Source organism: Variovorax sp. 10N432 (assembly GCF_056394465.1).
On the sequence record NZ_JBFTHX010000038.1, the window covers coordinates 1 to 55819 of the forward strand.

Genomic DNA, 55819 nt, shown 5'->3' on the forward strand with positions numbered 1-55819 from the left:
GAGCGGCTGAAGCTCGACACCGACGGCTACTACATGTCGCCGGCGCTGTTCAGCGAGTCGGCGGCGTCGATGCGCATCAACAAGGAAGAGATCTTCGGGCCGGTGGCGAGCGTGATCCGGGTGAAGAACTACGAGGAGGCGCTGGCGACCGCCAACGACACCGAGTTCGGCCTGTCGGCCGGCATCGCGACCACCTCGCTGAAGTACGCGACGCATTTCAAGCGCCACAGCCAGGCGGGCATGGTGATGGTCAACCTGCCGACGGCGGGGGTGGACTACCACGTGCCCTTCGGCGGGCGCAAGGGGTCGAGCTACGGGCCGCGCGAGCAGGGCAGGTATGCGCAGGAGTTCTTCACTGTCGTGAAGACGGCGTATACGCTCTCCTGAGACCTTGCGGGACAGACCAAGAAGCTGCGAAGCAGTTTTTGCTCTGTCCTCAACTGACCAGGGCTTGCGGACAGACCAAGAAACTGCGCAGCAGTTTTTTTGCGCTGTCCGGAACTTGGTGCTGGCGGGGAGTCCGGGTGGCTTTCTTGTCGATGCAGCTCGATTCGATCGACTATTTCTTGCTGCGCGCCTTCGGTGTCTTCTTCTCTTCGGGCGGCATGAACCCGAAAGGCCGTTTGGGCGGCTCGGGAGGCACCGTCAGAGCACGCATGGCCTCGAACAATTGGCGCAGTTGATTGCGCGTGTTGCGGCTGAACATGTCGTGCGATAGCTCCAGCCGCTCTGTCTTCTCCTCGATCTCGGCCAGTCGCCTGGCCAAATCCTCATGCAAGCTCGCCGCTTGCCGCAGCCGCACGAAAGCGCGCACCACGTAGATGCCCATCTCTACAGCCTGTGCCGAGGCCAGCACGTTGGCCAGGGCCACCGCGCCGAACTCCGTGAACGCGAATGGCAGCGTCCTCGAGAACTTCAGCTTCGAGAGGTGGTCACAGGTTGTGACCACCTCGGCCTTCTCGGCGGCGTCGAGCTGGAACAAGGAGTCCGGCGGAAAGCGTGCTGCATTGCGCTTGACGGCTTGGTTCAGCGCCTTGGTCGGCACGCCGTAGAGCTCGGCCAGATCAGCGTCGATCATCACCTTCAGCCCGCGCAGCACCTGGATGCGCCCCTCGATGCGCGGCAGCAGCGCGCTGCCCGTCGTTGTTGTAACCATGCGCTCCCTCTTCCCCGTCTTTTAGTCATCGGCTTGCGCCAACACCGTTATGGGACTGGATCAAGAACCTGCGCAGCAGTATTAATCCTGTCGTCGACCTGCTCAGACCTTGCGGGACAGAACGAGAACTGAGAAGGAGTCTTTGCTCTGTCCTCGACAGACTAGACAGACCGGATCGCCGACTTCGGCCGAAACGCCTTGCAGACCGCGTCGTCGGTCTCGAGGTACGGCCCGCCGATCAGGTCGACGCAGTAGGGCACCGCGGCGAAGATGCCCGGCACCGCCTGCGTGCCGTCGGCGTTGCGCAGTCCTTCGAGCGTCTCGGCGATCGCCTTCGGCTGGCCCGGCAGGTTGATGATCAGGCTGCGCTCGCGGATCACCGCGACCTGGCGCGACAGGATCGCGGTCGGCACGAAGTGCAGGCTGATCTGCCGCATCTGCTCGCCGAAGCCCGGCATTTCCTTGTGGGCCACGGCCAGCGTGGCTTCCGGCGTGACGTCGCGCAGGGCCGGGCCGGTGCCGCCGGTGGTCAGCACCAGCGAGCAGCCGGCGTCGACCAGCGCGATCAGTGCCGTGCTGATGCCGGCCTGCTCGTCGGGGATCAGCCGCGATTCGAAGCTGATCGGATTGCGCAGGGCGCGCTGCAGCCAGTCCTTGAGAGCCGGCAGACCCTTGTCTTCGTAGACGCCGCTGGAAGCGCGGTCGCTGACCGAGACGATGCCGATGCGGACCGGATCGAACGCCGTCATGCGTCGTCCTCGCGCGCCTGCTCGGCCGCCTCGTCGGCGAGGTCGGCCGTGCCATGCACGCGCAGCTGGGCGCGCACGATCTGGAACACCTCGCGGTAGGCCTTGCCCTGCCGCGGCGCCTCGCCCGCCGGGCCGGCCTTGATGTCCTTGCGGGCCTGGCGCACCAGGGCGCGCAGTTGCTGGGCATCGGTGGCCGGGTGGGTCTCGATCCAGCCGCCGAGGGCGTCGTCGTCGGCGATCAGCCGGTCGCGCCAGCGCTCGGCTTCGTGCAGCGCCGCGGTTTCTTCGGCCGGCAGGCGGTCCTGCTCGGCCAGGGCGGCGCGGACCGCGTCGAGCACCTCGGCGTCGAGGCCGCGCATCAGCTTGCCGATGAACTGCATCTGGCGCCGCTTGCCCTCGAAGTTGGTGATGCGCTTGGCGTCGGCAATGGCGTCCTTGACCTTGTCGCCCAGGTCGAGCGTGTCGAACAGGCCGGCGCGCAGGCCGAGCAGGGCTTCGCCCAGCGCCTGCAGTTCGGCGCTCTCGCGTTTGAGGTCGGTCTTGCTGGCGGCGTCGGTGCCCTTGAGCTCGCGCTTGAGCTCCAGATCGAGTTCGCTGCCTTCGGCCACGAACTCGCCACGGACGAAGTAGCCTTTTTTGGGTTTGCGGGACATAGATGCAATCGTTGGCCGCACCATCGGGAACAGGGGGCGCAAGTATCATAGCCAACACATGACCACATCTTCCTCGCGCGCCGACTCCGGCTTCGCCTACAGCCGTCCTTTCTTCGAAAACCTGGTCGATTCGGCCTTGGCCCATGCCAAGAAGCTCGGAGCGACCGATGCCGGCGCGGAGGCGTCCGAGGGCTGCGGCCTGAGCGTCTCGGTGCGCAAGGGCGAGCTCGAGAACGTCGAGCGCAACCGCGACAAGTCGCTCGGCGTCACGGTCTACGTGGGCCACCGCCGCGGCAATGCCAGCACCTCCGACTTCTCCGAGGCGGCGATCGCCCAGACCGTGCAGGCGGCCTACGACATCGCCCGCTTCACGGCCGAGGACCCGGTCAGCGGCCTGCCCGACGAGGCTGATATCGCCAAGGAGCAGCCGGACCTCGACCTGTTCCACCCCTGGGACGTCACGAGCGAACAGGCCGCCCAGCTGGCGCTGGAGTGCGAGGCCGCGGCCCTGTCGACCGACAAGCGCATCACCAACAGCGAAGGTGCCGGGGTCTCGGCGCAGCAAAGCCATTTCTTCAGCGCCCACACCCGCGGCTTCCGCGGCGGCTATGCCAGCTCGCGCCATTCGATCTCGGTGGCGCCGATCGCCGGCAAGGGCGACGACATGCAGCGCGACGCCTGGTACAGCTCGATGCGCTCGGCCGACGAGCTGGCGAGCCCGGTGGCCGTGGGCCGCTATGCCGCCGAGCGGGCCCTGAGCCGCCTCAAGTCGCGCAAGATCAAGACCACCGAATGCCCGGTGCTGTTCGAGTCGCCGCTGGCGGCCGGACTGCTGGGCGGGCTGGTGCAGGCCACCAGCGGCGGTGCGCTGTATCGCAAAAGCACCTTCCTGCTCGATTCGCTCGGCAAGAAGGTGCTGCCCAAGCACATCGACGTGGTCGAAGACCCGCATCTGCTGCGCGGCAAGGGCAGCTCGCCCTTCGACGACGAGGGCGTCGTGACGCGCAAGCGCAAGGTGGTCGACGCCGGACGGCTCGAGGGCTATTTCCTCAGTACCTACTCGGCGCGCAAGCTGGGCATGAAGACCACCGGCAATGCCGGCGGCTCGCACAACCTCACGCTGACCTCCCGCCTGACGAAGAAGGGCGACGACCTCGATGCCATGCTCGAAAAGCTGGGCACCGGCCTGCTGGTGATCGAGTTGATGGGGCAGGGCGTCAACTACGTGACGGGCGACTATTCGCGCGGCGCCAGCGGCTTCTGGGTCGAGAAGGGCCGGATCGCGTTCCCGGTGCAGGAGATCACGATCGCCGGCAACCTCAAGGACATGCTGATGGGCATCGAGGCGGTGGGCGCGGATGCGTACAACTACGGGGCGAAGACGACGGGTTCTCTGCTGGTCAATCGCATGAAGGTCGCGGGGGCGTAACCGGCTCGCCCCCAGGTTGCCCGGCACTTCGTGTCCGGGCGCTCGAGTCGCTGCCAGAGGCAGCGGCCCTTCGGAGCCGTCCAAGCCTGCGCAGGCAGGCTTGGAGCCGCGGCTCCTCAGCCCCCCACCGGGGGCAACACCTGCGGCCTGGCAAAGCCAGTTCCGCGGTGTTTCACCAACGGGCCTGGCTGCGCCGGCCTTTGAGCCAGCGCGCTTTCCATGCCGGTGCGGGATGCAGCGATTTGGACAAGAAGGCACCGCAGTGAGGCGGATTTGGCACCATTTTTGCTTTCGATCGGTGCGTCAGCCGGGCCATCCGGCGTCGACGCACCATCTCCAAGCAAATATCAAAGCCAATCTCCAATGGATGCACTCACTCGGGGCACGAACGCGCTCTTTCTTCTCCTTGGCGCCATCATGGTGTTGTCGATGCATGCGGGTTTTGCCTTTCTCGAACTCGGCACCGTGCGCAAGAAGAACCAGGTCAATGCGCTGGTCAAGATCCTGGTCGACTTCTCGGTCTCGACCATCGTCTATTTCCTGGTCGGCTTCGGCGTCGCCTACGGCACGCACTTCTTCGTCGGCGCCGAGCAACTGGCGGCCGGCAGCGGCTTCGAGCTGGTGCGCTTCTTCTTCCTGCTCACCTTCGCCGCGGCGATCCCGGCCATCATCTCGGGCGGCATCGCGGAGCGCGCGAAGTTCTGGCCGCAGCTGATCGCCACGGCCGTCATCGTGGGCCTGGTGTATCCGCTCTACGAGGGCATCGCCTGGAACCGGGCCTTCGGCATCCAGGACTGGCTGGCCCGGGTCACGGGCAACGAGTTCCACGACTTCGCCGGCTCGGTGGTGGTCCATGCGATGGGCGGCTGGCTGGCGCTGCCGGCGGTGCTGCTGCTGGGGGCGCGCCGCAACCGCTACCGGGGCGACGGCTCGCTGAGCGCGCACCCGCCCTCGAACATCCCGTTCCTGGCCCTCGGCGCCTGGGTCCTGTGCGTGGGCTGGTTCGGCTTCAACGTGATGAGCGCCCAGACGATCGACAAGATCTCGGGCCTGGTGGCGGTCAATTCGCTGATGGCGATGGTCGGCGGCACGCTGGTGGCGCTGGCGTTGGGCAGGAACGACCCCGGCTTCGTCTACAACGGGCCGCTGGCGGGCCTGGTGGCGGTCTGCGCCGGCTCCGACCTGATGCACCCGATCGGCGCGCTGGTGGTGGGAGGCGTGGCCGGCGCGATCTTCGTGAAGATGTTCACCCTGACGCAGAACAAGTGGAAGATCGACGACGTGCTCGGCGTCTGGCCGCTGCACGGCCTCTGCGGAACCTGGGGCGGCATCGCGGCCGGGATCTTCGGCAGCCGGGCGCTCGGCGGCATCGGCGGGGTGAACCTCTGGGCCCAGCTGGTCGGGGTAGCGATCGGGGTCGCCTGGGCGCTGGTCGCCGGCGCAGCGGTCTACGGCGTGCTGCAGGCCACGCTGGGGCTGCGGCTGTCGCAGGAGGAGGAGTACGACGGCGCCGACCTGTCGATCCACCACATCTCGGCCACCCCGGAGCGCGAAGCCAACTGGTAGAACGGCGCCCCGGGCCGGCGCTCAGGCGGCGAGCGCGGCGCGGACTTTTTCGATCACCCGGACGTAGGGCGCGGCAAAGTCCTCCAGCGACGCGTCCGGCGTCAGCCAGCTGAAGCTGAACACCAACCCGTCTTCTTCCGGGCTTCCCATTGCGACATGGTCGAAGGTTTCGGGCAGCGGGTGTTCGATGCGCATCAGGAACAGGTGCCACAGCTGCGGATGGCGGTGCTTGTTGCCTTCGACGCCGGCCTCGCAGTAGCGGTCGATGGTGCCCAGCGGCTCCAGCGGCCCCGCGTAGTCGACCCCCGACTCTTCCAGCAGTTCGCGCCGCACCGCGTCCTCGGGCGCTTCGCCGGGCTCGATCGTGCCCTTGGGCAGCTGCATGCCGCGGTCCTCGGGATGGTGGAACACCAGCAGCCGGCCCTGGGCGTCGACCAGGCAGGCGCAGGCCTTGAGGACCGGGCGCGACTTCATGCTGAGGCGCTGGCCAGTGCCGCCTTGACGGCGGCGCTGACCTGGCCCATGTCGGCCTTGCCGGCCAGCCTGGCCTTGACCGCGCCCATCACCTTGCCCATGTCGCCCGGGCCCTTGGCGCCGAGTTCGGCGACGATCGCCCGGACCTCGACCGCCACCTCGTCGGCGCTCATGCGCTGCGGCAGGTAGACCTCGAGCACCTTGATCTCGGCCGCTTCCTTGTCGGCCAGGTCGGTGCGGCCGCCCTGGGTGAAGGCGGCGACCGAGTCCTTGCGCTGCTTGACCAGCTTGTCGACGATCGCGACCACCATCGCGTCATCGAGTTCGATGCGCTCGTCGACTTCCTTCTGCTTGAGGGCGGCGAGCAGCAGGCGGATGGTGCCCAGGCGCTCGGCGTCCTTGGCGCGCATCGCGGTCTTCATGTCTTCGGTGATCTGGTTCTTGAGGCTCATGGCTGGCTTTCTTTGATGGAGCGACAAACAAAAGCCGCGGCAGGGTGTCCCTGGCGCGGCTCGATCCGGATTGAACCGGGCGGTGGCCTGTGGCCAACGCTGCGGGTGCTTAGTACAGCTTCTTGGGGAGCTGCATGCTGCGCACGCGCTTGTAGTGGCGCTTGACGGCCGCGGCCTTCTTGCGCTTGCGCTCGGCGGTCGGCTTTTCGTAGAACTCGCGGGCACGCAGGTCGGTCAGCAGGCCGAGCTTTTCGATGGTGCGCTTGAAGCGGCGCAGTGCGACGTCGAAGGGCTCGTTTTCTTTTACGCGGATGGTGGTCATTTAGGAATCGGTTGGTTCATTTGGCCTGGGGAGATCGAGGCCCCGGGCCGGGGTTCCTCAACTGAAAAATGGGGTGGGCCGTTGAGGGGAGGCCGAAGTTAGCCCGACATTATAGCGTCAGCTTTGGGTTGCGCCACCAGCGCCTGGGCGCAGGCGTGCGCACTGGCCCAGGCCCACTGGAAGTTGTAGCCGCCGAGCCAGCCCGTGACATCGACCACCTCGCCGATGAAATAGAGTCCCGGCTGCTTCGATTCCAGGGTCTGGGAGGACAGGTCGCGGGTGTCGACGCCGCCGGCCGTGACCTCGGCCTTCTTGTAGCCCTCGGTGCCGCTGGGCGTGATCTGCCAGCGCGCGATGCGCTCGGCCAGCGCCGCCAGCGCCCGGTCGGCGGCCTCGTTGATCGGGCGCTGCAGGGCGGCGTCCTGGCCGACCCAGGCGTCGGCCAGCCGGGACGGCACCCAGGCCGCCAGTTCGTTGCCGATCCGCTTGCGGGAGCGCTGCTTGGCCTCGGACAGCGCCGCCGCGACGTCGGTGCCGGGCGCGAAGTCGAGGGTCAGGGGCGCGCCGGGCTTCCAGTAGCTCGAGATCTGCAGCACCGCAGGACCCGACAGGCCGCGGTGGGTGAACAGCAGGTCTTCATGGAACGCCATGCGCTCCTTCTTGCTGCCGGTCTCGATCTGCACCGGCAGCGCCAGCCCGGCCAGCCCCGCATACGGTTCCCAGGCCTCGCCGCCGAAGGTCAGCGGCACCAGCGCCGGCCGCGGCGTGATGACGCGCAGGCCGAACTGGGTGGCGATCCGGTAGCCGAAGTCGCTGGCGCCGATCTGCGGGATCGAGAGGCCCCCGGTCGCGACCACCAGGCGGGGCGTGCGCACGGCGCCGCGGCCGGTCTGGATCGCATAGCCGCCGTCGTCCGACCACGAGACGGCGCCGACGCTGCAGGGCTGCCAGTGGGTCACGCCGCCGGCTGCGCATTCGGCCAGCAGCATGTCGATGATCTGCTGCGACGGACCGTCGCAGAACAGCTGGCCCTTGTGCTTCTCGTGGAAGGCGATGCCGTGGCGCTGGACCAGCGCGATGAACTGCTGCGGCGTGTAGCGCGACAGCGCGGAGCGGCAGAAGTTCGGGTTGTCGCCGATGAAGTGGCGTTGGGGTGCGCGGACGTCGAGGTCGCGGTTGGTGAAGTTGGCGCGGCCGCCGCCCGAGATGCGGATCTTCTCGGCGATGCGCTCGCCATGGTCGAGCAGCAGCACCTTCAGGCCGCGCTGGCCCGCCACGCCGGCGCAGAAGAGGCCGGCGGCGCCTGCGCCGATGACGACGACGTCGAAGCTGTCCAACGGGCCGGTCTCAGGTGCCGAAGCGGGCCGACGGGACGCCGGCCGCCGCCAGGCCGCGCAGCACGTCGCCGACCACGATCACCGACGGGCTGGCCATGGCCGCGCCCGCGATGTCGACGCGCAGCCGCGCCAGGGTGGTCGCGATGTGGCGCTGCTGCGGCAGGCTGGCGTGCTGGATGACGGCGACCGGGGTGTCGCCGGGCAGCCCGTGCAGCAGCTCGTCCTGGATGTGGGCGACGCCGGCGACGCCCATGTAGATCACCAGCGTCAGGCGGGCGTCGCGGGCGGTGGCCGCCAGCTGGCGCCAGTCGGTCGGGTGTTCGCCGGCGGCGTGGCCGGTCTTGGCATGGCCGGTGACGAACACCACGCCCTGTGCATGGTCGCGGTGGGTCAGGGGCACGCCCAGCGCCGTGACCGCGGCCAGGCCGGCCGTGATGCCGTTGACGACCCGGACCTCGATGCCGTGCTCGCGCAGGTGCTCGACCTCCTCGCCGCCGCGGCCGAAGATGAAGGGATCGCCGCCTTTCAGGCGGACCACGGTCTCGCCTTCCTGCACCGCGGTGATCATCAGCCGCTCGATGAAGGCTTGCGGCGTGCTGCGGCAGCCGCCGCGCTTGCCGACGTGGACGATCCGGGCGCCGGGCCGGGCATAGGCCAGGATCTCGTCGTTGACCAGGTCGTCGACCAGCAGCACGGTCGCGGCCTGGATCGCCTTGACCGCCTTGAGGGTCAGCAGCTCGGGGTCGCCGGGACCGGCGCCCACCAGCGTGCAGCTGCCTTGGAGGGAAAGATGGCTCATGGGATCTCCGCGGTGTGGGCTGCGCGTGTCTCTTGCGCGCGCTGCGCCAGTTGAAGGATGTGCGCCACCTGCTGCGCCAGCGCGTCGGGCACCGGCAGCTCGCCAGCCAGCACGCGCCGGGTGTAGGTGGCCGTGGTCTCGACGTCGATCTCGCTCGGCAGGCCGGGCACCTCGGCCTGGGTGCCGGGCTGCTGCGCCTGCAGTGCGATGCGCTGCCCGCGCACGAAGCCGTCAACCTGTGCGGTGCGGCGCGGGTCGGCTGCGCTTTCGCCCTCGAGGCCGCGCGACAGCAGCGCGGTCATGCCGGTGAGCTCGAAGGTGGCGGCCATCGAGCGCGCGTATTCGGGATGGGTGTAGCTGCCGATCACCACGCAGTCGCCGAGGGCGGGCTGCATCAGCTTGACCACGCTGTGGCCCGGGTTGCGCAGGCCGACCACGCGGCGCACGTCGAGCAGGCGCTTGAGCCCGGGGCTCAGCAGCGCGGTCGGCGCGAACACCGCCTCGCCGCCGGCGATCGGGCGGATCGCCGCCAGCGCCGGCACGTCGAGCGCGGCCAGCACGCTGGACGCCAGCACCCGGGTCGATTCGGTGGCCGCGCCGTGCACCAGCACCGGCAGCCCCTCGCGCGCCAGCAGCAGCGCCAGCAGCGGCGTCAGCACCGGCAGCCGGCGGGCGCCGTTGTAGCTCGGCAGCACGACCAGCGGCCGCTCGCCGGCCGGGAAGCGCGCCAGCCGGGCATGGGTGGCATCGAGGAAGCCGGCCAGCTCTTCGGGCGTCTCGCCCTTGATCCGCATCGCCAGGCAGAAGGCGCCCATCTCGAGGTCGGTGATGCTGCCGTCCAGCACCTGGCCGAACAGGTCCGCGGCCTGCTCGCGGGCGAGCGGCTTCGCGCCGCGGGCGCCGCGGCCGATTTCCTTGATGTAGTGACTGATTCCCATGGGTGCCGGATTGTCCCGCATGCCTTATGCCGGTTGGGCAGTGGGCTTATGCCCCGCGACGCCGGCCCGCACCATGCGCTTGAGTTCGGGCAGGCAGGAGCCGCAGTTGGTGCCGCACTTGAGCGCGCCCTGCAGCGCGGCCAGGCCTTCGGTCTCGTCGCCCGGGCCGCTCGCCAGCTGCGCCTCGATCGCGGTCTGCGTGACGCCGAAGCAGCTGCACACGACCTTGCCGCGCGCGGCCACGCCGGCCGGTGCCGTGGCGCCGGGGCGCAGCAGCTGGCGGCCGTAGGCCTGGGCCGGCAGGCGGTCCTGCAGCAGGGCCTTGATCCAGGCTTCGGCGCGGGTGTCGCCGCCGAGCAGGAAGCCTTCGAGCCGGGCGTCGGCGCCGTCGCGTGCCAGCCGCACGGCGCGCCGCTGGCCGCGCCGGGCATCGGCGTAGCGCAGCGTGTCGGCGCCGCCCAGCGCCAGCAGGTCCTCGATCTGCGCCAGCACGGCGTCGGGCGGAGCCTCGTAGCCGGCGGCACGGAAGAGGATGCCGGTGCGCTCGGGCGCGCCGCCTTCGAGCGCGCCGCCGGTGCCGAAGGGAACGCAGCTGGCGAAGGGAAAGCTCTGCATCAGCGCGCGCAGTGCGCCGGCGGTGTCCAGCGCCGCATCCTGGGGCAGCCAGGCGGCAGCGAGCAGCGACCAGGGCAGCTCGGCCTTGAGGATCTTGACTGCCGCGTGCTTGAGTTCCGGCTGCTTCGAGTCGGGGCAGTAGCTTGGCGTGGTGAGTGCGTTGACGCCAGCCAGCCGTTCGCCCGTGCTCGAGCTGCCGCTCAGGTACTCGCCGCCCCAGTGCATCGCGATGAAGGCCTGGGACAGGCCGACTTCCGTGCTGGCGGCGAGCGGCAACACGATCGAGCCGCGGCGCGACGTCACGTGCACGAGGTCGCCTTCGGCCAGCTGGCGGCGCGCCATGTCCTGCGGGTGCATCTGCACGCTCGGCTCGGCCACGTGGCCGAACAGCCGGCCCAGCGTGCCGGTGCGGCTCATGCCGTGCCACTGGTCGCGCAGCCGGCCGGTGTTGAGCGAGAACGGATAGCGCGCCTCGCGGGCCTCGGCCACCGGCTTGTAGGGCGTGTCGACGAAGCGGGCCCGGCCATCGGGTGTCGGGAACACGCCATCTTCGTAGAGCCGTGCACGGCCGGACGCTTCGCCCTCGCGCAGCGGCCATTGCTGCGGCGCTGCCTCGAGCATCGCGTAGCTCATGCCGGTGATGTCGAGGTCGCGCCCGCGGGTGCTCTCGCGGTGCTCGTTCCAGACCGATTCGGCGTCGGCGTAGGGAAAGAGGGTGGCCGGCAGCCCGGCGCGCGCGAGCCGGGCTTCGAGCCGGCGCGCGAAGTCCACGCCGATCGCCCAGTCGCTGCGCGCCTGCCCCGGCGCCGCCACCGCCGGGCGCACGCGCGAGATCCGGCGCTCGCTGTTGGTGACCGTGCCTTCCTTCTCGCCCCAGGTGGTGGCCGGCAGCAGGAGGTCGGCGTAGTCGCAGGTAGCGGTGGTCGAGAAGGCCTCCTGCACCACCACGAACTCGCAGCGCTGGAGCGCACGGCGCACCGTCGACTGGTCGGGCATCGACTGCGCCGGGTTGGTGCAAGCGATCCAGAGGGCCCGGATCTCGCCGTCGGCCGCCGCCTGGAACATCTCGACCGCGGTCTTGCCGGCCTTCGCCGGCACCTCCGGCACGCCCCACAGGGCTGCGACTTCGGCCCGGTGCGCGGGGTTGGCGAGATCGCGGTGGGCCGACAGCAGGTTGGCCAGGCCGCCGACCTCGCGGCCGCCCATCGCGTTCGGCTGCCCGGTCAGCGAGAACGGACCGGCCCCGGGCTTGCCGATCTGCGCGGTGGCCAGGTGCAGGTTGATGAGCGCCGCGTTCTTGGCGGTGCCCGAGGACGACTGGTTGAGGCCCTGGCAGTAGAGGCTCAAGGTCGCCGCCGAAGTCGCGAACAGCCGCGCGGCCTGCAGCAGGTCGTCCTTGGCGATGCCGCAGATCTGCGCCACGCGGTCGGGCGTGCAGTCGCGCACGGTGGCCTTGAGCGCATCGAAGCCCGTGGTGTGCGCGGCGATGTAGCGGGCATCGGTCCAGCCTTCCCAGAGCATCAGGTGCAGCATGCCGTTGAACAGCATCACGTCGGTGCCGGGCTGGATCGGCAGGAACAGGTCGGCGATCTCCGCCGTGTCGGTGCGGCGCGGATCGGCCACGATGATCTTCAGCGCCGGGTTGGCGGCCTTGGCGTCCTCGATGCGGCGAAACAGGATCGGATGCGCCCAGGCCGCGTTGCTGCCGACGATGAACAGGCAGTCGGCGGACTTGAGGTCGTCATAGCAGGCCGGCGGCGCGTCGGCGCCGAGCGTCTGCTTGTAGCCGGCCACCGCGCTGCTCATGCACAGGCGCGAGTTGGTGTCGATGTTGTTGGTGCCGATCAGGCCCTTGGCGAGTTTGTTGAAGACGTAGTAGTCCTCGGTCAGCAACTGGCCCGAGACATAGAAGCCCACGGCATCCGGGCCGTGGTCGCGGATCACCTGGGCGAACTTCTCGACCGCGAGGTCGAGCGCGCCGTCCCAGCCGATCGGCTCGGGCGCCGAGCCTCGCGTGGCGCGCTGCATGGGCCGCAGCAGGCGCGTCTGCATCGTGACCGCGGCGCTGGCCGTGAGGTGCAGGGTCGAGCCCTTGGTGCACAGGCGGCCGAAGTTGGCGGGATGCTCGGGGTCGCCGCGCACGCCGGTGATCTGCGCGCCATCGGATTCGATGATCACGCCGCAACCGACGCCACAGTACGGGCAGGTGGAGCGTGTCTGGTTCATGGCGTTTCTCAAGCTGCGACCGGGCGCTTCGGGCCGGCGACCGGGCGTTCGAGCCCGGTGGCATGGCCGGCCAGTTCCGCGCTGTCCAGGTGCACCACGCCGTCCGCCACCTTGACCGCGAAGCGCGGCGTGCAGCCTTCGTCGGGCGACTTCGCGCAGCCGTCGTCGAGCCCGATCGCCCAGTTGTGCAGCGGGCAGGCCACGCTGGTGCCGAAGACGATGCCCTGGCTCAGCGGGCCGCCCTTGTGGGGGCAGCGGTCGAGCAGGGCGAAGACCTGGTTCTCGGCATTGCGGAACACCGCGACGTCGATGCCCGCGGGCCGCGCCACGCGCCGTGCGCCCAGCACCGGGATGTCGTCGACGCGGCAGATGGCTGTCCATTGGCTCATGACCGTGCTCCTTGTCAAACGGTCTGCGGCAGCGCGCCGACCACCGCCACCGGCGTGAACTGCCGGACATCGACCGACGCCTGGCTCGACTCGAACCACGGATCGGGTTCGCCGTCGAGCGCGAACTGCAGCCGTTCCCAGAGCGCCTTGCGGCCCTCGGCGTCTTCGAGGATCCGCTTCTTCACGTGATCGAGGCCGACCCGTCCGATGTAGTGCACGGTGCGCTCCAGGTACCAGCCTTCCTCGCGGTACAGCTGCAGGAAGGCGCCGGCGTAGGCCATCACTTCCTCGGCGCTCTTCACCTTGACCAGGAAGTGCGCCACCTCGGTCTTGATGCCGCCGTTGCCGCCGACATAGATCTCCCAGCCCGAGTCGACGCCGATCACGCCGACGTCCTTGATGCCCGATTCGGCGCAGTTGCGCGGGCAGCCCGACACCGCCAGCTTGACCTTGTGCGGCGAGTACATCGCCCACAGCGCGCGTTCCAGGTCCTTGCCCAGCTGGGTCGAGTCCTGGGTGCCGAAGCGGCACCACTCGCTGCCGACGCAGGTCTTCACCGTGCGCAGTGACTTGGCGTAGGCAAAGCCCGAGGGCATGCCGATGTCCTTCCAGACGTTCTCCAGGTCTTCCTTCTTCACGCCCAGCAGGTCGATGCGCTGCCCGCCCGTGACCTTGACCGTCGGGATCTTGTATTTGTCGGCGGCATCCGCGATGCGGCGCAGCTCGTCGGGCGTGGTGTGGCCGCCCCACATGCGCGGGATCACTGAGTAGGTGCCGTCCTTCTGGATGTTGGCGTGGCTGCGCTCGTTGATGAAGCGGCTCTGCGGATCGTCCTTCGCCTCCTTGGGCCAGGTCGAGATCAGGTAGTAGTTGACGGCCGGGCGGCAGCTGGCGCAGCCGTTGGGCGTGCGCCAGCCGAGGTTGCGATAGACCTCGTCGTGCGTCAGGTAGTGTTGCTTGCGGATCGCTTCGCGCACGTCCTGGTGGCTGACGTCGGTGCAGGCGCAGACCGCCTTCTTCTTCGGCGTGGCGGAGTAGTCGCCGCCGGCCGTGAACATCAGGATCTGCTCGACCAGCCCGGTGCACGAGCCGCACGAGGCGCTGGCCTTGGTGTGCTTCTTGACCTCTTCCAGCGTGAACAGGCCGCGGTCCTTGATCGCCTTGCAGATCGTTCCCTTGTTGACGCCATTGCAGCCGCAGACTTCGGCATCGTCGGGCATCGAGGCCGCCTTGCTGTGGCCCTCGTGGCCGGTGTCGCCGATGTTCGATTCGCCGAACATCAGCTTGTCGCGGATGTCGTGCACGCTGCGGCCGTCTCGCAAGAGCTTGAAGTACCAGCTGCCGTCGACCGTGTCGCCGTAGAGGCAGGCGCCGACCAGCTTGTCGTCCTTGATCACCAGCTTCTTGTAGACGCCGCCGAAGGGGTCGCTCATGACGATTTCCTCGGTGCCTTCGCCACCCATGAATTCGCCGGCCGAGAACAGGTCGATGCCGGTGACCTTGAGCTTGGTCGAGGTCAGCGAGCCCAGGTAGCGGCCGATGCCGAACTGCGCCAGGTGGTTGGCTGCCACCTTGGCCTGCTCGAACAGCGGCGCCACGAGGCCGTAGGCGATGCCCCGATGCGCCGCGCATTCGCCGACCGAGTAGATGCGGGCGTCGGTCACGGTCTGCAGGGTGTCGGTCACCACGATGCCGCGGTTGACGTGCAGCCGGGCCTTCTCCGCCAGCTCGGTGTTGGGCCGGATGCCGACCGCCATCACGACCAGGTCGGCCGCCACCTCGGTGCCATCCTTGAAGCGGATCGCGGTGACCCGGCCGTCGGGTCCGCCGACCAGCTCCTGCGTCTGCGCGCCCATCATGAACTTCAGCCCCCGGTCTTCCAGCGACTTCTGCAGCAGCTTGCCCGCGACGTCGTCGAGCTGGCGCTCCATCAGCCAGGGCATCACGTGCACCACGGTCACGGTCATGCCGCGCAGCATCAGGCCGTTGGCCGCCTCCAGCCCCAGCAGGCCGCCGCCGATCACCACCGCGTTCTTGTGCGTGCGGGCGGCCTCGATCATGTAGTCGGTGTCGGCGATGTCGCGGTAGGCGATCACGCCTTTCAGGTCCTTGCCGGGCACCGGCAGCATGAAGGGGTTGGAGCCGGTGCACAGCAGCAGCCGGTCGTAGTCGGCCTCGGTGCCGTCGTCGGCGCGCACGATGCGCCTGACCCGGTCGATCTCGACCACCTTCTTGCCTGCATGCAGCGTAATGTGGTTGTCGGCATACCACTCAAAGCTGTTGAGGACGATCTCGTCCACGGTCTGCTCGCCGGCCAGCACCGGCGACAGCAGGATGCGGTTGTAGTTCGGATGCGGCTCGGCGCCGAACACGGTGATGTCATAGAGCTCGGGCTCGATCTTGAGCAGTTCCTCGAGCGTGCGCACGCCGGCCATGCCGTTGCCGACCATCACGAGTTTCATCTTCTTCATGGGGTGGACCTCTTTCGTGGATTCGAATCAAGCGAGCCGCCCGCGGCGCGCGTGGAGAATCGCGCCATGAGCTTTGAAGTGGACATCGGCTACAGCAGCCAGCGCGGGCCGCGCGACGTCAACGAGGACTTCGCCGGCACCGTGCACGCGCCGCCGGGCGAGGAGGCGCGCGGGCTGATCGCCGCCATCGCCGACGGCGTGTCCACCGGCGGCCATGGCCTGGAGGCGGCACAGACCACCGTGATGGGCCTGCTGGCCGACTACTTCGCAACGCCCGACACCTGGGAGCCGACCGCGGCCCTGGACCGGCTGATCGGCGCCCAGAACGCCTGGCTGGCCGACCACAACCGGCGCCGGCAGGGCGGTGGCACCGCGCTCACCACCTTGACCGCGCTGGTATTGCACGGTCAGAGCTACACGCTGGCGCACGTCGGCGACACGCGCGCCTGGCAGGTGCGCGACGCCGACGAGCCGGCCGTGCCGCTGACCCAGGACCACGCCTTCGAGCATCCGGACCTGCGCAGCCGCCTGACCCGGGCGATCGGCCTCGATGACCAGGTGCGGGTCGACTACGCACAGGGCGACGTGCGTGTCGGCGATTGCTTCGTGCTGACCTCCGATGGCGTGCATGGCGCACTGAAGGCGCAGCAGCTGGCGCGCTTCGCGCTGCAGGGCACGGCGCTGCAGGGCAGCGAGGCGCTGGTGCGGGCGGCGCTCGCGGCCGGTTCGCGCGACAACGCCACCGCGCTGGTGATCCGCGTGATCGGCCTCGACGCGCGCCAGCTCGACGACGAGCTCGGCGACGTCCGTCGGCTGGCGCCGCCGCCGGCGCTGAAGGTCGGCGACATGCTCGACGGCTACGCCATCACGGCGCGCGTGGCCGACACCGGCGTGCACCTGCTCTACCAGGCGCGCCATCCGGTCACGCGGGAGCTGGTCGCGATCAAGACGCTGCATCCCTCGCGCGCCGGCGATCCCGAGGAGCGCGCCATGCTGGCGCACGAGGCCTGGCTGGGCCTGCGCGTCAGCGCCCGCGCAGACAGCGGCTTTGTCCGCGTGCACGAACGCGCCGAGGACGCCAGCGCGCTCTACCTCGTGTTCGACTGGCATGGCGGCCGCACGCTCGAACAGCTGCAGAAGTCGGTCCCGCGGGGCGCCACTTCCGAGGTGATCGGCGCGGCCATCGCGATCGCCAAGGCTCTTGGCCGGCTGCACCGTCAGGGGGTGGTGCACCGCGACATCAAGCCCGGCAACCTGCACCTGGGCGAGGACGGCCGCTGGCGCATCCTCGACCTGGGCGTCGCGTTGTCCGGGCGCGAGGGCGAGGCCCAGCGCGAGCTGCACGCCGGCACGCCGAGCTACATCAACCCCGAGCAGTGGCAGGGTGCCGACGCCGATGCCGGCAGCGACCTGTTCGCGCTCGGCGTCACGCTCTACCAGTGGCTGGCGGGACGACTGCCTTATGGCGAGATCGAGCCCTACCAGCTGGCGCGCTACCGGCGCGACCCGGCCGCGCTCTCGCGCATCCGGCCCGACGTTCCCGTCTGGCTCGACCACCTGGTGTGCAAGGCGGTGGCGCGCGATCCGCGCCAGCGCTTCGAGACCGCCGAGGAGCTGGTGCTGGCGCTGGAGCGCGGGGCGTCGCGTCCCGTCGGTCCGCCCGGCCACACGCCGCTGATCCGCCGCGATCCGGCCGCGCTGGTCAAGATCGCGCTGGCGGTGTCGCTGCTCTTCAACGCACTGCTCGTGCTGTGGCTGCTCTTCTTGCCGCGTTGACATGATGGGCGGCCTCTTCAGCGCTGGCGCGCCGTCTTGCGCGGGGCGGCGTACCTGACCGCCGAGGGAGAGGCCGCGACCCGTGCACGACCGCCTTTCTCGGCCCAGGTGCGGGTCCAGCGGATCTGCATCACGCGCATCACGCCGAGCATCACCAGCGACAGCAGCGCGAAGAAGACGAAGCCCCAGGTGTAGCTGCCGAGGTACTGCTTGGACAGGCCCATCGCGTTGGGCACCAGGCCGCCGCCGAGGGCGCCGATCTCGCCGATCATCGAGCCCGCCACCGCGGTGCTGGCCGGCCAGCGCAGCGGCACCAGCTGGAACAGCGCGCCGTTGCCCGCACCCAGCGCCGCGAAGCAGGCGATCAGCAGCAGCGTGGTGAGCACCAGCGAGGACGACGAGATACCCACCAGCACCAGGCCGCCGGCCACCACCGTCAGCACCAGGGTCAGCGTGTTGACACCGCCCCAGCGGTCGGAGATCCAGCCGCCGACGACGCGCACCGCGGCACCCATGAAGGCGGCCAGCATGGTGAGCTGCCCCGCCTGCACCTTGCTGACGCCGAACTGGTCGTAGTAGTAGGACGGCAGGAAGGTCGTGAGGCCGATGAAGCCGCCGAAGGTCACGCCGTAGATCAGGCTGAAGACCCAGCCGTCCTTCTCGAACAGGCAGGCGATGTGCTCACGGAAACTGGCATGGCTGTCGATGTCCGGCGGCTCCTTGGCGAACACGATCATGACGACCATCGGCACCAGGATGGCACCGGCGGCGACGCCGTACACCGCCTGCCAGCCCAGCCATTGCGCCAGCGGCGGCGCCACCAGCACCGACACCGCGGTGCCGACATTGCCGGCGCCGACCAGGCCCATCGCCAGGCCCTTGTGCTGCGGCGGGAACCAGCCCGAGCCGAGCGACAGCGCGACGCCGAAGCTGGCGCCCGCGATGCCCAGCAGCACGCCCATCGCGAGCAGGTCGTTGAAGCTCTTCACGAAGAAGAAGCCGAACAGCATCGCCACCGCGATCAGGCCCATCTCGACCAGCGTCGCGTTCTTGCGGCCGATGTACTGCGACAGGATGCCGAGCGGAAAGCGCATCAGCGCGCCGGCGATGATCGGCACCGACAGCATCAGCCCCTTCTGCGCCGGCGAGAGATCGAAGGTCTCGCCGATGAAGGGCGCCATGGCGCCGTTCAGCACCCAGATGCAGCACGAGAAAGAGAAATAGAGAAAGGCCGCGAACAGCGTCGGGCCGTGGCCTGTTTTCAGAAACGTCTTGAAGCTGGTCATGGCAGTCCATGCGAAATGCCGCGGCCCGGCCGGGAGCGGGCCGTGTCGTCGGGCGGGGTTGGGAAGGTGTGGCAGCGGCGGCAGCCGGCAACCTGAAGGGTGTGTCCGGCCTTGTCGCTGCCGGACGGCGGGCAGGAACCTGCCGCTTCACCAAAGCGGTGCTTCGTTGCACCGCACCCTGAATTACGCAAAAGACGTGCCAGTAACTTGAGCGTTGGCTGGCCTATGCTGTGCATCTGTTTCCGATTGCGACCGTGACCCGATTTCTCGTTGTTCCTCCTCCCGAAAGCGCTTCCCATGCGCTGCCCGCGGCCCTCGACTTGGCGCTGGCCCACGGTTTCGTCGCGGTCGCCTGCGGCGATCTGGTGCGCCAGATCGAGGCGTCGGCACCACGACAGGTCCTGATCTGGCTGCCAGGCTTGGTGCCTGAACCGTTGCTCGATGCGCTGCGGGCCTGGTCGGGCCTGCCGCCCTGCGCCATTGGACTCGTCAGCGCGCCGCTCGACGATGCGGCCCATGCGCAGCTGGTGGCGCTCGGCGTGCACGCCTGGGCGCCGGCCGATCGCATCGACGCACCGGCCCTGGCAGCGCTGAACGCGCGTGCCGATGCCCGCTGGCAGCGCGAGGTCGCGCTGCGCAGCGAACTCGAGGCGCTGCGCACCCGCCTCGATGAGCGCAAGTGGGTCGACCGGGCCAAGGGCCTGCTGATGTCGGCCCGCGGCATCGGCGAGGACGAGGCCTTCGGCCTGCTGCGCGGCGCCGCCATGCATGCCAACCTGCGGCTGGGCGAAGTCTCGCGCTCGGTGCTCGAGGCCGCGCAGTGGGCCGATGCGATCAACCGCGCCGGCCAGCTGCGCATGCTGTCGCAGCGGCTGGTGCGGGTTGCGGCACAAGCCCTGGCCGGCATCGACGTGCGGCGCGCCCGGGTGCTGCGCACGCAGTCCACCGAGCGGGTGAAGCACAACCTGGATCATCTCGCCGCCCTGGCGCTCGGCGCGCCCGCCACCGCGGCGCTGGACCGGGTGCGCGGCGCCTGGCAGGAACTGGAAACGGCCCTCGCGGCGCGGCCGGCGGCGGCGGCGCTCGATGCGATCGATGCCCGGGCCGAGGCCCTGCTGCGGGCCGCCGAGGCGCTGACCGAGGCGCTCGAAGCCTCCGGCGCGCGGCGGGCGCTGCGGATCGTCAACCTCTGCGGCCGGCAGCGCATGCGGGCCCAGCGGCTCGCCAAGGAGGCACTGCTGGCGGCGCCGTCGCAGGACCGGATGGCGACGACGATGGACGAGTTCGAGGCCGCGCTGCGGGAGCTCGAAGCCGCGCCGCTGAGCTCGCCCGAGATCCGTGCCGCGCTGGCGGTCGCGCGCGACGAATGGCTGCACCTGCTGGGTGGCGTGCGGGCCCTCGACAGCGCCGAGGGCCGGGCGTCGCTGGTGCGCGCCAGCGACGCGCTGGTCGACACCTTCGAGCAGCTCACCGCCGCATACGAGCACAGCCTGCAGGTCATCATGTCCTGAGTCCCGGTGCCGGGTGTTTGATTCAGGCGGCGACTTTTTCCACGTGCGCCTGGCGCGTGTAGAGGAAGTCGATCACGGCCTTGCGCGCATGCACGTAGACCGGATCCTCGGCCAGCGCCACGCGGTTGCGCGGCCGCTGAATGTCGACCGCCAGCACTTCGCCGATGGTGGCGGCCGGACCGTTGGTCAGCATCACGATGCGGTCCGACAGCAGCACGGCCTCGTCGACGTCGTGCGTCACCATCACGACGGTGCTGCGGGTCTTCTGCACGATCGCCAGCAGCTCGTCCTGCAGCTTGGCGCGGGTCAGCGCGTCGAGGGCGCCGAAGGGCTCGTCCATCAGCAGCACCTTGGGTTCCATCGACAGCGCGCGCGCGATGCCCACGCGCTGCTTCATGCCGCCCGAGATCTCGCCGGGCCGCTTCTGCGCCGCCGGCGTGAGGCCCACCAGCGCCAGCGCCGCCTCGGTGCGGGCCTTGAGCTGCGCCTTGTTCTCGGTCGCCGCGAACACCCGCTCGACCGCCAGGTAGACGTTCTCGTGGCAGGTCAGCCAGGGCAGCAGCGAGTGGTTCTGGAACACCACCGCACGCTCCGGCCCCGGGCCCTTGATCTCGCGGTTGGCGCACAGCAGCACGCCCTGCGTCGGCGTGGTCAGGCCGGCGATGAGGTTCAGCAGCGTCGACTTGCCGCAGCCCGAGTGGCCGATCAGCGTGATGAACTCGCCCTTGGCGACGTTCATGTTGACGTCGCGCAGCGCCAGGAAGCTGCCCTTGGCGGTCTTGAAACGCTGTTCGACGCCTTCGATCGCGATGTACTTGCTGTCGTCGTTCATTGCTTGACCTCTTCGAACGTGAATGCGGTGGCGATCTTGACGAGCGCGAACTCGAGCACCAGGCCGACGATGCCGATGACGAAGATCGCGATGATGATGTTGGCGACGTTGAGGTTGTTCCACTCGTCCCAGACCCAGAAGCCGATGCCGACGCCGCCGGTCAGCATCTCGGCCGCGACGATCACCAGCCAGGCGGTGCCGACCGCCAGCCGCACGCCGGTCAGCATGTAGGGCAGCACGGCGGGGAACAGGATCTTGGTGAAGATCTTCCATTCGCTGAGGTTCAGCACGCGGGCGACGTTCATGTAGTCGCTCGGCACGCGCTGCACGCCGACCGCGGTGTTGATGATCATCGGCCAGATCGAGCAGATGAAGATGGTCCAGATGGCGGCCGGGTTGGCGCCCTTGAACACCAGCAGGCCGATCGGCAGCCAGGCCAGCGGCGACACCGGCCGCAGCAGGCTGATCAGCGGATTGAACATGCGCGAGAGAAACTCGAAGCGCCCGATCGCGAAGCCGGCCGGGATGCCGACCGCGGCCGCCAGCCCGAAGCCCAGCGCCACCCGCTGCAGCGACGAGAGCACGTTCCAGCCCACGCCCTGGTCGTTCGGGCCCTTGCTGTAGAACGGGTCGCTGAACACGGTCAGCGCCTGCTGCCAGGTCGCGAGCGGCGACGGAAAGCCGGTGGTGCTCTTCAGCGCCACCAGTTCCCAGACCAGGACCAGCAGCGCGAAGCCGAGCACCGGCGGCAGCACGCGCAGCCAGACGGCGCGGAAATCGCGCGGCACGCGCGGCATCGGTACGAGCGCGACCGGCGCAGCCGTGGCGACCGGGCGGGCGACGGCTTTCGCCGCCGGCGGCAAGGCCGCGTGGGCCTCGAGGGGGGAATGGAAGACGGCACTGACCATGGTGGGCTCCTCAGGCATGGACCTTGAACGAATCGGCGTACTGCTTCGGGTTCTTGCCGTCCCAGACGACGCCGTCGAACAGCTTGCTGCTGCGCATCGTTTCCTTCGGCACCGGCGTCTTGGCGGCGGCGGCGGCCTGTTTGTAGATGTCGATCTGGTTGATCTGGGTCGCCACCTGCAGGTAGTCCGGATGCTCCTTCAGCAGGCCCCAGCGCTTGTGCTGGGTCAGGAACCACATGCCGTCCGACAGGTACGGATAGGAGACCGCGCCGTCGGCGTAGAACTTCATGTAGTTGGGGTCGTCCCAGTTCTTGCCGAGGCCGTTGGTGTAGCGCCCCAGGATGCGCTGGTTGATCGCGTCCACGCTGGTGTTGACGTAGCTCTTGTCGGCGATGGTCTCGGCCATCTTGTTCTTGTTCTGCAGGCCGGCGTCGATCCACTTGCCGGCCTCGAGGATCGCGGCGGTCACGGCGCGCGCGGTGTTCGGGTACTTCTTCACGAAGTCGCCGGTGGTGCCGAGCACCTTCTCGGGATGGTCCTTCCAGATGTCCTGGCTGGTGATCGCCGTGATGCCGATGCCGTCCATGATCGCGCGCTGGCCCCAGGGCTCACCGACGCAAAAACCGTCCATGTTGCCCACGCGCATGTTGGCCACCATCTGCGGCGGCGGCACGGTGATGACCTTGGCGTCCTTCAGCGGGTTGATGCCGTTGGCCGCCATCCAGTAGTACAGCCACATCGCGTGGGTGCCGGTGGGGAAGGTCTGGGCGAAGGTGTATTCGGCCTTTTCCTTGCCCATCACCTTGGCCAGCGATGCGCCGTCGACCGCCCCCTTGTCGGCCAGCTTCTTCGACAGCGTGATGGCTTGCCCGTTGTTGTTGAGGGTCATGAGCACCGCCATGTCCTTCTTCGGGCCGCCGATGCCCAGGTGCACGCCGTAGACCAGGCCGTACAGCACGTGGGCGAAATCCAGTTCGCCGTTCACCAGCTTGTCGCGCACGCCGGCCCAGCTGGCCTCCTTGCTCGGCACGATCTTGACGCCGTACTTCTTGTCGATGCCCAGCACCGAGGCCATCACCACGCTGGCGCAGTCGGTCAGCGGGATGAAGCCGATCTTGACTTCTTCCTTCTCGGGCTTGTCGGAGCCCTGGGCCCAGACGGCGGCGCGCAGCGCGGGGTCGAGCCCGACCACGCCGGCGGCGGCGGCCTGCAGCACTCGGCGGCGACTCAGTGTGGGTTTCAGCGCATCGGTCATGGGTCGTACTCCGGGAAGTGAAAAAAGCGGTTCGGAAAAACGAAAAGGCGCCCTCACCACGCACGGGCCGCTCGAAAACGAGCCCCTGCGGGATAAGGACGCCTTTGTCCGGTTCGGTGGGCCGCACCCGCCGTTGGATGCCGCCTGCCTGAAGACCTTCGTCGGTCTATGGACTGGGAGACAGCAAGCGGCGTGCCAATTGCTGGTTGCTATGAAAAGAGGAGCGTTGAATACCCGTCAATGCTCGCCGTGGCGCGGATTCCGCAAGAGGCCTGCCGTCGCGAAGTGCTTGTGCAGTGCACCATTGCGGGCCGCCGATGCACTCAGGGCGCCTTGTCGACGGGCAGGTACTCGGCCATGGCGAGCACCGATTCGGCGACCTCGACCAGGCGCCGGCCCTGGTTCATCGCGGTCTGGCGCAGCATCTTGTGGGCCTCCTCCTCGCGGATGCGGCGGTGCGCCATCAGCAGTCCCTTGGCGCGCTCGACCAGCTTGCGCTCGTTGAGGGCGGCGCGCACGGTGTCCAGCTCGTCGCCCATCGCCTGCAGCCGGCGCGACTGCTCCTGCACCATGTCGAGGATCGAGCGCTCGAGCTGCCGGCCGTAGGGCGCGCCGCCGGCCGGTGCATCCGGCGTCGCCGGCGCGTCGAGAAAAAAATCCGCCGTTTCCACGCCGTTTCCAACCTGCAGGCTGGCCAGCAGGGCTTCGTGGGCCTGCAGTTCGCTGCGGGCCTGCGTGGTCTTGTGCAGGCAGAGCCCGCGCAGGTCGGCCGCCAGGCGCTCCTCGACCGCCTGCATGGCATCGATGCGTCGGGTGCAGCAGTCGAACCAGGCCGGGCTCAGCTCGCTGTCGAGCGCGACGCCGGCCGGCGCCGCGCAGGCGATGCGGCGCAGCCGCTCCAGTTCGGCCAGCTGCGCCGCCGCCTGCACCGAGCCCCACACCTCGGCCAGGCCGGGCGCAGCGAAGTCGGCGAACAGCGCGAAGCAATGCTCCTGCGAAGCGATCAGGTGCAGCCATTGCTGCTGGCGGGCGCCGTCGTTGCGGCCCGAGGCGAAGGCGGCGGCGCCGCAGGCCCGCTCCTGGCCCGCGAACTCCTTGCCCTGCATGAAGTTGAACAGTGCGACCAGGAGGCGCGAGATCTCCGGGTCGGTCGCGCCGTCGGCGGCCTCGAACACCACCGCGATCAGGCCGGCGATCAGCTTGCCGAAGGCGGCGGTCGACTGCGCGGCATCGATCTCCTGCGCGCCGATCCGCTGGCGCAGCCCGGCCAGGGCGTCCATCCCCGGCAGCACCCAGGCGATCCGGCTGAACAGCCGCGCACCGTTGCCGATGCGGCCATCGGCGGCGTCGAGCTGGTCGAAGGCCAGGCGCACGGCCTGCTCCTGCCGCAGGCATTCGGCGATCTGGGCGTCGCGCTGCGCAACGAAGCGCTGGCCGCGCGACGCCAGCAGCACGTTCGAGATGCCGCGTTCGCGCTGCAGGGCATGGACCAGCCGGCCGATCGTCGCCACCAGCTCGCTGGTTCGCGCGAGCTGCTCCAGCTCGTCGATTTCGCAGCGCAGCGCGCCGACCAGGAAGCTCAATCCGGATTTCATCGGGGTGTTCTCGAGGCCCGGGGGCCGTTCCAGGGGAATGCAGCAACATCCGTGCCCCGGAACAGGGCGCCGCCTACACTCGACGGATGCATGTACTGGGAATCGAATCCTCCTGCGATGAAACCGGCGTGGCGCTGGTCGAGACCGTGGACGACGGCCTGCCGCGGCTGGCCGCGCACGCGCTGCACAGCCAGATCGCGATGCACCAGGCCTACGGCGGCGTGGTGCCCGAGCTCGCCAGCCGCGACCACATCCGCCGCGTCCTGCCGCTGACCGAAGCGGTCTTCGAAGAGGCCGGCCGGCGCCTGTCCGACGTCGACGTCGTCGCCTACACCCGCGGTCCCGGCCTGGCGGGCGCCCTGCTGGTCGGCGCCGGCGTGGCCTGCGCGCTCGGCGCGGCGCTCGACAAGCCGGTGCTCGGCGTGCACCACCTCGAAGGCCACCTGCTGTCGCCGTTCCTGAGCGCCGATCCGCCCGAATTCCCCTTCGTCGCGCTGCTGGTGTCCGGCGGCCATACGCAGCTGATGCGGGTCGACGGGGTCGGGCGCTACGCGCTGCTCGGCGAAACCATCGACGACGCCGCCGGCGAGGCCTTCGACAAGAGCGCCAAGCTCATGGGCCTGCCTTATCCCGGCGGCCCCTGGCTCGCCAAGCTGGCGGAGCAGGGCGATGCCGAGGCCTTCAAGCTGCCGCGTCCGCTGCTGCACAGCGGCAACCTCGACTTTTCCTTCGCCGGTCTGAAGACCGCGGTGCTGACCCAGGCCAAGAAGCTGGGCGACCAGCTGGAGGCCCGCAAGCCCGACCTGGCCGCCTCGACGCAGGCCGCGATCGTCGAGGTGCTGCTCAAGAAGTCGCTGGCGGCGATCGAGCAGACCGGGCTCGACCGCTTCGTGGTCGCGGGCGGGGTGGGCGCCAACCGCGTGCTGCGCCAGCAGCTCGATGCCGCCTGCGCCAGGCGCGGCGTGCGCGTGCACTATCCGGAGCTGCACCTGTGCACCGACAACGGCGCGATGATCGCGATGGCGGCGGCGATGCGGCTGCAGGCCGGCGTCCAGGCGCCGACCGGGCACTACGCCTTCGACGTCAGGCCGCGATGGCCATTGGCGTCGCCGCCGGACGCCTGAGCTCGCTGCGCGCCATCGAAGGCAGCGGCAGCACGTCGAGCATCTTGCGCCACAGCTGCGACCATTGCGGCCAGTCGTGGCCGCCTTCGGTGGTGAAGACATGGCCGGGCGGCAGCGCGTCGGCCAGCAGCTGGTGGTTGGAGGCAAAGCGGTCGCTGAGCCCGAAGCCGAGGTACAGAGGCGGCAGCTGGGCGGCCTTCTGCGGCGAGGCGTACTGCTGCAGCCAGGGCCACAGCTTGCGGTCGACTTCCTCGTCCGGCGGCGGCCCCTCGGGCGCCTTCCAGGCCCGCAGGCCGCCGGCCTTGTGGATCTCGGCGCCGATCGGCCGCCGGCCCAGGTAGGGCGCCAGGGCGACGATGCCGTCGACCGCGCCCGGCTTCGCCAGTTCGTGGATCAGGGCGCCGAAGCCGCCGATCGAGATGCCCACCAGCCAGATCGACCGGTAGCCCAGCGCGCGCTGCGGCTCCAGCACATCGTGGTGCAGCCGTTCGATGAAGGTCTGGTCGTAGTAGTAGGAGACGTCGGCGTCCACCAGCAGGGAGTCGGCCGCGAACTCGCGCTCCCGGACGGCGTTGACGAAGCCCTCGCGCTCGAACTCCTCGGGCTTCAGAAAAGCGCCAGGCAGGAAGACCAGCAGGGTATCGGCCCGGGCGTTGTTCTTGGCAAACTTCAAGTGCGTTTTCATGGCGCTTCGTCGGGCGCCCGCCACCTGCTGCCACCGCAGAACTCGACGATTCGGACGCTAATTAAGAAGAAAGCATTGAAAAATACGTCACAGAACGTGACGTATTTGGCACTTATTGTCAGCCAGAAACATGACAGGGCCAGCAACAGAAAGTTACCGGCCCGTCCATTGGAGGGTATTGCGCCCGGGCCGAACCGGGCGCATGCACCGCGAGGCTCAGTTGATCGCGAGCTGGGCGACGTTGCTCACCGGCACCTGCTTGCCCAGCTTCAGGCTCAGCACGCCGTTCTCGAGCTTGGCCTCGCTGGCGGCGACGTCGATGTCCTGCGGCAGCTCGTAGGCGGCCTTGATCTGGCGCTTGGCTTCGGCCTTGCTTTCGATGCGGACCACGGCGCCTTCGATGCCGATCGTCAGGTCGTCGCGCGACAGGCCGGGCACGTCGAGCGTGAGGGTCCAGGTCTTTTCGTCCTGCTCGACGTTGAGCGAACGCTGCGCACCCGAGAAGGCCTGGTTGACGAAGCGCTCGAGGCTGCGGTCGTAGGTGCGCGGAACGAAGCGGGCGGTGCGGACTGCGGGGGCGAAAAACATGATGAGACTCCTCGGCTGAGGGATGGCTTCCGGGACAAGAATGTGTGTCCCTTACACTGCGCGGCGTTCAACAAGACAAGTGCCGCATGCCATCGCATCTAGGCGCTGCAACAGGGGATTCAAGACAATGCCTTCCAACTTTATTTGGCGTCGCCACGCCTTGAAATTGGCCGCTCTGGCGCTATGCGCGCCGGCTCTCCCGGCGGCCCTGGCGCAATCGGCGCCCCCGATCCGGCTGGCCCTGATCGAAAGCATGAGCGGCCCTTTCGCCAACACCGGCGAGGCCGTGTTCCGCAACCTGCTGTGGGCGGTCGAACGGGTCAACGCCCGCGGCGGCGTCAAGCTGCCGGGCGGCGCGCGCATGCTGCAGCTCGATCGCTACGACAGCAAGGGGCAGAACGAAGAGGCGCTCTCGGCGCTGCGGGCCGCGATGGACGACGGCGCGCGCATCGTGCTGCAGGGCAACTCGTCGGCCACGGCGGCGGCGCTGATCGACGCCATCGACAAGAACAACGAGCGCGACCCATCGCGGCGCGTGCTGTTCCTCAACTACTCGGCGGTCGATCCGGTGCTCACCAACGAGCGCTGCAGCTTCTGGCACTTTCGCTTCGACGCCCATGCCGACATGCGGGTCACCGCGCTGATGCAGGTGATTCAGGAAGACAAGTCGCTGCAGCGCGTCTACCTGATCGGCCAGGACTACAGCTTCGGCCAGTCGGTATTGCGCGAATCGCGGCGGCAGCTCGCGGGCCTGCGGCCGGACGTCCAGATCGTCGGCGACGAACTGCATCCGATGGGCCGCGTGAAGGACTTCGCGCCCTATGCGAGCAAGATCATGGCCAGCGGCGCGCAGGGCGTCATCACCGGCAACTGGGGCAACGACCTGACGCTGCTCGTGAAGGCCGCGCGCGAGGCCGGCTTCAACGGCAGCTTCTACACCTTCTACGGCAATGCCCTGGGCGCGCCGGCGGCCATCGGCGATGCCGGCATCGGGCGCGTGGTGGCGGTGGCCGACTGGCTGCCCAACGTGCAGACGCCGCAGAGCGAGGCCTTCTACCGCGACTTCCGCACCCGCTTCCCGAAGCCTTCGGACGACTACGTCCACATGCGCATGCAACTGCTCGTCGAGGCGCTGGCGCAGGCCATCGAGCGGGCCGGCAGCGTCGACACCGTCGCCGTGGCGCGCGCCCTCGCGAAGGCCGATGTCACCCTGGCCGGCCAGCGCGGCCACATGCGCGCCGCGGACCACCAGTTCCAGCAGCCGCTGGTGGTCGGCGTCATGGACCGGCAGGGCGCCCCCGGCGTCAAGTTCGACGTCGAGGGCTCGGGCTACGGCTTCCGGGTCATCAAGTCGATTCCCGCCAGCCGCGCCGAAATGCCAACGAGCTGCAAGATGCAGCGCCCCTGAACTTGTTGCTCGCCCCCAGGTTGGGCTCACTTCGTGTAGCCCGCCCACCCCCTGCCGGGGGCAACACCAGCGGCCCGGCGAAGCCGGTTCCGCGGTGTTCCCCCAACGGCCGGCCTGGCTGCGCCGGCCTTGAAGATACTGCGTCCATCTGATTGCAAGGAAGTTGATCATGCGAGAAGCGATTCAAAACCTCGAGGCCTCCAAGATCCGCGAGGTGGCCAATGCCGGCCTCGGCCGCAGCGACGTGCTGGCCTTCTGGTTCGGCGAGAGCGACGAGGTCACGCCCGAGGTCATCCGCCAGGCCGCGATCGAGTCGCTGCAGCGCGGCGAGACCTTCTACGCCCACAACCTGGGTCTGCCCGAGCTGCGCGAAGCCGTGGCCGCCTACATGAGCGGGTTGCATCCGAAGATCGAGGCCTCGCGCATCGCGATCACCTCGGGCGGCGTCAGCGCGCTGATGCTGGCGGTGCAGGCGCTGGTCGACGCCGGCGACGAGGTGGTGGCGGTCACGCCGGTGTGGCCCAACCTCACGGCGCAGCCCGCGATCCTCGGCGCGACGGTGCGTTGCGTGCCGCTGGTGCCGAGAGCAGGGCAGTGGACGCTCGACCTGGACGCGCTGCGCGCGGCCGTCACGCCGGCCACCAAGCTCTTGATCGTCAATGCACCGAACAACCCGACCGGCTGGACGCTCACGCGCGCCGAGCAGCAGTCGATCCTCGACCATTGCCGCGGCACCGGCACCTGGATCCTGGCCGACGAGGTCTACGAGCGGCTGTACTACGAACCGACGCCCAACGGCTGCGCGCCGAGCTTCCTCGACATCGCGGGCGCCGACGACCGGCTGGTGGTCGCCCACAGCTTCAGCAAGAGCTTCCTGATGACCGGCTGGCGGCTCGGCTGGCTGGTGCTGCCGCCCACCCTGATGGACGGCATGGGCAAGCTGATCGAGTTCAACACTTCCTGCGCCAGCGTCTTCACGCAGCGCGCAGGCATCGCGGCGCTGGCGCACGGCGACGAGATCACGCCGAAGATCGTCGCCCACCTCAAGGCCTGCCGAGACACGCTGCTGCCGCTGCTGGCCGATGTGCCCGGCGTCAAGGTCGCGCCGGCGCGCGGCGGCATGTACGCCTTCTTCCAGCTCGAGGGCTTCGGCGATTCGCTCGAGGTCGCCAAGCGCCTGGTGGTCGAGGCCGGCCTCGGCCTGGCGCCCGGCAACGCCTTCGCCCCGGAAGCCCAGGGCTGGCTGCGCTGGTGCTTCGCCTCGAAGGACCCCGGCCGCCTGGTCGAGGGGGTCGAGCGACTCAAGCGCTGGCTGGCGGCGCAGAACGGGGCGAAAAAGCCTTCCGGTATATAATTCCAAAGCTTTGCATGTCGCAAGCGCACGGTGGGTGCAGTTCCAGCGCCCATCGCAAGTCAAACATCCCGAAGAAATTTGAATCTCGGGATCGGAACGAAGGAAACACAATGATCGCAGCCTCCATCAAGGCCGAAGTTGTCAAGGACAACGCCCGCGCCGCCAACGATACCGGCAGCCCGGAAGTGCAAGTCGCACTGCTGACCGCCCGCATCAACGAGCTCACGCCTCACTTCAAGACGCACGCCAAGGACCACCACGGTCGCCGCGGCCTGCTGCGCATGGTGAGCCGCCGCCGCAAGCTGCTGGACTACCTCAAGTCCAAGGACGCCGACCGCTACACCGCGCTGATCGCCAAGCTGGGCCTGCGCAAGTAAGTCGAATCGCATGCAAAAACGCCTGGGTTAGTCCGCTAGCTCAGGCGTTTTTTACTTCGGAGCCGCAAAAACAGAGCGAAGCTGTGTCATTCCAGAGAGGTTCTCCCCGAGCTTCCCTGGAATGGCATCGTGTTCTGACAAGCGCTCCAGCCCCCGCGGGGCCCGTGGTCGTCACAGGTCGCCGCCATCCAAACAGGAGCACAACATGAGCCTCTTCAACAAAGTCACCAAGTCCTTCCAATGGGGCGGCAAGACCGTCGTTCTGGAAACCGGCGAGATCGCCCGGCAGGCCAGCGGTGCCGTGACCGTGGACATCGAGGGCACCGTGGTGCTGGCCACCGTGGTCGCCTCCAAGTCGGCCAAGCCCGGCCAGGACTTCTTCCCGCTGACCGTCGACTACATCGAGAAGACCTACGCCGCCGGCAAGATCCCCGGCAGCTTCTTCAAGCGCGAAGCCAAGCCCAGCGAACACGAAACGCTGACCAGCCGCCTGATCGATCGCCCGATCCGCCCGCTGTTCCCCGAAGGCTTCCTGAACGAAGTCCACGTGGTCATCCACACGCTGTCGCTCAACCCCGAAGTCGACGCCGACATCGCCGCCATGATCGGCGTCAGCGCCGCGCTGTCGATCTCCGGCATCCCGTTCAGCGGCCCGATCGGTGCCGCCCGCGTGGGCTACATCAACGGCCAGTACGTGCTGAACCCGGGCCAGACCGCCCGCAAGGATTCGCAGATGGACCTGGTCGTCGCCGGCACCGAAGCCGCCGTGCTGATGGTCGAGTCCGAAGCCCTGCAACTGAGCGAAGAAATCATGCTCGGCGGCGTGGTGTTCGGCCATGAACAAGCCAACATCGCGATCAACGCGATCCACGAACTGGTGCGCGACGCCGGCAAGCCGGTCTGGGACTGGCAGCCGCCGGCCGAAGACGAAGCCTTCGTTGCCAAGGTCAAGGGCCTGGCCGAAGAAAAGCTGCGCGCGGTCTACCAGATCCGCAGCAAGCAGGCCCGCACCCAGGCCCTGCGCGAAGCCAACGCCAGCGTGATGAACGCGCTGAAGGAAAGCGGCGAACCCTTCGACGCCGGCAAGGTCAACGACCTGCTGTTCTCGATCGAGTCGAAGATCGTCCGCGGCCAGATCCTGTCGGGCGAACCCCGCATCGACGGCCGCGACACCCGCACCGTGCGCCCGATCGAGATCCGCAACGGCGTGCTGCCCCGCACCCACGGCTCGGCGCTGTTCACCCGCGGCGAGACCCAGGCGCTCGTGGTCACCACGCTCGGCACCGAACGCGACGCGCAGCGCATCGACGCGCTGATGGGCGAGTACGAAGACCGCTTCCTGTTCCACTACAACATGCCTCCCTTCGCCACCGGCGAAGTCGGTCGCATGGGTTCGACCAAGCGCCGCGAAGTCGGCCACGGCCGCCTCGCCAAGCGCGCGCTGGTCGCGGTGCTGCCGAACAAGGAAGAGTTCCCGTACACGATCCGCGTCGTCTCGGAAATCACCGAATCGAACGGCTCCTCGTCGATGGCTTCGGTCTGCGGCGGCTGCCTGTCGATGATGGACGCCGGCGTGCCGATGAAGGCCCACGTGGCCGGCATCGCCATGGGCCTGATCAAGGAAGACAACCGCTTCGCCGTGCTGACCGACATCCTGGGCGACGAGGATCACCTGGGCGACATGGACTTCAAGGTGGCCGGCACGACCAACGGCATCACCGCGCTGCAGATGGACATCAAGATCCAGGGCATCACCAAGGAAATCATGCAGGTCGCCCTGGCCCAGGCCAAGGAAGCGCGCATGCACATCCTCGGCAAGATGCAAGAGGCGATGGGCGAAGCCAAGGCCGAGGTGTCGACCTTCGCCCCGCGCCTGACCACGCTCAAGATCAACCCCGAGAAGATCCGCGACGTGATCGGCAAGGGCGGCTCGGTGATCCGCGGCCTGCAGGAAGAAACCGGCACCACGATCAACATCGACGAAGACGGCACCATCACGATCGCCTCGACCGATCCGGAGAAGGCCGAAGCCGCCAAGAAGCGCATCGAGCAGATCACCGCCGAAGTCGAAATCGGCAAGGTCTACGAAGGCCCGGTCACCAAGATCCTGGACTTCGGCGCGCTGATCAACCTGCTGCCCGGCAAGGACGGCCTGCTGCACATCAGCCAGATCGCGCACGAGCGCGTCGAGAAGGTCACCGACTACCTGAGCGAAGGCCAGATCGTCAAGGTCAAGGTGCTCGAGACCGACGAGAAGGGCCGCGTCAAGCTGTCCATGAAGGCCCTGACCGAGCGTCCGGCCGGCATGGAATTCAGCGAGCGCCCGCCGCGCGAAGACCGAGGCGACCGCGGCGACCGTGGTGGCGAGCGCCGCGAGCGTTCGGACCGCGGCGACCGCGGCGGCGATCGTCCGCCGCGCGCCGAGCGCGCACCGCGTTTCGAGAACAACGAGCGCGGCGGCGAGCAAGCCGTGGAGCAGGTGGCCGAGCAGCAGCCGGTTCAGGAATCGAACCGCGGCGACGGCCAGGCCTGATGGAGCCGCGATGGCGGCGACGCCATCGCGCTGGACCGCGTGCCGCCCGCGTTCTGCGCGGCGGCCGCTACCCGGAAAGAGACCATGAAAGCCATTGAGATCACATCGTTCGGCGCCCCCGAGGTGCTGCGCATGGTGGAACGTCCTGCGCCCGTTGCCGGCGCGGGCGAATTGCTGATCCGCGTGGCCGCGAGCGGTGTCAACCGCCCCGACGTGCTGCAGCGGACCGGCAACTACCCGGTGCCGCCGGGCGCCTCCGACCTGCCCGGACTCGAAGTCGCGGGCGAGATCGTCGCCGGCGACGAGAAGGCGCTGGCCGAGGCCGGCTTCAAGATCGGCGACCACGTCTGCGCGCTGGTCGCCGGCGGCGGGTACGCCGAACTGTGCGTCGCACCGGTGGCCCAGTGCCTGCCGGTGCCCAAGGGCTGGAGCGACGTCGAGGCGGCCACGCTGCCCGAGACCTTCTTCACGGTCTGGAGCAACGTCTTCGAGCGCGGCCGCCTGCAGAAGGGCGAGACCCTGCTGATCCAGGGCGGCACCAGCGGCATCGGCGTCACCGCGATCCAGCTCGCCAAGGCGCTCGGCGCCACCGTGATCGCGACCGCCGGCAGCGACGACAAGTGCGAGGCCTGCCTGAAGCTCGGCGCCGACCACGCGATCAACTACAAGACGGCCGATTTCGCCGAAGAGGCCAAGCGCCTCACCGGCGGCAAGGGCGTCGACGTCATCCTCGACATGGTGGCCGGCGGCTACGTGGCGCGCGAGATCGACTGCCTGGCCGAAGACGGCAGGCTGGTGATCATCGCGGTGCAGGGCGGCGTCAAGGCCGAGATCAACGCCGGCCTGGTGCTGCGCCGCCGCCTGACCATCACCGGCTCGACCCTGCGGCCGCGGCCGGTGGCGTTCAAGGGCGCGATCGCCAAGGCGCTGCGCGAGCGCGTCTGGCCGCTGCTCGAGAGCGGCGCGGTCAAGCCGATCATCCACAGCCGCTTCGCCGCGGCCGGGGAGCCCAGCGGCGCCGCGCAGGCCCACGTCCTGATGGAATCGAATCAGCACATCGGCAAGATCGTGCTGACCTGGTGAACAACAAAGACATGACGACCAAGAAGAAGCTGATCGCAGGCAACTGGAAGATGAACGGCAGCCTGGCTGCCAACGAGGCGCTGCTGAAGGCCTTGCTGGCGGGCGTGGGCGCCCCGGGTTGCGAAGTCGCGGTCTGCGTGCCGGCGCCTTACCTGGCGCAGGTGCAGTCGCTGGTGGCGGGTTCGCCGATCGCGCTCGGCGCGCAGGACCTCTCGGCGCAGCCGCAGGGCGCCTTCACCGGCGAGCAATCGGCGGCGATGCTGAAGGATTTCGGCGTGCGTTACGCGATCGTCGGGCACTCCGAGCGGCGCCAGTACCACGGCGAGACCGACGAGGTCGTGGCGGCCAAGACYGCCATCGCCCTGGCCAACGGCATCACGCCGATCGTCTGCGTCGGCGAGACCCTGGCGGAACGCGAAGCAGGGCGCACCGAAGAGGTCGTCAAGCGCCAGCTGGCCGCCGTGATCCACGTCAACGGCCATTGCATCAGCGAGATCGTGGTGGCCTACGAGCCGGTGTGGGCCATCGGCACCGGCAAGACCGCCACGCCGGCGCAGGCGCAGGCCGTGCATGCGGTGCTGCGCGCCCAGCTGCACCATGCGGCGAGCGAGCACGCCGCCGGCATCCGCATCCTTTACGGCGGCAGCATGAACGCGGCCAATGCGGCCGAGCTGCTGGCCGAAGCCGACATCGACGGCGGCCTCATCGGCGGCGCGTCCCTGAAGGCCCCCGATTTCCTGCAGATCATTGCAGCGGCCCGCTGAACGCGCGGCCGGAAGACAAATTTAGGAGTTAGATCGAATGAACGTGGTCCTCAATATCCTGGTGGGCGTGCAGATGCTCACCGCTCTCGCGATGATCGGGTTGATCCTGGTCCAGCACGGCAAGGGCGCCGACATGGGCGCGGCCTTCGGCAGCGGCAGCGCCGGCAGCCTGTTCGGGGCCAGCGGCAGCGCGAACTTCCTGTCGCGCACCACCGCGGTGCTGGCCGCCGTGTTCTTTGCGTGCACCTTGCTGCTGGCCTACTTCGGCCATGCCCGCCCGGCGGGCGGCGGCAGCCTGCTCGAACGCGCGGCGATCGGCGCGCCCGTGGCTCCGGCCCCGGCCCCCGCGCCGGTCGATTCGGCGGCCCAGATCCCGGCCGGCAGCGCTGCCCCCGCACCGGCGGCGCCTGCCTCGGCACCGGCTGCGCCCGCCGCCGGCGCGGGCCAGATCCCGGCCAAGTGATACAAGTAGAGATCTCTTCGCTCGTCGAGTGAAAACAGGCGTTTTTCAGGGTAAACTCTAAAGCTGCACCGGAAAGCCAAAGCCTCACAAGGTTCCTCATGCCATCCGGGCAAGCAAAAACCGCGGTCGTGGTGAAATTGGTAGACACGCTATCTTGAGGGGGTAGTGGCGAAAGCTGTGCGAGTTCGAGTCTCGCCGACCGCACCAAATATCACCGGCAGGAATATTGCTTCCTGCCGGTGGCAAGCGGTGATAGAACCCCCTGATGAACCTCGATTCCTACCTCCCCGTCCTGTTGTTCATCCTGGTCGGCGTCGGAGTCGGCGTTGCGCCTCAGGTTCTGGGTTACATCCTCGGTCCCAACCGGCCCGACGCAGCTAAAAATTCCCCTTACGAGTGCGGCTTCGAAGCCTTCGAAGATGCGCGCATGAAGTTTGACGTCCGGTACTACCTGGTCGCCATCCTCTTCATTCTTTTCGACCTCGAAATCGCTTTTCTCTTTCCTTGGGCCATCGCGCTCAAGGAGGTCGGTGCCGTCGGCTTCTGGGCCATGATGATTTTCCTGGCCATCCTCGTCGTGGGCTTCGCCTACGAGTGGAAAAAGGGCGCACTCGACTGGGAATGACAAGGAATCCGCAAAATGGCCATTGAAGGCGTCATGAAGGAAGGCTTCGTCACCACCACCTACGACTCGGTGGTGAACTGGGCCAAGACCGGATCACTGTGGCCCATGACCTTCGGTCTGGCCTGCTGTGCCGTGGAGATGATGCACGCGGGCGCCGCCCGCTACGACATCGACCGCTTCGGCATGCTGTTCCGCCCCAGCCCGCGCCAGTCCGATCTGATGATCGTGGCCGGCACGCTGTGCAACAAGATGGCGCCGGCGCTGCGCAAGGTCTACGACCAGATGCCCGAGCCGCGCTGGGTGCTGTCGATGGGCTCGTGCGCCAATGGCGGTGGCTACTACCACTACAGCTATTCGGTCGTGCGCGGCTGCGACCGCATCGTGCCGGTCGACGTCTATGTGCCGGGCTGCCCGCCGACCGCCGAGGCGCTTCTGTACGGAATCATCCAGCTCCAGCAGAAGATCCGCCGCACCAACACGATCGCGCGCGCCTGAAGAGCGAGAGACATGACCGACTTTGCCATTTCTCCCGAGGCGCTGCAGACCCAGATCACCGAAACACTTGGCTCCAAGGCGAAGAGCGTCGTGCTCGCGCTGGGCGAGGTGACGGTGGTGGTGGGTGCCGCCGACTATCTCGAAGCCGCCACCTTGCTGCGTGACGCGCCGGGCTGCCGCTTCGAGCAGCTGATCGACCTCTGCGGCATGGACTACTCCGGCTACCGCGACGGCGAGTGGCAAGGCGAGCGCTTCGGCGTCGTCTCGCACCTGCTGTCGGTGAGTCTCAACCAGCGCGTGCGCCTCAAGGTGTTCGTGCCGAACGAAGACCTGCCGGTCGTCGATTCGCTGACCAGCGTCTGGAACGCGGCCGGCTGGTTCGAGCGCGAAGCCTTCGACCTCTACGGCATCGTGTTCGAGGGGCACGACGACCTGCGCCGCATCCTGACCGACTACGGCTTCATCGGCCACCCGTTCCGCAAGGATTTCCCGGTGTCGGGCCATGTCGAGATGCGCTATGACCCGGAACAGAAGCGCGTGATCTACCAGCCGGTCTCGATCGAGCCGCGCGAGATCACGCCGCGCGTGATCCGCGAAGACAACTACGGTGGTGGATTGCACTGATGGCCGAAATCAAGAACTACACGCTGAACTTCGGTCCCCAGCATCCGGCAGCGCACGGCGTGCTGCGCCTCGTGCTCGAGCTCGACGGCGAAGTCATCCAGCGCGCCGACCCGCATATCGGCCTGCTGCACCGCGCCACCGAGAAGCTCGCCGAGTCGCGCACCTTCATCCAGTCGCTGCCCTACATGGACCGTCTCGACTACGTGTCGATGATGAGCAACGAGCATGCGTACTGCCTCGCGATCGAGCGCCTCATGGGCCTCGACGTGCCGCTGCGGGCGCAATACATCCGCGTCATGTTCGCCGAGATCACCCGGCTGCTGAACCACCTGCTGTGGCTCGGCGCGCACGGTCTCGACTGCGGCGCGATGAACATGCTCATCTACTGCTTCCGCGAGCGCGAAGACCTGTTCGACATGTACGAGGCGGTGTCGGGTGCGCGCATGCACGCGGCCTACTTCCGTCCGGGTGGCGTCTACCGCGACCTGCCGGACGTCATGCCGCAGTACAAGGTCAGCAAGATCAAGAACGCGAAGGCGATCGAGCGGCTCAACGAGAATCGCCAGGGCTCGCTGCTCGACTTCATCGACGACTTCTGCAAGCGCTTCCCGAAGATGGTCGACGAGTACGAGACGCTGCTCACCGACAACCGCATCTGGAAGCAGCGCACCGTGGGCATCGGCGTGGTGTCGCCGGAGCGCGCGCTCAACCTCGGCTTCACCGGCCCGATGCTGCGTGGCTCGGGCATCGCCTGGGACCTGCGCAAGAAGCAGCCCTACGACGTCTACGACCGCATGGAGTTCGACGTCCCGGTGGGCGTCACCGGCGACTGCTATGACCGCTACCTGGTGCGCGTCGAAGAAATGCGCCAGGCCAACAAGATCATCCAGCAATGCTCGGCATGGCTGCGTGCCAACCCGGGCCCGGTGATCACCGCCAACCACAAGGTGGCGGCGCCGGCGCGCGAGTCCATGAAGGCCAACATGGAAGAGCTGATCCATCACTTCAAGCTCTTCACCGAAGGTTTCCATGTGCCCGAAGGCGAGGCCTACGCCGCCGTCGAGCATCCCAAGGGCGAATTCGGCATCTACCTCGTGAGCGACGGTGCCAACAAGCCCTACCGCCTGAAGATCCGCGCACCGGGCTTCCCGCATCTGGCGGCCCTGGACGAAATGGCGCGCGGCCACATGATTGCCGACGCTGTCGCCGTGATCGGCACCATGGACATCGTGTTCGGCGAGATCGATCGATGAGCCTTCCCATGCATTCCGACACTTCTTCCCACGGCAGCCAAGCGGCGCTGTCGGCCGCCACGCTGGAGCGTTTCGCCCGCGAGGTCGCCAAGTACCCGCCGGCCGGCAAGCAGTCGGCCGTGATGGCCTGCCTGGCGATCGTGCAGCAGGACGAGGGCTTCGTGAGCGAGCAGCGCGAGCGCGAGATCGCCGCCTACCTCGGCATGGCACCGATCGCGGTGCACGAAGTCACGACCTTCTACAACATGTACAACCAGCGGCCGCTGGGCGCGTACAAGCTCAACGTCTGCACCAATCTGCCGTGCCAGCTGCGCGACGGCGCGAAGGCGCTGGCCCATCTCGAGCAGAAGCTCGGCATCCGCATGGGCGAGACCACGCCCGACGGCATGTTCACCTTGCAGCAGAGCGAGTGCCTCGGCGCCTGCGCCGACTCGCCGGTGATGCTGGTCAACGACCGCACCATGTGCAGCTTCATGAGCAACGAGAAGCTCGACCAGCTGATCGACGGCTTGCGCGGCGCCACCGCAAAGGGAGCCCAATGATGTCGCCCGAGCAAGTACTCCAGCAGTTCCAGGCCACCGGCGTCCAGACCTGCTTCCACGACCGCCATATCGAGCCCCAGATCTATGCCGGCCTGAATGGCACCAACTGGCGCCTGGCCGACTACGAGGCGCGCGGCGGCTACAAGGCGCTGCGCAAGATCCTCACCGAGGGCCTGACGCCCGACCAGGTGATCGCCGAGGTCAAGGCCTCGGGCCTGCGCGGCCGCGGCGGCGCCGGATTCCCGACCGGCCTCAAGTGGAGCTTCATGCCGCGCCAGTTCCCGGGCCAGAAGTACCTGGTCTGCAACTCGGACGAGGGCGAGCCCGGCACCTGCAAGGACCGCGACATCCTGCAGTTCAATCCGCACATCGTGATCGAGGGCATGGCCATCGCCGCCTATGCGATGGGCATCAGCGTGGGCTACAACTACATCCACGGCGAGATCTTCCAGACCTACGACCGCTTTGAAGAGGCGCTCGAAGAGGCGCGCGCCGCCGGCTATCTCGGCGACGGCATCATGGGCAGCGCCTACAACTTCCAGCTGCATGCGGCGCACGGCTTCGGCGCCTACATCTGCGGCGAAGAGACCGCACTGCTCGAATCGCTCGAAGGCAAGAAGGGCCAGCCGCGCTTCAAGCCGCCGTTCCCGGCCAGCTTCGGCCTCTACGGCAAGCCGACCACGATCAACAACACCGAGACCTTCGCGGCCGTGCCGTGGATCATCAACAACGGCGGCGTGGCCTACCTCGAGTGCGGCAAGCCGAACAACGGCGGCACCAAGATCTACTCGGTCAGCGGTGACGTCGAGCTCCCCGGCAACTACGAAGTGCCGATGGGCACGCCGTTCTCGAAGCTGCTCGAGCTCGCGGGCGGCGTGCGCAAGGGCCGCCAGCTCAAGGCCGTGATCCCGGGCGGATCGTCGGCGCCGGTGCTGCCGGCCGACATCATGATGCAGTGCACGATGGACTACGACTCCATCGCCAAGGCCGGCTCGATGCTGGGCTCGGGCGCGGTCATCGTGATGGACGACAGCCGCTCGATGGTCGAGTCGCTCAAGCGCCTCTCGTATTTCTACATGCACGAATCCTGCGGCCAGTGCACGCCCTGCCGCGAGGGCACGGGCTGGCTCTGGCGGGTGGTCGACCGCATCCACAACGGCCATGGCAAGGCGTCCGACATGGACCTGCTGAACTCGGTCGCCGACAACATCCAGGGCCGCACCATCTGCGCGCTGGGCGATGCCGCCGCGATGCCGGTGCGGGCCATGATCAAGCACTTCCGTCACGAGTTCGAGGCACTGATCCCGGGCTACGTCCCGAAGACGGCCGCCCGGGCCTGACGAGCGCGAGAAGAAAAACATATGGTTGAAATCGAACTCGACGGCAAGAAGGTCGACATCGTCGAAGGCAGCATGATCATGCATGCGGCCGACAAGGCGGGCACCTACATCCCGCACTTCTGCTATCACAAGAAACTCAGCATCGCGGCCAACTGCCGCATGTGCCTGGTCGACGTCGAGAAGGCGCCCAAGCCGATGCCGGCCTGCGCCACGCCCGTGACGCAGGGCATGATCGTCCGCACCAAGAGCGACAAGGCCATCAAGGCCCAGCAGTCGGTGATGGAGTTCCTGCTCATCAACCACCCGCTCGATTGCCCGATCTGCGACCAGGGCGGCGAATGCCAGCTGCAGGACCTGGCCGTGGGCTACGGCGGTTCGTCCTCGCGCTACGAGGAAGAAAAGCGCGTCGTCTTCCACAAGGACGTCGGCCCGCTGATCAGCATGGAAGAGATGAGCCGGTGCATCCATTGCACGCGCTGCGTCCGCTTCGGCCAGGAAGTGGCCGGCGTGATGGAGCTCGGCATGTCGCATCGCGGCGAGCACTCCGAGATCGAGACCTTCCTCGGCGACTCGGTCGACTCCGAGCTGTCGGGCAACATGATCGACATCTGCCCGGTCGGCGCGCTCACCAGCAAGCCTTTCCGCTACAGCGCCCGCACCTGGGAGCTGTCGCGCCGCAAGTCGGTCAGCCCGCACGACTCCACCGGCGCCAACCTGATCGTCCAGGTCAAGAACAACCGCGTGATGCGCGTGGTGCCGCTCGAGAACGAAGACGTCAACGAGTGCTGGATCGCCGACCGCGACCGCTTCTCGTACGAGGCCCTCAACGGCCCCGAGCGCCTGACGCAGCCGATGCTGAAGCAGGGGGGCCAGTGGCAGCAGGTCGACTGGCAGACCGCGCTCGAATACGTCGCCAATGGCTTGAAGCAGATCAAGGCCGACCACGGCGCGAAGAGCATCGGCACGCTCGCCAGCCCGCACAGCACGCTCGAAGAGCTGCAGTTGGCCAAGCTGCTGACCCATGGCCTGGGCAGCGGCAACATCGACTACCGCCTGCGCAACGCCGAGTTCGGCGCCGCCGAAGGCATCCGCTGGCTCGGCACTTCCGTGGCTTCGCTGTCGCAGCTGCAGCGCGTGCTGGTGGTCGGCTCGAACCTGCGCAAGGACCATCCGCTGTTCGCCCAGCGCATCCGCCAGTCGGTCCGCAAGGGTGGGGCGCTGAGCGCCATCACCTCGGCCGAACTGCTGGCCGATGCCGACGCCTGGGCCATGCCGATCGCCAACGCCGTCACCCTGCCGGCCGACCAATGGGTCGACGCGCTGGTCGAACTGGCGGRCGCCATCGCCGAAAGCACCGGCGCCCAGGCACCGGTCGCCCTCAGCGGCGCCGCCAGCGACGCCGCGAAGGCGCTGGCCGCCTCGCTGCTCGGCGGTGAACGCAAGGCGATCCTGCTCGGCAATGCCGCGGCCCATCACGCCCGCGCCGGCAGCCTGCTGGCGCTGGCCAACTGGATCGGCGCCCAGACTGGCGCCAGCGTCGGCTACCTGACCGAAGCCGCCAACACGGTCGGCGCGCAACTGGTCGGCGCGCTGCCGCGCGACGGCGCCCTGAACGCCGCCCAGATGCTCGCAGGGGGCCTCAAGGCCGTGCTGCTGCTCAACACCGAACCCGTGTTCGACTCGGCCGCCGGCGAGGCCGCGATCGAAGGTCTCGCGCACGCGCAGATGGTCGTCACGCTGAGCCCGTTCAAGGCCAACCTCGAATTCAGCGACGTGCTGCTGCCGATCGCGCCGTTCACCGAAACGCCGGGCACCTTCGTCAACGCCGAAGGCCGCCTGCAGAGCTTCCATGCGGTCGTCAAGCCGCAGGGCGAAGCGCGTCCGGCCTGGAAGGTGCTGCGCGTGCTGGCGAACCTGCTCGGCCTGCCGGGCTTCGCCTTCGAATCCACCGCCGACGTGCTGGCCGAGATCGACTCGCCGGTCCAGGTCGCGGCCGGAAAGCTGTCCAACGCCACCGCCGCCGAGATCGACATGGGCGTCGCGGCCGAATCGGCCCCGGTGGTCGCGAGCATCTACCAGCTCGACTCGATCGTGCGCCGCGCGCCTTCGCTGCAGCTCACCGCCGACGCCCGCCAGGCCGCGGCCCTGCAGGAGGTGTCGGCATGATCGACGCGCTGCACGGCTTCGGCCTCGGCCTGGTCTCGGCCGGCTGGTGGACCGGCTTCCTCTGGCCGGTGATCTGGACCCTGATCAAGATCATCGTCGTCGTGATCCCGCTGATGGGCGCGGTCGCCTACCTCACGCTCTGGGAGCGCAAGGCCATCGGCTTCACGCAGATCCGCATCGGCCCCAACCGCATCGGCCCGCTGGGCCTGCTGCAGCCGATCGCCGACGCGCTCAAGCTGCTGACCAAGGAAATCATCCTCCCGACGGTGGCCAACAAGGGCTTGTTCCTGCTCGGCCCGATCATGACCATCATGCCGGCGCTGGCCGCCTGGGCGGTCATTCCGTTCGGACCCGAGGTCGCGCTCGCCAACATCAACGCCGGCCTGCTGTTCGTCATGGCCATCACCTCGCTCGAGGTCTATGGCGTGATCATCGCGGGCTGGGCCTCGAACTCGAAGTACGCCTTCCTGGGTGCGCTGCGCGCGTCGGCCCAGATGGTCAGCTACGAAATCGCGATGGGCTTCTGCTTCGTGGTCGTGCTGATGGTGTCGGCCAGCCTGAACATGACCGACATCGTGATGGGGCAGGGCAGGGGCCACTTCGCCTCGATGGGCATCGGCTTCCTGTCGTGGAACTGGCTGTCGCTGCTGCCGATCTTCGTCGTCTACTTCATCTCGGGCCTGGCCGAAACCAACCGCCACCCCTTCGACGTCGTCGAAGGCGAATCGGAAATCGTCGCCGGCCACATGATCGAGTACTCGGGCATGAGCTTCGCGATGTTCTTCCTGGCCGAGTACGCCAACATGTGGCTGGTCTCGATCCTGTGCGCGGTGCTGTTCCTCGGCGGCTGGCTGCCCCCGTTCGACTTCCTGGCCTTCATCCCGGGCTGGATCTGGCTCGGCATCAAGACCTTCTGCGTGGTCACGATGTTCCTCTGGGTCCGTTCGACCTTCCCGCGCTTCCGCTATGACCAGATCATGCGGCTGGGCTGGAAGATCTTCATTCCGGTCACCTTGGTGTGGCTGGTGGTGGTCGGCGCCTGGATGCAGACCCCCTTCAACATCTGGAAATAACCGGAACTGCCATGACTGCGCCTTCTGCCAGCGCGCTTGCGCGCTCCTCCACGACCGCCTCCGCGCCTTTCTCGCTCAAGGACTTCCTGTCCAGCTTCATGCTGGTGGAACTGTTCAAGGGCCTCGCGCTGACCGGCAAGTACGCCTTCAGCCGCAAGATCACCGTCCAGTTCCCGGAAGAGAAGACGCCGCTGTCGCCGCGCTTTCGCGGCCTGCATGCGCTGCGCCGCTACGAGAACGGCGAAGAGCGCTGCATCGCCTGCAAGCTCTGCGAGGCCGTGTGCCCGGCGCTCGCGATCACGATCGAATCCGATGTCCGCGACGACGGCTCGCGCCGCACCACGCGCTACGACATCGACCTGACCAAGTGCATCTTCTGCGGCTTCTGCGAAGAAAGCTGCCCGGTCGACTCGATCGTCGAGACCCACATCTTCGAATACCACGGCGAGAAGCGGGGCGACCTGTACTTCACCAAGGACATGCTGCTCGCCGTCGGCGACCGCTACGAAAAAGAAATCGCCGCCAACAAGGCGGCGGACGCCAAGTACCGCTGAAGCGGCTGGCTGAACCCGAAGAAAACGAATCCTATCCATGGACGCCAAGACCGGTCTGTTCTATCTGTTTGCCGCGGTGCTGCTGTTTGCAGCCTTCCGCGTCATCACCGCGCGCAACCCCGTGTATGCGGCGCTCTACCTGGTGCTGGCGTTCTTCCAGGCATCGGCCATCTGGCTCCTGCTGCGCGCGGAGTTCCTTGCCATCACGCTGGTCCTCGTCTATGTCGGGGCGGTGATGGTGCTGTTCCTGTTCGTGGTGATGATGCTGGACATCAATGTCGAAGGCCTGCGAGAGGGCTTCTGGAAGCACTTCCCGCTGGCCGCCGGGGTGGGTGCGCTGATTGCGCTTGAAATGGCCGCAGTGCTGATGGGCGGCTTCCGCCTGACCTCGCCGAAGACCCTGTCGGCGATTCAGGGCCCAGAGACCTCGAACACGCTCGAACTCGGCAAGCTGCTCTATTCGCAATACCTCTATCCGCTGGAAATCGCTGCCGTGATCCTGCTGGTGGCGATCATCGCCGCCATCGCGCTGACCCTGCGCACCCGCAAGGACAGCAAGTACGTGAACCCGGCCGACCAGGTCCGCGTCAAGGCGCGCGACCGCGTGCGCATCGTCCAGATGCCCGTCACGCGACAGGCCGAACCGGCCGCGGAGCCAGCAGCGCCCGCAGCGGAGACCAAGGCATGACGCTCACGCTCGGACACTTTCTTTCGCTAGGCGCGATGCTGTTCGCGCTGTCGGTCATCGGCATCTTCCTGAACCGCAAGAACCTGATCGTTCTGCTCATGTGCGTCGAGCTGATGCTGCTCGCGGTCAACATGAACTTCGTCGCCTTCTCGTATTTCCTCGGCGACATGCACGGGCAGGTCTTCGTGTTCTTCATCCTGACGGTCGCGGCGGCCGAGTCGGCCATCGGGCTGGCGCTGCTGGTGCTGCTGTTCCGCAACAAGTCGAACATCAACGTCGACGAGCTGAATGCGCTGAAGGGCTGAAGAAGGTTTACTCATGAGCGCTACTCTTTCCGCATCCACCCTGCTGGCCGTTCCGCTGGCGCCACTGGTCGGCGCCGTCGTCGCCGGCCTGTTCGGCACGAAGTTCGGCGGCAACCACATCGGCCGCCGCGTCACCCATTCGCTGACCATCCTCGGCGTGCTGGTGTCCTTCATCATTTCGGCGATGACGCTCGACAGCGTGGTCAACGACGGTGCCCGTTTCAACGCCACCATCTACGAATGGATGACGGTCGGCGGCCTCAAGATGGAAGTCGGCTTCCTGATCGACGGCCTGACCGCGATGATGATGTGCGTCGTGACCTTCGTGTCGCTGATGGTCCACATCTACACCATCGGCTACATGCAGGACGATGACGGCTACAACCGCTTCTTCGCCTACATCTCGCTCTTCACCTTCTCGATGCTGATGCTCGTCATGAGCAACAACATGCTCCAGCTGTTCTTCGGCTGGGAGGCGGTGGGCCTGGTGTCCTACCTGCTGATCGGCTTCTGGTACAACCGGCCGACCGCGATCTTCGCCAACATGAAGGCCTTCGTGGTCAACCGGGTCGGCGACTTCGGCTTCATCCTGGGCATCGGCCTGCTGGCCGCCTACGCCGGCTCGCTGAACTACGGCGAAGTCTTCGCCAAGGCCGACGCGCTGGCCAAGCTGAACTTCCCGGGCACCGAGTGGATGCTGCTCACGGTGGCCTGCATCTGCCTGTTCATCGGCGCCATGGGCAAGAGCGCGCAGTTCCCGCTGCACGTCTGGCTGCCCGACTCGATGGAAGGCCCGACCCCGATCTCCGCCCTGATCCACGCCGCGACCATGGTCACGGCCGGCATCTTCATGGTGGCGCGGATGTCGCCGCTGTTCGAACTGAGCGACACGGCCCTGAGCTTCATCCTCGTGATCGGCGGCATCACCGCGCTGTTCATGGGCTTCCTGGGCGTCATCCAGAACGACATCAAGCGCGTGGTGGCCTATTCCACGCTGTCGCAGCTCGGCTACATGACCGTGGCACTCGGCGCCTCGGCCTATTCGGTGGCCGTGTTCCACCTGATGACGCACGCCTTCTTCAAGGCGCTGCTGTTCCTCGGCGCCGGCTCGGTGATCATCGGCATGCACCACAACCAGGACATGCGCTGGATGGGCAACGTGCGCAAGTACATGCCGATCACCTGGATCACCTCGCTGGTGGGCTCGCTGGCGCTGATCGGGACGCCGTTCTTCTCGGGCTTCTATTCGAAGGACAGCATCATCGAAGCGGTGCACGAGAGTCACCTGTGGGGTTCGGGCTTCGCCTACTTCGCGGTGCTGGCGAGCGTGTTCGTCACGGCGCTCTATTCGTTCCGCATGTATTTCATGGTGTTCCACGGCAAGGAGCGCTTCGACCAGAACCCGGACGCTCACCACGACGACCACGGTCACGGCCACGACGACCATCACGAGCCGCACGAGTCGCCGTGGGTGGTCTGGGTGCCGCTGGTGGCGCTGGCGATCCCGTCGGTCGTGATCGGCTTCATGACGATCGGGCCGATGCTGTACGGCGAGTTCTTCAAGGGTGCGATCTTCATCGACGCAGGCAAGCATGAAGCCATGAAGGAACTGGCCGAGGGCTTCCACGGCCCGGTGGCAATGGCCCTTCACGGCCTGACGGCAGCGCCGTTCTGGCTCGCACTCGCCGGTGTCGTGGTGGCCTGGTACCTGTACCTGGTCAACCCGGCCCTGCCGGCCGCGATCAAGCGCGCCTTCGGCCCGATCTACACCCTGCTCGAGAACAAGTACTACATGGACTGGTTCAACGAGAACGTCATTGCCCGCGCCACCCGCGCCCTCGGCACCGGCCTCTGGAAGGGCGGCGACCAGGGGATCATCGACGGCGGCATCGTCAACGGCTCATGGAAGCTGGTCGGCCGCATCGCAGGTGCGGTGCGCTGGCTGCAGACGGGCTTTATCTATCACTACGCTTTCTCGATGCTGATCGGCATCTTCGTCCTGATGTCGTACTTCGTCTGGTTCAAGCGGTAAGCGGCTCTCTGGAGAAAAACAAAAATGGGTTTGTTGAGCCTTGCCATATGGATGCCGATCGCCTTCGGCGTCGTGCTGTTGGCCTTCGGTCGGGATGAACACGCCAGGGGCGTGCGCTGGGTTGCGCTGATCGGTTCGGTCGCGAGCTTCCTGGTCACCTTGCCGCTCTGGTCGCGATTCCAGAACGGCACCGCGGCGATGCAGTTCGTCGAGAAGGAGCGCTGGATCGAGCGCTTCAATATCCACTACCACGTCGGCCTGGACGGCATCTCGTTCTGGCTGGTGCTGCTGACCGCCTTCATCACCGTGATCGTCGTGATCTCGGCCTGGGAGGTCATCACCGAGCGCGTGAACCAGTACATGGGCGCCTTCCTGATCCTCTCGGGGCTCATGATCGGCACCTTCTCGGCGCTCGACGGCATCCTGTTCTACACCTTCTTCGAAGCCACCCTGATCCCGATGTACCTGATCATCGGTATCTGGGGCGGTCCGAACAAGATCTACGCGGCCTTCAAGTTCTTCATCTATACCTTGCTCGGCTCGCTGCTGATGCTGGTCGCGCTGATCTACCTGTACAACAAGTCGGGCGGCAGCTTCGACATCCTGACCTGGCACAAGCTGCCGCTGTCGGGCCAGGCGCAGACCTTCCTGTTCTTCGCCTTCTTCTCGGCCTTCGCGGTCAAGGTGCCGATGTGGCCGGTCCATACTTGGTTGCCCGACGTGCACGTCGAGGCACCCACCGGCGGCTCCGCGGTGCTGGCGGCGATCATGCTGAAGCTCGGCGCCTACGGCTTCCTGCGCTTCTCGATGCCGATCGCGCCCGATGCCTCGCACGAATGGGCCTGGCTCATGATCGCGCTGTCGCTGATCGCGGTGATCTACGTCGGCCTGGTGGCGCTGGTGCAGCAGGACATGAAGAAGCTGGTGGCCTATTCGTCGGTGGCCCACATGGGCTTCGTGACGCTCGGCTTCTTCATCTTCAACGAACTCGGCGTCGCCGGCGGCATCGTCCAGATGATTGCCCACGGCTTCGTCTCGGGCGCGATGTTCCTTTGCATCGGCGTGCTCTACGACCGCGTGCATTCGCGCCAGATCGCCGACTACGGCGGCGTGGTCAACACCATGCCCAAGTTCGCCGCCTTCGCGCTGCTGTTCGCGATGGCCAACTGCGGGCTGCCGGCCACCGCCGGTTTCGTCGGCGAATGGATGGTGATCCTCGGCGCGGTCAAGGCCAACTTCTGGCTCGGCCTCGGTGCCGCGACCGCGCTGATCTTCGGCGCCGCCTACACGCTGTGGATGTACAAGCGGGTCTACCTGGGATCGGTCGGCAACGACCACGTCAAGGAGCTCAGCGACATCAATGCGCGTGAATTCCTGATGCTGGCGCTGCTGGCGATCGCCGTGCTGTGGATGGGCCTGTATCCGAAGCCCTTCACCGATGTGATGAATGCCTCCGTGGACGGGCTGCTGCAGCACGTGTCCATCTCCAAGCTGCCCAAGCTGCCGTAAGAAACAAGATGATTGACAAACTCAGCTGGATGACGATCTACCCCGAGGTAGTGCTGCTGATCATGACCTGCGTGATCGCGCTGCTCGATCTCGCCTCGACCAGCCCGCGCCGCACCGGCACCTACATCCTGACCCTGCTCACGCTCGCGATCGTCGCGGTGCTGACCGGCTTCAACGCCTCCCTGGGCAAGACCATCTACGGCTTCGGCGGCATGGTCGTGAGCGACCCGATGGGCAACTGGCTCAAGTGCTTCGCGACGCTGGCGCTGATGGTCACGCTGGTCTACGGCCGGCCCTACGCGGGCGACCGCGGCATGCTGCAGGGCGGCGAGATGTTCACGATGAGCCTGCTGGCGCTGCTGGGCATGTTCGTCATGATGTCGGGCAGCAACTTCCTGCTGATCTATCTCGGCCTCGAACTGCTGACGCTCTCGAGCTATGCGCTGGTGGCGCTGCGCCGCGACAACGCGGTCGCCAGCGAAGCCGCCATGAAGTACTTCGTGCTCGGCGCGATGGCCAGCGGCTTCCTGCTCTACGGCCTGTCGATGATGTACGGCGCCACCGGCTCGCTCGACATCAACGAGGTGTTCAAGGCGATCGCCAGCCGTCAGGTGAACCACCAGGTGCTGGTGTTCGGCCTGGTCTTCATCGTCGCCGGCCTGGCCTTCAAGGTCGGTGCCGCTCCGTTCCACATGTGGGTGCCCGACGTCTACCAGGGCGCGCCGACCGCGGTCACGCTGATGATCGGCGCCGCGCCCGAACTGGCCGCCTTCGCGATCATCATCCGCCTGCTGGTCGAAGGCCTGCTGCCGCTGGCGATCGACTGGCAGCAGATGCTGGCGCTGCTGGCCATCGCCTCGCTGCTGGTCGGCAACCTGGCCGCGATCGCCCAGTCCAACCTCAAGCGCATGCTGGCCTACTCGACCATCGCGCAGATGGGCTTCATGCTGCTCGGCCTGGTGGCGGGCGTGGTCAACGGCAACACCTACAACGCCCAGTTCGCCTACAGCGCGGCGATGTTCTACATCATCACCTACGTGCTGACCACGCTGGCGAGCTTCGGCATCATCCTGCTGCTGGCGCGCGAAGGCTTCGAGAGCGAGGAGATCACCGACCTGGCCGGCCTCAACCAGCGCAGCCCGCTGTATGCCGGCGTGATGGCGATCGCCATGTTCTCGCTGGCCGGCATTCCGCCGCTGGTCGGCTTCTACGCCAAGCTGGCGGTGCTGCAGGCGCTGATCGCCTCCGGCCAGGGCATCTACATCGGCCTCGCGGTGTTCGCGGTCGTGATGTCGCTGATCGGCGCGTTCTACTACATCCGCGTGGTCAAGGTCATGTACTTCGACGCCCCGGTCACCGCGAGCACCGTCTCGGCGCCGCGCGACGTGCGCACCGTGCTGACGCTCAACGGCGCCCTGATCCTGATCCTCGGCATCCTGCCGGGCGGCCTCATGACGCTGTGCGCGAACGCGATCGTGGCCACGCTGGCCACCTGAGCGCGACGTGTCCCAGAGCGCGTCGGTCTGGATGGTGCTGGGGCTCGCGCTGCTGGCGGCCAACCTGCCGTTCCTGAACGAGCGCCTGCTCGGCCTGGTCCCGCTGGCGGGGCGCACCAAGTCGCTGGCCATCCGGCTGGCCGAACTGGTGCTGCTCTATGCCGTGGTCGGCGCCGTCGGGCTGCTGTTCGAGCGCCGGGTCGGGCAGATCGCGCCGCAGGGCTGGGAGTTCTACGCCGTCACGGCGGCGCTGTTCATCGTGCTGGCCTTTCCGGGCTTCACGTGGCGCTACCTCATGAAGCATCGCCACGCGCACCCGCACCCTCACTGACATGACCGACAAGCACCTCAAGGAAGAATGCACCGCCAGCGTAGAGCTGTTCAAGGGCAACTTCCTGCATGCCAAGCGCGACACGGTGCGCCTGCCGGACGGCCATACCGCGACCCGCGAATACGTGGTGCATCCGGGCGCGGTGGTGGTGATTCCGCTGCTCGAAGACGGCCGGCTGGTGCTCGAGCGCCAGTACCGCTACCCGATCGGCCATGTCATGACCGAGTTCCCCGCCGGCAAGCTCGATGCCGGCGAGGACCCGCTGCTGTGCGGCCAGCGCGAGCTGCTCGAAGAGACCGGCTACACGGCCCGCGAATGGGCCCGTGCCGGCGCGATGCACCTGGCGGTCGCCTATTCGACCGAGATCATCCATGTCTATTTCGCACGCGGCCTGACGCTGGGCGACCGGCAGCTCGACCATGGCGAGTTCCTGGACGTCATCACGGCCACGCCCGAGCAACTGCTGGACTGGTGCCGCGACGGCACGGTGTCGGACGCCAAGACGCTGACCTGCACGCTCTGGCTGCAGAACGTCCTGTCGGGCGCATGGGTGCTCGACTGGCACAGCGCGTCGTCGCCCAACGCCTGATAATCGGCGCATGAAGGTCCTCAACCTCCAGTGCGCCCATGGCCACGGCTTCGAGGGGTGGTTTGCGTCGCAGGACGCATTCGACACCCAGCTTGCCGACGGCCTGGTGGAATGCCCGATGTGCGGCGACACCGCGATCACCAAGCTGCTGGCCGCGCCGCGGCTGAATCTCGGCAATGCCCGGCCGCCGGCGGAAGCCGCGCCGGCCAAGCTGCCCGCCGCCGCCGATTCGCCCGAGGCGCGCTGGCTGCGCGCGGTGCGCGAGGTGATTTCCCAGACCGAGGACGTCGGCGAGCGTTTCGTCGACGAAGCCCGCAAGATGCACTACGGTGAAGCCGAGGAGCGCGGCATTCGCGGCCAGGCGACCCCCGAACAGGCACGCTCTCTGGCCGACGAGGGCATTCCGGTGTTCACGCTACCGCTGCCGGCAGCCCTCAAGGAGACGCTGCAGTAGCCTGCGGCGCTCAGGCGGGCTGGGGTTCCGCCGCGAATTGCAGGGCGGCCAGCCGCGCGTAGACCCCGTTCTGCGCCACCAGCGCCGCGTGCGTTCCCTGTTCGACGATGCCGCCGTGGTCCAGCACCACGATGCGGTCGGCCTTCTGCACGGTCGCCAGGCGGTGGGCGATGACCAGCGTGGTGCGACCCGTCATGGCCGATTCGAGGGCAGCCTGCACCATCCGTTCGCTTTCGGCGTCGAGCGCGCTGGTCGCTTCGTCGAGCAGCAGCAGCGGCGGGTTCTTGAGCATCGCGCGCGCGATCGCGATGCGCTGGCGCTGGCCGCCCGACAGCCGCACGCCGCGCTCGCCCAGGAAGGTGTCGTAGCCCTCGGGCAGGGCCCGCAGGAAACCGTCGGCGAAGGCGGCACGGGCGGCGGCGTGGACTTCCTCGACGCTGGCGTCGGGCCGGCCGTAGCGGATGTTCTCGAGCGCGCTGGCGGAGAAGATCACCGCATCCTGCGGCACCAGGCCGATGCGGGCGCGCAAGGCCTCCAGGGACAGCGCCGCAAGCGGCGTGCCGTCGAGGGTGATCCGGCCGGACTGGGGGTCGTAGTAGCGCAGCAGCAGCTGGAACACCGTGCTCTTGCCGGCGCCGCTCGATCCGACCAGCGCCACGGTCTCGCCGGGGGCGATCCGCAGGTCGAAATCGCGCAGCGCCGGGGTGCCGGGCCGGGACGGGTAGTGGAAGCCGACGCCCTCCAGCGACAAGGCGCTGCCAGCGGCCGGGACCGGCGCCTGGGCCGGCTCGGCGGGCGACACGATCACCGGCCTGGCATGCAGCAGTTCCATCAGGCGCTCGGTGGCGCCGGCGGCCCGCAGCAGGTCGCCGTAGACCTCGCCGAGCACCGCGGCGGCACTCGCCAGGATGATCACGTAGACCACCGTCTGCCCCAGGTGGCCGGCCGTGATGTCGCCTCGCAGCACCGCCTGGGTGCCCTGGTAGAGGCCCCAGAGCAGCGCCGCCGAGGTGGCGATGATGATGAAGGCCACGAGCACCGAGCGCGCGCGCGTGCGGCGCACGGCGGTGCGGAAGGCGCTGTCGGTGGAGGCGTCGAAGCGGGCCGCTTCGCGGGCCTCGGCGGTGTAACTCTGCACCACCGGAATCGCGTTCAGCACTTCGGCGGCGATCGCGCTGGAATCGGCCACCCGGTCCTGGCTGGCCCGCGAGAGCTTGCGCACGCGGCGGCCGAACCACATGCTGGGCAGCACCACCAGCACCAGGATGCCCAGCACCTGGACCATCACGTAGGGATTGGTCCAGACCAGGATGGCCAGGGCGCCCACACCCATGACCGCGTTGCGCAGCCCCATGCTGAGCGAGGAGCCGACCACGGTCTGGACCAGTGTCGTGTCGGCGGTCAGGCGCGACAGGACCTCGCCGGTCTGGGTGGTCTCGAAAAACACCGGGCTCTGGCGCAGCACATGGGCGTAGACCGCGTTGCGCAGGTCGGCCGTGACACGCTCGCCGAGCCAGCTGACGGTGTAGAAGCGGGCCGCCGAGAACAGCCCCAGCGCCACCGCGACCGCGAACAGGGCGACGAAATGCTCGCGCAGCGCCATCGTCTGCGCACCCTTGTCGGGATTGACCAGGCCGCCGTCGATCAGGCTGCGCAGGGCGATCGGGAACACCAGCGTGGTCGCCGCGGCCAGCACCAGGAACACCACCGCCAGGACGATCTGGGTGCGATAGGGGCGCAGGAAGGGCGCCAGACCCGACAAGGATTTTGGTGATCCTTTGGCGGGCGAAGGGGAAGAAGAGGCCATATCCCGAGCATTCTAGCGAACCCTTGCCCCACCAAAGGCCGCCTTGACAGTAATTGCCGAGGCAAGTACTATTCGGGTATGTCCGAATCCCAGACCCCCGAAGCGCGCCCCGCGCTGCCTTCGCCCGGCGAATTGCCGGAGGTCACGGCTTTCTACAAGGCCGAGAACTACCGCGCGGAAGAAAGCATCGGCTACATGATGCGCCGCATCCTGAGCGCGGTGGCCCAGTCGGTGGAACTTCGCATGTGCGATCCCGGACCGACCTATCCGCAGTGGGTGCCGCTGCACAAGCTGCACATGGGCAAGGTCACGACCGTGGCCGAACTGGCGCGCGAATGCGAACTCGACACCGGCGCCATGACCCGCCTGCTCGACCGCCTGGAGGCCAAGGGCCTGTGCCGCCGCGTGCGCTCGGTGGCCGACCGCCGCGTGGTCCACATCGAACTCACCGACGAAGGCCGCGCGGCGGCCCGGGAGGTGCCCGAAATACTCAGCCTCGTGCAGAACGAGCACCTGGCTGGCTTCAGCAACGAGGAGTGGGAGCAGCTCAAGGGCTACCTCCGCCGGATCCTCGACAACGCACAGGCCCTGTCGGCCCGTGGGGACAAGAAAAATGACTCGACTCCTTCCTGAGGGCGCCCTGCGCCGTACCAGCGCCATCGCCGCCGCCGTGCTGGCGCTGGCCGTCGCGGGCTGCGCCGACATGGGCGCCACCGCCTCGAGCCCCAAGATGCAGACCGCGGAGAGCCTCGGCCTGACTGCGGCGCCCGCTGCCCAGGCGGCGCCGGCGCTCGACAGCCAATGGTGGCTGGCCTTCGGCGATCCGCAGCTCAATGCGATGGTCGACCAGGCGATCGCGGGCAATCCCAGCCTGCAGGTCGCCCTGGCCCGGCTGGCGCGCGCGCAGGCCTCGGTGACGTACACCGAGGCCGCCGACAAGCCGCAGCTCAACGGCGGCCTCGATCTCACGCGCCAGAAGTTCAGCGACAACTACATCTATCCGCCACCGCTGGGCGGCTCGGTCCAGGAAAGCGGCAACCTCCAGCTCAGCGGCAGCTGGGAGATCGATTTCTTCGGCAAGAACCGCACCGCGCTCGATGCGGCGCTGGGCACCGCGAACGCCGCCGCCGCCGAAGCCGACGCGGCCCGGGTGCTGCTCTCCAGCAATGTCGCGCGCAGCTACGTGCAATGGGCGCGGCTGAACGACCGGATGGTGGTCGCCCAGCGCGCGCTGGCGCAGCGCGAAGAACTCCTCAAGCTGGTGCGCGATCGCGTGTCGGCCGGGCTCGACACGCGGCTGCAGCTGAAGCAGAGCGAGAGCAGCGTGCCCGAAGCACGCCAGCAGATCGAAGCCCTGAACGAGCAGATCGCGATCGCGCAGCACGCGCTCGACGCGCTGGTGGCCAAGCCCGGTGCGACCCAGGCGCTGACGCCGCCGCGCCTCGGCAACTTCAAGAACCTGGCGCTGCAGCAGAGCATTCCGGCCGACCTGCTGGGCCGGCGCGCCGACATCGCCGCCGCCCGCTGGCGCGTCGAAGCCGCGACCAGCGACGTCGCCAACGCCAAGACCCAGTTCTATCCGAACGTCAACCTGATCGCCTTCGCCGGCTTCCAGAGCATCGGCTTCGACAGCCTGCTGAAGTCGGGCAGCCAGCAGTGGGGCGTGGGCCCCGCGATCCGGCTGCCGATCTTCGAAGGCGGCCGCCTGCGTGCCAACCTGCGCGGCAAGTCGGCCGACCTCGACGCCGCGATCGACAGCTACAACGTCACCGTCATCGATGCCGTGCGCGATGTCGCCGACCAGCTCTCGAGCGTGCTGTACGTGGCGCGCCAGCAAGTCCAGCAGAAAGAGGCGCAGGACGCGGCCGAGGCGGCCTACGACATCGGCCTGCAGCGCTACAGCGCCGGACTCGGCAACTACCTGGACGTGCTGACGGCCGAAGTCACCGTGCTGGCGCAGCGCCGCGACGGCGTCGACCTCGCCGCCCGTGCGCTCGAGAACCAGGTCGGCCTGGCGCGCGCCCTGGGCGGCGGCTGGCAGCCGTCGGACACCACCACAGCCGCCGCCGCTCCCGCGCCCCGGCACCCCTGAACACTCCCGAACGAACGCTCCGAATCCGAAAGACACTGTCATGGAAAACAGCAACAACACCCCGAACGCTGCGTCTGCCGAACCCGTTGCGCAGGCCCCCGCCGCGAGCAACAAGCGCCGCCGCGCGCTGACCACGCTGGCCGCCGTCGTGGTCGTGGCCGGTGCCGCCTGGGGCGGCTACGAGTGGCTGGTCGCGAGCCATTACGAATCGACCGACAACGCCTACGTGCAGGGCAACGTGATCCAGATCACGCCGCAGATCAGCGGCACCGTGATGGCGATCATGGCCGACGACACCGACCTGGTGAAGGCCGGCCAGCCGCTGGTGCAGCTCGACCCGTCGGATGCCAAGGTGGCGTTCGAGCAGGCCGAGGCGGCGCTGGCCCAGGCGGTGCGCCAGGCGCGCACCCTGTATGGCAACAACGCGTCGCTGGCGGCCCAGGTCACGCTGCGCCAGGCCGACATCGCGCGCGCGCAGAGCGATATCGCCCGCGCCCAGGACGACCTCAAGCGCCGCCAGGCCCTGGCCGGCAACGGGGCGGTGTCGAAAGAAGAACTGAACCACTCCGAGACCGCGCTGGCCAACGCCAAGAGCCAGCTGGCGTCGGCCCAGGCCGCGGTGCTGTCGGCGCGCGAGCAGCTGACCACCAACCAGTCGCTGACCGACGGCACGCCGGTGGAGCGCCATCCGAGCGTGCTCGCGGCGGCGGCCAGGGTGCGCGAGGC

53 protein-coding genes and 1 tRNA gene (1 of these 54 cut by a window edge) are annotated in these 55819 nt (G+C 67.9%); 34 read left to right on the forward strand and 20 right to left on the reverse strand.

What is annotated here, in order from left to right; genetic code table 11:
• A partial coding sequence (locus tag AC1DF3_RS29630) for an aldehyde dehydrogenase family protein (protein ID WP_478141784.1) occupies positions 1-387 on the forward strand: 387 nt, incomplete at its 5' end.
• A 172-nt stretch (positions 388-559) separates the two neighbouring features.
• On the opposite strand, the gene AC1DF3_RS29635 is transcribed toward AC1DF3_RS29630, so the two are convergent.
• The 3 genes from AC1DF3_RS29635 to yjgA all read right to left on the reverse strand — a co-directional run bounded on the left by AC1DF3_RS29635 (position 560) and on the right by yjgA (position 2558).
• Positions 560-1099, reverse strand: coding sequence for an ORF6N domain-containing protein (locus AC1DF3_RS29635; RefSeq protein ID WP_478141785.1), 540 nt, complete (start codon positions 1097-1099; stop codon positions 560-562).
• A gap of 218 nt (positions 1100-1317) precedes the next feature.
• Complete coding sequence (mog, locus tag AC1DF3_RS29640) at positions 1318-1881, reverse strand: molybdopterin adenylyltransferase (protein ID WP_478141812.1); 564 nt, start codon at positions 1879-1881, stop codon at positions 1318-1320.
• 20 nt (positions 1882-1901) lie between these two features.
• On the reverse strand, positions 1902-2558 hold the full coding sequence (yjgA, locus tag AC1DF3_RS29645) for a ribosome biogenesis factor YjgA (protein ID WP_478141786.1): 657 nt from the start codon (positions 2556-2558) through the stop codon (positions 1902-1904).
• A 58-nt stretch (positions 2559-2616) separates the two neighbouring features.
• Between yjgA and pmbA the strand changes: the two genes are divergently transcribed.
• Both pmbA and AC1DF3_RS29655 read left to right on the forward strand, forming a co-directional pair.
• Complete coding sequence (gene pmbA, locus AC1DF3_RS29650; protein WP_286532202.1) at positions 2617-3987, forward strand: metalloprotease PmbA; 1371 nt, start codon at positions 2617-2619, stop codon at positions 3985-3987.
• 363 nt (positions 3988-4350) lie between these two features.
• Complete coding sequence (locus tag AC1DF3_RS29655; RefSeq protein WP_286526132.1) at positions 4351-5553, forward strand: ammonium transporter; 1203 nt, start codon at positions 4351-4353, stop codon at positions 5551-5553.
• A gap of 21 nt (positions 5554-5574) precedes the next feature.
• On the opposite strand, the gene AC1DF3_RS29660 is transcribed toward AC1DF3_RS29655, so the two are convergent.
• The 9 genes from AC1DF3_RS29660 to nirB all read right to left on the reverse strand — a co-directional run bounded on the left by AC1DF3_RS29660 (position 5575) and on the right by nirB (position 15576).
• On the reverse strand, positions 5575-6027 hold the full coding sequence (locus tag AC1DF3_RS29660; protein ID WP_478141787.1) for an NUDIX domain-containing protein: 453 nt from the start codon (positions 6025-6027) through the stop codon (positions 5575-5577).
• The gene (locus tag AC1DF3_RS29665; protein ID WP_478141788.1) at positions 6024-6479 is read right to left on the reverse strand and encodes a GatB/YqeY domain-containing protein; all 456 of its coding nucleotides are present in this window, start codon (positions 6477-6479) and stop codon (positions 6024-6026) included. The genes AC1DF3_RS29660 and AC1DF3_RS29665 overlap by 4 nt, the downstream gene beginning before the upstream one ends.
• Positions 6480-6588: 109 nt before the next feature.
• On the reverse strand, positions 6589-6801 hold the full coding sequence (gene rpsU / locus AC1DF3_RS29670; protein WP_007833691.1) for a 30S ribosomal protein S21: 213 nt from the start codon (positions 6799-6801) through the stop codon (positions 6589-6591).
• Between the two features lie 98 nt (positions 6802-6899).
• Complete coding sequence (locus AC1DF3_RS29675; protein ID WP_301808771.1) at positions 6900-8138, reverse strand: BaiN/RdsA family NAD(P)/FAD-dependent oxidoreductase; 1239 nt, start codon at positions 8136-8138, stop codon at positions 6900-6902.
• 10 nt (positions 8139-8148) lie between these two features.
• Complete coding sequence (gene cobA / locus AC1DF3_RS29680) at positions 8149-8937, reverse strand: uroporphyrinogen-III C-methyltransferase (protein ID WP_286532210.1); 789 nt, start codon at positions 8935-8937, stop codon at positions 8149-8151.
• Entirely contained in the window at positions 8934-9875 is a 942-nt protein-coding gene (ybiB, locus tag AC1DF3_RS29685) for a DNA-binding protein YbiB (protein WP_478141789.1), read from the reverse strand. The genes cobA and ybiB overlap by 4 nt, the downstream gene beginning before the upstream one ends.
• 24 nt (positions 9876-9899) lie before the next feature.
• Positions 9900-12716 carry a nitrate reductase gene (locus tag AC1DF3_RS29690; RefSeq protein WP_478141790.1) on the reverse strand — a complete coding sequence of 939 codons (2817 nt, stop codon included), beginning with the start codon at positions 12714-12716 and terminating at the stop codon, positions 9900-9902.
• A gap of 8 nt (positions 12717-12724) precedes the next feature.
• Entirely contained in the window at positions 12725-13105 is a 381-nt protein-coding gene (gene nirD / locus AC1DF3_RS29695) for a nitrite reductase small subunit NirD (protein ID WP_301808761.1), read from the reverse strand.
• A gap of 14 nt (positions 13106-13119) precedes the next feature.
• Positions 13120-15576 carry a nitrite reductase large subunit NirB gene (gene nirB, locus AC1DF3_RS29700; protein ID WP_478141791.1) on the reverse strand — a complete coding sequence of 819 codons (2457 nt, stop codon included), beginning with the start codon at positions 15574-15576 and terminating at the stop codon, positions 13120-13122.
• Between the two features lie 66 nt (positions 15577-15642).
• Here nirB and AC1DF3_RS29705 point away from each other — a divergent pair, with 66 nt between their 5' ends.
• Positions 15643-17352, forward strand: a complete 1710-nt coding sequence (locus tag AC1DF3_RS29705; protein ID WP_478141792.1) for a bifunctional protein-serine/threonine kinase/phosphatase — start codon at positions 15643-15645, stop codon at positions 17350-17352.
• A gap of 17 nt (positions 17353-17369) precedes the next feature.
• Here the strand turns inward: AC1DF3_RS29705 and AC1DF3_RS29710 are convergent, their stop codons facing one another.
• Entirely contained in the window at positions 17370-18638 is a 1269-nt protein-coding gene (locus AC1DF3_RS29710; RefSeq protein WP_478141793.1) for an MFS transporter, read from the reverse strand.
• A 254-nt stretch (positions 18639-18892) separates the two neighbouring features.
• On the opposite strand from AC1DF3_RS29710, the gene AC1DF3_RS29715 reads away from it, so the two are divergent.
• A complete protein-coding gene (locus tag AC1DF3_RS29715) occupies positions 18893-20149 on the forward strand; it encodes an ANTAR domain-containing protein (RefSeq protein WP_286532218.1) in 1257 nt (418 codons plus the stop codon).
• A 22-nt stretch (positions 20150-20171) separates the two neighbouring features.
• Here AC1DF3_RS29715 and AC1DF3_RS29720 read toward each other — a convergent pair whose 3' ends face one another.
• The 4 genes from AC1DF3_RS29720 to AC1DF3_RS29735 form a co-directional block, all read right to left on the reverse strand.
• Positions 20172-20981 (reverse strand): ABC transporter ATP-binding protein, encoded by an 810-nt coding sequence (locus AC1DF3_RS29720; protein ID WP_478141794.1) that lies wholly within the window; start codon positions 20979-20981, stop codon positions 20172-20174.
• Entirely contained in the window at positions 20978-21889 is a 912-nt protein-coding gene (gene ntrB, locus AC1DF3_RS29725) for a nitrate ABC transporter permease (RefSeq protein ID WP_301808747.1), read from the reverse strand. The genes AC1DF3_RS29720 and ntrB overlap by 4 nt, the downstream gene beginning before the upstream one ends.
• A gap of 10 nt (positions 21890-21899) precedes the next feature.
• Entirely contained in the window at positions 21900-23144 is a 1245-nt protein-coding gene (locus tag AC1DF3_RS29730) for a CmpA/NrtA family ABC transporter substrate-binding protein (protein ID WP_301808745.1), read from the reverse strand.
• A gap of 323 nt (positions 23145-23467) precedes the next feature.
• Complete coding sequence (locus AC1DF3_RS29735; protein ID WP_478141795.1) at positions 23468-24739, reverse strand: nitrate- and nitrite sensing domain-containing protein; 1272 nt, start codon at positions 24737-24739, stop codon at positions 23468-23470.
• A gap of 86 nt (positions 24740-24825) precedes the next feature.
• On the opposite strand from AC1DF3_RS29735, the gene tsaD reads away from it, so the two are divergent.
• A complete protein-coding gene (gene tsaD / locus AC1DF3_RS29740; protein WP_286526104.1) occupies positions 24826-25863 on the forward strand; it encodes a tRNA (adenosine(37)-N6)-threonylcarbamoyltransferase complex transferase subunit TsaD in 1038 nt (345 codons plus the stop codon).
• On the opposite strand, the gene AC1DF3_RS29745 is transcribed toward tsaD, so the two are convergent.
• Together AC1DF3_RS29745 and AC1DF3_RS29750 are read right to left on the reverse strand one after the other, a co-directional pair.
• Complete coding sequence (locus AC1DF3_RS29745; protein WP_478141796.1) at positions 25823-26548, reverse strand: alpha/beta hydrolase-fold protein; 726 nt, start codon at positions 26546-26548, stop codon at positions 25823-25825. The genes tsaD and AC1DF3_RS29745 overlap by 41 nt on opposite strands.
• Positions 26549-26764: 216 nt before the next feature.
• On the reverse strand, positions 26765-27136 hold the full coding sequence (locus tag AC1DF3_RS29750) for an Hsp20/alpha crystallin family protein (protein WP_286532226.1): 372 nt from the start codon (positions 27134-27136) through the stop codon (positions 26765-26767).
• Positions 27137-27263: 127 nt separating this feature from the next.
• On the opposite strand from AC1DF3_RS29750, the gene AC1DF3_RS29755 reads away from it, so the two are divergent.
• The 25 genes from AC1DF3_RS29755 (at position 27264) to AC1DF3_RS29875 (ending at position 51194) form a co-directional block, all read left to right on the forward strand.
• On the forward strand, positions 27264-28544 hold the full coding sequence (locus AC1DF3_RS29755; protein WP_478141797.1) for a branched-chain amino acid ABC transporter substrate-binding protein: 1281 nt from the start codon (positions 27264-27266) through the stop codon (positions 28542-28544).
• A gap of 169 nt (positions 28545-28713) precedes the next feature.
• Complete coding sequence (locus AC1DF3_RS29760) at positions 28714-29898, forward strand: pyridoxal phosphate-dependent aminotransferase (RefSeq protein WP_478141798.1); 1185 nt, start codon at positions 28714-28716, stop codon at positions 29896-29898.
• Positions 29899-30008: 110 nt separating this feature from the next.
• Positions 30009-30275 carry a 30S ribosomal protein S15 gene (gene rpsO / locus AC1DF3_RS29765; protein ID WP_007837783.1) on the forward strand — a complete coding sequence of 89 codons (267 nt, stop codon included), beginning with the start codon at positions 30009-30011 and terminating at the stop codon, positions 30273-30275.
• Positions 30276-30480: 205 nt separating this feature from the next.
• On the forward strand, positions 30481-32808 hold the full coding sequence (pnp, locus tag AC1DF3_RS29770; RefSeq protein ID WP_478141799.1) for a polyribonucleotide nucleotidyltransferase: 2328 nt from the start codon (positions 30481-30483) through the stop codon (positions 32806-32808).
• 84 nt (positions 32809-32892) lie between these two features.
• On the forward strand, positions 32893-33891 hold the full coding sequence (locus AC1DF3_RS29775; RefSeq protein ID WP_478141800.1) for an NAD(P)H-quinone oxidoreductase: 999 nt from the start codon (positions 32893-32895) through the stop codon (positions 33889-33891).
• A gap of 11 nt (positions 33892-33902) precedes the next feature.
• The gene (tpiA, locus tag AC1DF3_RS29780; RefSeq protein WP_478141801.1) at positions 33903-34655 is read left to right on the forward strand and encodes a triose-phosphate isomerase; all 753 of its coding nucleotides are present in this window, start codon (positions 33903-33905) and stop codon (positions 34653-34655) included.
• Between the two features lie 37 nt (positions 34656-34692).
• Positions 34693-35118, forward strand: coding sequence for a preprotein translocase subunit SecG (gene secG / locus AC1DF3_RS29785; RefSeq protein ID WP_286532233.1), 426 nt, complete (start codon positions 34693-34695; stop codon positions 35116-35118).
• A gap of 122 nt (positions 35119-35240) precedes the next feature.
• Positions 35241-35325: transfer RNA gene (locus tag AC1DF3_RS29790), tRNA-Leu, on the forward strand.
• A gap of 58 nt (positions 35326-35383) precedes the next feature.
• Positions 35384-35743, forward strand: coding sequence for an NADH-quinone oxidoreductase subunit A (locus AC1DF3_RS29795; protein ID WP_286509980.1), 360 nt, complete (start codon positions 35384-35386; stop codon positions 35741-35743).
• Between the two features lie 15 nt (positions 35744-35758).
• Positions 35759-36238, forward strand: a complete 480-nt coding sequence (locus AC1DF3_RS29800) for a NuoB/complex I 20 kDa subunit family protein (RefSeq protein ID WP_021008163.1) — start codon at positions 35759-35761, stop codon at positions 36236-36238.
• Between the two features lie 12 nt (positions 36239-36250).
• Positions 36251-36862 carry an NADH-quinone oxidoreductase subunit C gene (locus AC1DF3_RS29805; protein WP_286532235.1) on the forward strand — a complete coding sequence of 204 codons (612 nt, stop codon included), beginning with the start codon at positions 36251-36253 and terminating at the stop codon, positions 36860-36862.
• Positions 36862-38115: an NADH-quinone oxidoreductase subunit D gene (locus AC1DF3_RS29810; protein ID WP_286529783.1), complete on the forward strand. Its 1254-nt coding sequence runs from the start codon at positions 36862-36864 to the stop codon at positions 38113-38115. The genes AC1DF3_RS29805 and AC1DF3_RS29810 overlap by 1 nt, the downstream gene beginning before the upstream one ends.
• 8 nt (positions 38116-38123) lie before the next feature.
• Entirely contained in the window at positions 38124-38657 is a 534-nt protein-coding gene (locus AC1DF3_RS29815) for an NADH-quinone oxidoreductase subunit NuoE family protein (protein WP_286532237.1), read from the forward strand.
• Entirely contained in the window at positions 38657-39997 is a 1341-nt protein-coding gene (gene nuoF / locus AC1DF3_RS29820; RefSeq protein ID WP_286532239.1) for an NADH-quinone oxidoreductase subunit NuoF, read from the forward strand. Before AC1DF3_RS29815 ends, nuoF begins: the two co-directional genes overlap by 1 nt.
• 21 nt (positions 39998-40018) lie before the next feature.
• The gene (gene nuoG / locus AC1DF3_RS29825) at positions 40019-42163 is read left to right on the forward strand and encodes an NADH-quinone oxidoreductase subunit NuoG (protein ID WP_478141802.1); all 2145 of its coding nucleotides are present in this window, start codon (positions 40019-40021) and stop codon (positions 42161-42163) included.
• Positions 42160-43236: an NADH-quinone oxidoreductase subunit NuoH gene (gene nuoH / locus AC1DF3_RS29830; protein ID WP_286529789.1), complete on the forward strand. Its 1077-nt coding sequence runs from the start codon at positions 42160-42162 to the stop codon at positions 43234-43236. The genes nuoG and nuoH overlap by 4 nt, the downstream gene beginning before the upstream one ends.
• A gap of 11 nt (positions 43237-43247) precedes the next feature.
• Positions 43248-43790 carry an NADH-quinone oxidoreductase subunit NuoI gene (gene nuoI / locus AC1DF3_RS29835; protein WP_286371383.1) on the forward strand — a complete coding sequence of 181 codons (543 nt, stop codon included), beginning with the start codon at positions 43248-43250 and terminating at the stop codon, positions 43788-43790.
• 37 nt (positions 43791-43827) lie between these two features.
• Positions 43828-44478: an NADH-quinone oxidoreductase subunit J gene (locus AC1DF3_RS29840; RefSeq protein ID WP_286532242.1), complete on the forward strand. Its 651-nt coding sequence runs from the start codon at positions 43828-43830 to the stop codon at positions 44476-44478.
• Positions 44475-44783: an NADH-quinone oxidoreductase subunit NuoK gene (gene nuoK, locus AC1DF3_RS29845; protein WP_286532244.1), complete on the forward strand. Its 309-nt coding sequence runs from the start codon at positions 44475-44477 to the stop codon at positions 44781-44783. Before AC1DF3_RS29840 ends, nuoK begins: the two co-directional genes overlap by 4 nt.
• Positions 44784-44796: 13 nt before the next feature.
• A complete protein-coding gene (gene nuoL / locus AC1DF3_RS29850; RefSeq protein WP_478141803.1) occupies positions 44797-46815 on the forward strand; it encodes an NADH-quinone oxidoreductase subunit L in 2019 nt (672 codons plus the stop codon).
• A gap of 24 nt (positions 46816-46839) precedes the next feature.
• Positions 46840-48324: an NADH-quinone oxidoreductase subunit M gene (locus AC1DF3_RS29855; RefSeq protein WP_478141804.1), complete on the forward strand. Its 1485-nt coding sequence runs from the start codon at positions 46840-46842 to the stop codon at positions 48322-48324.
• A gap of 8 nt (positions 48325-48332) precedes the next feature.
• A complete protein-coding gene (nuoN, locus tag AC1DF3_RS29860; RefSeq protein ID WP_286532250.1) occupies positions 48333-49820 on the forward strand; it encodes an NADH-quinone oxidoreductase subunit NuoN in 1488 nt (495 codons plus the stop codon).
• Positions 49821-49827: 7 nt separating this feature from the next.
• Entirely contained in the window at positions 49828-50151 is a 324-nt protein-coding gene (locus tag AC1DF3_RS29865) for a DUF2818 family protein (RefSeq protein ID WP_286532252.1), read from the forward strand.
• Between the two features lies 1 nt (position 50152).
• Positions 50153-50740, forward strand: a complete 588-nt coding sequence (locus tag AC1DF3_RS29870) for an NUDIX domain-containing protein (RefSeq protein ID WP_478141805.1) — start codon at positions 50153-50155, stop codon at positions 50738-50740.
• Between the two features lie 10 nt (positions 50741-50750).
• Positions 50751-51194: a DUF1178 family protein gene (locus AC1DF3_RS29875; protein WP_478141806.1), complete on the forward strand. Its 444-nt coding sequence runs from the start codon at positions 50751-50753 to the stop codon at positions 51192-51194.
• 10 nt (positions 51195-51204) lie between these two features.
• Here AC1DF3_RS29875 and AC1DF3_RS29880 read toward each other — a convergent pair whose 3' ends face one another.
• Entirely contained in the window at positions 51205-53001 is a 1797-nt protein-coding gene (locus AC1DF3_RS29880; RefSeq protein ID WP_478141807.1) for an ABC transporter transmembrane domain-containing protein, read from the reverse strand.
• A 78-nt stretch (positions 53002-53079) separates the two neighbouring features.
• Here AC1DF3_RS29880 and AC1DF3_RS29885 point away from each other — a divergent pair, with 78 nt between their 5' ends.
• The 3 genes in view from AC1DF3_RS29885 to AC1DF3_RS29895 are tightly spaced (at most 40 nt apart) and all read left to right on the forward strand, a layout consistent with a single transcriptional unit that may run on beyond the window.
• Positions 53080-53634 carry a MarR family winged helix-turn-helix transcriptional regulator gene (locus AC1DF3_RS29885; protein WP_286529806.1) on the forward strand — a complete coding sequence of 185 codons (555 nt, stop codon included), beginning with the start codon at positions 53080-53082 and terminating at the stop codon, positions 53632-53634.
• Entirely contained in the window at positions 53615-55093 is a 1479-nt protein-coding gene (locus AC1DF3_RS29890; protein ID WP_478141808.1) for an efflux transporter outer membrane subunit, read from the forward strand. The genes AC1DF3_RS29885 and AC1DF3_RS29890 overlap by 20 nt, the downstream gene beginning before the upstream one ends.
• Before the next feature lie 40 nt (positions 55094-55133).
• A protein-coding gene (locus AC1DF3_RS29895; RefSeq protein ID WP_286532262.1) for an HlyD/EmrA/EmrK family protein crosses the window boundary here: on the forward strand, positions 55134-55819 show its 5' portion. It continues 622 nt past the right edge of the window; the window shows 686 of its 1308 coding nt (coding positions 1-686); it begins with the start codon at positions 55134-55136; the stop codon falls past the right edge of the window.

What these genes read in the sequence shown, in the direction of transcription:
- nuoL (WP_478141803.1), top strand. Translation starts at nt 44,797, where the DNA reads ATGAGCGCTACTCTTTCCGCATCCACCCTGCTGGCCGTTCCGCTGGCG.
- AC1DF3_RS29690 (WP_478141790.1), bottom strand. Translation starts at nt 12,716, where the DNA reads ATGAACCAGACACGCTCCACCTGCCCGTACTGTGGCGTCGGTTGCGGC.
- pnp (WP_478141799.1), top strand. Translation starts at nt 30,481, where the DNA reads ATGAGCCTCTTCAACAAAGTCACCAAGTCCTTCCAATGGGGCGGCAAG.
- AC1DF3_RS29800 (WP_021008163.1), top strand. Translation starts at nt 35,759, where the DNA reads ATGGCCATTGAAGGCGTCATGAAGGAAGGCTTCGTCACCACCACCTAC.
- AC1DF3_RS29745 (WP_478141796.1), bottom strand. Translation starts at nt 26,548, where the DNA reads ATGAAAACGCACTTGAAGTTTGCCAAGAACAACGCCCGGGCCGATACC.
- AC1DF3_RS29880 (WP_478141807.1), bottom strand. Translation starts at nt 53,001, where the DNA reads ATGGCCTCTTCTTCCCCTTCGCCCGCCAAAGGATCACCAAAATCCTTG.
- AC1DF3_RS29885 (WP_286529806.1), top strand. Translation starts at nt 53,080, where the DNA reads ATGTCCGAATCCCAGACCCCCGAAGCGCGCCCCGCGCTGCCTTCGCCC.
- nuoK (WP_286532244.1), top strand. Translation starts at nt 44,475, where the DNA reads ATGACGCTCACGCTCGGACACTTTCTTTCGCTAGGCGCGATGCTGTTC.
- AC1DF3_RS29755 (WP_478141797.1), top strand. Translation starts at nt 27,264, where the DNA reads ATGCCTTCCAACTTTATTTGGCGTCGCCACGCCTTGAAATTGGCCGCT.
- rpsU (WP_007833691.1), bottom strand. Translation starts at nt 6,801, where the DNA reads ATGACCACCATCCGCGTAAAAGAAAACGAGCCCTTCGACGTCGCACTG.
- AC1DF3_RS29815 (WP_286532237.1), top strand. Translation starts at nt 38,124, where the DNA reads ATGCATTCCGACACTTCTTCCCACGGCAGCCAAGCGGCGCTGTCGGCC.
- AC1DF3_RS29890 (WP_478141808.1), top strand. Translation starts at nt 53,615, where the DNA reads ATGACTCGACTCCTTCCTGAGGGCGCCCTGCGCCGTACCAGCGCCATC.
- secG (WP_286532233.1), top strand. Translation starts at nt 34,693, where the DNA reads ATGAACGTGGTCCTCAATATCCTGGTGGGCGTGCAGATGCTCACCGCT.
- pmbA (WP_286532202.1), top strand. Translation starts at nt 2,617, where the DNA reads ATGACCACATCTTCCTCGCGCGCCGACTCCGGCTTCGCCTACAGCCGT.
- nirD (WP_301808761.1), bottom strand. Translation starts at nt 13,105, where the DNA reads ATGAGCCAATGGACAGCCATCTGCCGCGTCGACGACATCCCGGTGCTG.
- AC1DF3_RS29855 (WP_478141804.1), top strand. Translation starts at nt 46,840, where the DNA reads ATGGGTTTGTTGAGCCTTGCCATATGGATGCCGATCGCCTTCGGCGTC.
- cobA (WP_286532210.1), bottom strand. Translation starts at nt 8,937, where the DNA reads ATGAGCCATCTTTCCCTCCAAGGCAGCTGCACGCTGGTGGGCGCCGGT.
- AC1DF3_RS29710 (WP_478141793.1), bottom strand. Translation starts at nt 18,638, where the DNA reads ATGACCAGCTTCAAGACGTTTCTGAAAACAGGCCACGGCCCGACGCTG.
- nirB (WP_478141791.1), bottom strand. Translation starts at nt 15,576, where the DNA reads ATGAAGAAGATGAAACTCGTGATGGTCGGCAACGGCATGGCCGGCGTG.
- AC1DF3_RS29775 (WP_478141800.1), top strand. Translation starts at nt 32,893, where the DNA reads ATGAAAGCCATTGAGATCACATCGTTCGGCGCCCCCGAGGTGCTGCGC.
- AC1DF3_RS29810 (WP_286529783.1), top strand. Translation starts at nt 36,862, where the DNA reads ATGGCCGAAATCAAGAACTACACGCTGAACTTCGGTCCCCAGCATCCG.
- nuoI (WP_286371383.1), top strand. Translation starts at nt 43,248, where the DNA reads ATGACTGCGCCTTCTGCCAGCGCGCTTGCGCGCTCCTCCACGACCGCC.
- rpsO (WP_007837783.1), top strand. Translation starts at nt 30,009, where the DNA reads ATGATCGCAGCCTCCATCAAGGCCGAAGTTGTCAAGGACAACGCCCGC.
- AC1DF3_RS29660 (WP_478141787.1), bottom strand. Translation starts at nt 6,027, where the DNA reads ATGAAGTCGCGCCCGGTCCTCAAGGCCTGCGCCTGCCTGGTCGACGCC.
- AC1DF3_RS29720 (WP_478141794.1), bottom strand. Translation starts at nt 20,981, where the DNA reads ATGAACGACGACAGCAAGTACATCGCGATCGAAGGCGTCGAACAGCGT.
- AC1DF3_RS29665 (WP_478141788.1), bottom strand. Translation starts at nt 6,479, where the DNA reads ATGAGCCTCAAGAACCAGATCACCGAAGACATGAAGACCGCGATGCGC.
- nuoF (WP_286532239.1), top strand. Translation starts at nt 38,657, where the DNA reads ATGTCGCCCGAGCAAGTACTCCAGCAGTTCCAGGCCACCGGCGTCCAG.
- AC1DF3_RS29805 (WP_286532235.1), top strand. Translation starts at nt 36,251, where the DNA reads ATGACCGACTTTGCCATTTCTCCCGAGGCGCTGCAGACCCAGATCACC.
- nuoH (WP_286529789.1), top strand. Translation starts at nt 42,160, where the DNA reads ATGATCGACGCGCTGCACGGCTTCGGCCTCGGCCTGGTCTCGGCCGGC.
- yjgA (WP_478141786.1), bottom strand. Translation starts at nt 2,558, where the DNA reads ATGTCCCGCAAACCCAAAAAAGGCTACTTCGTCCGTGGCGAGTTCGTG.
- AC1DF3_RS29750 (WP_286532226.1), bottom strand. Translation starts at nt 27,136, where the DNA reads ATGTTTTTCGCCCCCGCAGTCCGCACCGCCCGCTTCGTTCCGCGCACC.
- AC1DF3_RS29705 (WP_478141792.1), top strand. Translation starts at nt 15,643, where the DNA reads ATGAGCTTTGAAGTGGACATCGGCTACAGCAGCCAGCGCGGGCCGCGC.
- AC1DF3_RS29875 (WP_478141806.1), top strand. Translation starts at nt 50,751, where the DNA reads ATGAAGGTCCTCAACCTCCAGTGCGCCCATGGCCACGGCTTCGAGGGG.
- ntrB (WP_301808747.1), bottom strand. Translation starts at nt 21,889, where the DNA reads ATGGTCAGTGCCGTCTTCCATTCCCCCCTCGAGGCCCACGCGGCCTTG.
- AC1DF3_RS29735 (WP_478141795.1), bottom strand. Translation starts at nt 24,739, where the DNA reads ATGAAATCCGGATTGAGCTTCCTGGTCGGCGCGCTGCGCTGCGAAATC.
- tsaD (WP_286526104.1), top strand. Translation starts at nt 24,826, where the DNA reads ATGCATGTACTGGGAATCGAATCCTCCTGCGATGAAACCGGCGTGGCG.
- AC1DF3_RS29730 (WP_301808745.1), bottom strand. Translation starts at nt 23,144, where the DNA reads ATGACCGATGCGCTGAAACCCACACTGAGTCGCCGCCGAGTGCTGCAG.
- ybiB (WP_478141789.1), bottom strand. Translation starts at nt 9,875, where the DNA reads ATGGGAATCAGTCACTACATCAAGGAAATCGGCCGCGGCGCCCGCGGC.
- AC1DF3_RS29655 (WP_286526132.1), top strand. Translation starts at nt 4,351, where the DNA reads ATGGATGCACTCACTCGGGGCACGAACGCGCTCTTTCTTCTCCTTGGC.
- AC1DF3_RS29840 (WP_286532242.1), top strand. Translation starts at nt 43,828, where the DNA reads ATGGACGCCAAGACCGGTCTGTTCTATCTGTTTGCCGCGGTGCTGCTG.
- AC1DF3_RS29870 (WP_478141805.1), top strand. Translation starts at nt 50,153, where the DNA reads ATGACCGACAAGCACCTCAAGGAAGAATGCACCGCCAGCGTAGAGCTG.
- AC1DF3_RS29795 (WP_286509980.1), top strand. Translation starts at nt 35,384, where the DNA reads ATGAACCTCGATTCCTACCTCCCCGTCCTGTTGTTCATCCTGGTCGGC.
- nuoN (WP_286532250.1), top strand. Translation starts at nt 48,333, where the DNA reads ATGATTGACAAACTCAGCTGGATGACGATCTACCCCGAGGTAGTGCTG.
- AC1DF3_RS29760 (WP_478141798.1), top strand. Translation starts at nt 28,714, where the DNA reads ATGCGAGAAGCGATTCAAAACCTCGAGGCCTCCAAGATCCGCGAGGTG.